The sequence below is a fragment of the Caballeronia sp. LZ033 genome (assembly GCF_031451265.1).
Lineage (GTDB): Bacteria > Pseudomonadota > Gammaproteobacteria > Burkholderiales > Burkholderiaceae > Caballeronia.
Genome location: NZ_JARUXQ010000002.1, coordinates 857,160 through 910,293, shown reverse-complemented (window position 1 = coordinate 910,293; position 53,134 = coordinate 857,160). Strand labels below are relative to the sequence as shown.

Annotated in this window: 68 protein-coding genes; 50 read left to right on the top strand and 18 right to left on the bottom strand. The window is 63.5% G+C overall.

The annotated features are described in order from the left end of the window. Positions 1-450: 450 nt before the first annotated feature. Positions 451-654, top strand: a complete 204-nt coding sequence (locus tag QCE62_RS19770) for a hypothetical protein (RefSeq protein ID WP_309922079.1) — start codon at positions 451-453, stop codon at positions 652-654. Positions 655-712: 58 nt separating this feature from the next. Here QCE62_RS19770 and QCE62_RS19765 read toward each other — a convergent pair whose 3' ends face one another. Beyond that, on the bottom strand, positions 713-1,183 hold the full coding sequence (locus tag QCE62_RS19765; protein ID WP_309922076.1) for a hypothetical protein: 471 nt from the start codon (positions 1,181-1,183) through the stop codon (positions 713-715). Between the two features lie 27 nt (positions 1,184-1,210). After that, entirely contained in the window at positions 1,211-2,110 is a 900-nt protein-coding gene (locus QCE62_RS19760) for a S24 family peptidase (protein WP_309922073.1), read from the bottom strand. A 50-nt stretch (positions 2,111-2,160) separates the two neighbouring features. Between QCE62_RS19760 and QCE62_RS19755 the strand changes: the two genes are divergently transcribed. Then, a complete protein-coding gene (locus QCE62_RS19755; protein ID WP_309922070.1) occupies positions 2,161-2,433 on the top strand; it encodes a Cro/CI family transcriptional regulator in 273 nt (90 codons plus the stop codon). A 35-nt stretch (positions 2,434-2,468) separates the two neighbouring features. Here the strand turns inward: QCE62_RS19755 and QCE62_RS19750 are convergent, their stop codons facing one another. Beyond that, the gene (locus tag QCE62_RS19750; RefSeq protein ID WP_309922068.1) at positions 2,469-2,801 is read right to left on the bottom strand and encodes a hypothetical protein; all 333 of its coding nucleotides are present in this window, start codon (positions 2,799-2,801) and stop codon (positions 2,469-2,471) included. Between the two features lie 86 nt (positions 2,802-2,887). Here QCE62_RS19750 and QCE62_RS19745 point away from each other — a divergent pair, with 86 nt between their 5' ends. The 15 genes from QCE62_RS19745 (at position 2,888) to QCE62_RS19675 (ending at position 9,771) form a co-directional block, all read left to right on the top strand. Then, on the top strand, positions 2,888-3,163 hold the full coding sequence (locus QCE62_RS19745) for a DNA-binding protein (protein WP_309922065.1): 276 nt from the start codon (positions 2,888-2,890) through the stop codon (positions 3,161-3,163). Between the two features lie 95 nt (positions 3,164-3,258). After that, complete coding sequence (locus tag QCE62_RS19740) at positions 3,259-3,474, top strand: hypothetical protein (protein ID WP_309922063.1); 216 nt, start codon at positions 3,259-3,261, stop codon at positions 3,472-3,474. Next, on the top strand, positions 3,471-3,668 hold the full coding sequence (locus QCE62_RS19735; RefSeq protein ID WP_309922060.1) for a hypothetical protein: 198 nt from the start codon (positions 3,471-3,473) through the stop codon (positions 3,666-3,668). Before QCE62_RS19740 ends, QCE62_RS19735 begins: the two co-directional genes overlap by 4 nt. An 8-nt stretch (positions 3,669-3,676) precedes the next feature. Further along, positions 3,677-3,979 (top strand): hypothetical protein, encoded by a 303-nt coding sequence (locus QCE62_RS19730; RefSeq protein ID WP_309922058.1) that lies wholly within the window; start codon positions 3,677-3,679, stop codon positions 3,977-3,979. Then, the gene (locus tag QCE62_RS19725) at positions 3,979-4,692 is read left to right on the top strand and encodes a KilA-N domain-containing protein (protein ID WP_309922056.1); all 714 of its coding nucleotides are present in this window, start codon (positions 3,979-3,981) and stop codon (positions 4,690-4,692) included. Before QCE62_RS19730 ends, QCE62_RS19725 begins: the two co-directional genes overlap by 1 nt. Before the next feature lie 2 nt (positions 4,693-4,694). Continuing rightward, the gene (locus QCE62_RS19720; RefSeq protein ID WP_309922053.1) at positions 4,695-5,795 is read left to right on the top strand and encodes a hypothetical protein; all 1,101 of its coding nucleotides are present in this window, start codon (positions 4,695-4,697) and stop codon (positions 5,793-5,795) included. Between the two features lie 47 nt (positions 5,796-5,842). Continuing rightward, complete coding sequence (locus QCE62_RS19715) at positions 5,843-6,298, top strand: DUF1064 domain-containing protein (protein ID WP_309922051.1); 456 nt, start codon at positions 5,843-5,845, stop codon at positions 6,296-6,298. Then, entirely contained in the window at positions 6,295-6,963 is a 669-nt protein-coding gene (locus QCE62_RS19710; RefSeq protein WP_309922049.1) for a hypothetical protein, read from the top strand. The genes QCE62_RS19715 and QCE62_RS19710 overlap by 4 nt, the downstream gene beginning before the upstream one ends. After that, positions 6,960-7,358, top strand: coding sequence for a DUF4406 domain-containing protein (locus QCE62_RS19705; protein WP_309922046.1), 399 nt, complete (start codon positions 6,960-6,962; stop codon positions 7,356-7,358). Before QCE62_RS19710 ends, QCE62_RS19705 begins: the two co-directional genes overlap by 4 nt. After that, positions 7,355-7,633 (top strand): hypothetical protein, encoded by a 279-nt coding sequence (locus tag QCE62_RS19700; protein ID WP_309922044.1) that lies wholly within the window; start codon positions 7,355-7,357, stop codon positions 7,631-7,633. The genes QCE62_RS19705 and QCE62_RS19700 overlap by 4 nt, the downstream gene beginning before the upstream one ends. Beyond that, entirely contained in the window at positions 7,630-8,058 is a 429-nt protein-coding gene (locus QCE62_RS19695) for a hypothetical protein (RefSeq protein WP_309922041.1), read from the top strand. Before QCE62_RS19700 ends, QCE62_RS19695 begins: the two co-directional genes overlap by 4 nt. Before the next feature lie 14 nt (positions 8,059-8,072). Further along, positions 8,073-8,432, top strand: coding sequence for a hypothetical protein (locus QCE62_RS19690; protein ID WP_309922039.1), 360 nt, complete (start codon positions 8,073-8,075; stop codon positions 8,430-8,432). A gap of 82 nt (positions 8,433-8,514) precedes the next feature. Continuing rightward, positions 8,515-8,748 carry a hypothetical protein gene (locus QCE62_RS19685; protein ID WP_309922037.1) on the top strand — a complete coding sequence of 78 codons (234 nt, stop codon included), beginning with the start codon at positions 8,515-8,517 and terminating at the stop codon, positions 8,746-8,748. A 145-nt stretch (positions 8,749-8,893) separates the two neighbouring features. Further along, positions 8,894-9,367: a hypothetical protein gene (locus tag QCE62_RS19680; RefSeq protein WP_309922035.1), complete on the top strand. Its 474-nt coding sequence runs from the start codon at positions 8,894-8,896 to the stop codon at positions 9,365-9,367. Between the two features lie 182 nt (positions 9,368-9,549). Continuing rightward, a complete protein-coding gene (locus QCE62_RS19675) occupies positions 9,550-9,771 on the top strand; it encodes a DUF2158 domain-containing protein (protein ID WP_309922032.1) in 222 nt (73 codons plus the stop codon). A 133-nt stretch (positions 9,772-9,904) separates the two neighbouring features. On the opposite strand, the gene QCE62_RS19670 is transcribed toward QCE62_RS19675, so the two are convergent. Then, positions 9,905-10,183 carry a hypothetical protein gene (locus tag QCE62_RS19670; protein WP_309922029.1) on the bottom strand — a complete coding sequence of 93 codons (279 nt, stop codon included), beginning with the start codon at positions 10,181-10,183 and terminating at the stop codon, positions 9,905-9,907. Positions 10,184-10,586: 403 nt separating this feature from the next. Here QCE62_RS19670 and QCE62_RS19665 point away from each other — a divergent pair, with 403 nt between their 5' ends. From QCE62_RS19665 to QCE62_RS19540, 26 genes are all read left to right on the top strand, one after another. Then, a complete protein-coding gene (locus QCE62_RS19665; RefSeq protein WP_309922028.1) occupies positions 10,587-11,378 on the top strand; it encodes a hypothetical protein in 792 nt (263 codons plus the stop codon). Beyond that, positions 11,378-12,067, top strand: coding sequence for a hypothetical protein (locus tag QCE62_RS19660; protein WP_309922025.1), 690 nt, complete (start codon positions 11,378-11,380; stop codon positions 12,065-12,067). The genes QCE62_RS19665 and QCE62_RS19660 overlap by 1 nt, the downstream gene beginning before the upstream one ends. Positions 12,068-12,269: 202 nt before the next feature. After that, positions 12,270-12,875, top strand: coding sequence for a hypothetical protein (locus tag QCE62_RS19655; RefSeq protein WP_309922023.1), 606 nt, complete (start codon positions 12,270-12,272; stop codon positions 12,873-12,875). After that, positions 12,817-14,997, top strand: a complete 2,181-nt coding sequence (locus QCE62_RS19650) for a terminase gpA endonuclease subunit (protein WP_309922021.1) — start codon at positions 12,817-12,819, stop codon at positions 14,995-14,997. Before QCE62_RS19655 ends, QCE62_RS19650 begins: the two co-directional genes overlap by 59 nt. A gap of 56 nt (positions 14,998-15,053) precedes the next feature. Beyond that, positions 15,054-15,290 (top strand): gpW family head-tail joining protein, encoded by a 237-nt coding sequence (gene gpW, locus QCE62_RS19645; RefSeq protein WP_309922018.1) that lies wholly within the window; start codon positions 15,054-15,056, stop codon positions 15,288-15,290. Between the two features lie 3 nt (positions 15,291-15,293). Further along, a complete protein-coding gene (locus QCE62_RS19640; RefSeq protein ID WP_309922015.1) occupies positions 15,294-16,958 on the top strand; it encodes a phage portal protein in 1,665 nt (554 codons plus the stop codon). After that, the gene (locus QCE62_RS19635; RefSeq protein WP_309922013.1) at positions 16,955-17,839 is read left to right on the top strand and encodes a S49 family peptidase; all 885 of its coding nucleotides are present in this window, start codon (positions 16,955-16,957) and stop codon (positions 17,837-17,839) included. Before QCE62_RS19640 ends, QCE62_RS19635 begins: the two co-directional genes overlap by 4 nt. Positions 17,840-17,864: 25 nt before the next feature. Next, entirely contained in the window at positions 17,865-18,488 is a 624-nt protein-coding gene (locus QCE62_RS19630; RefSeq protein ID WP_309922010.1) for a hypothetical protein, read from the top strand. Between the two features lie 27 nt (positions 18,489-18,515). Then, complete coding sequence (locus QCE62_RS19625; RefSeq protein ID WP_309922006.1) at positions 18,516-18,929, top strand: head decoration protein; 414 nt, start codon at positions 18,516-18,518, stop codon at positions 18,927-18,929. 78 nt (positions 18,930-19,007) lie between these two features. Then, positions 19,008-20,054 (top strand): major capsid protein, encoded by a 1,047-nt coding sequence (locus QCE62_RS19620; protein ID WP_309922003.1) that lies wholly within the window; start codon positions 19,008-19,010, stop codon positions 20,052-20,054. Positions 20,055-20,062: 8 nt separating this feature from the next. Next, positions 20,063-20,305 (top strand): hypothetical protein, encoded by a 243-nt coding sequence (locus tag QCE62_RS19615; protein WP_309922001.1) that lies wholly within the window; start codon positions 20,063-20,065, stop codon positions 20,303-20,305. A gap of 3 nt (positions 20,306-20,308) precedes the next feature. Beyond that, positions 20,309-20,656: a hypothetical protein gene (locus QCE62_RS19610; RefSeq protein ID WP_309921998.1), complete on the top strand. Its 348-nt coding sequence runs from the start codon at positions 20,309-20,311 to the stop codon at positions 20,654-20,656. Continuing rightward, positions 20,649-21,254 (top strand): hypothetical protein, encoded by a 606-nt coding sequence (locus QCE62_RS19605; protein ID WP_309921994.1) that lies wholly within the window; start codon positions 20,649-20,651, stop codon positions 21,252-21,254. The genes QCE62_RS19610 and QCE62_RS19605 overlap by 8 nt, the downstream gene beginning before the upstream one ends. A gap of 9 nt (positions 21,255-21,263) precedes the next feature. Next, positions 21,264-21,452 (top strand): DUF2635 domain-containing protein, encoded by a 189-nt coding sequence (locus tag QCE62_RS19600; RefSeq protein WP_309838727.1) that lies wholly within the window; start codon positions 21,264-21,266, stop codon positions 21,450-21,452. Then, positions 21,449-22,942 (top strand): phage tail sheath subtilisin-like domain-containing protein, encoded by a 1,494-nt coding sequence (locus QCE62_RS19595; RefSeq protein WP_309921991.1) that lies wholly within the window; start codon positions 21,449-21,451, stop codon positions 22,940-22,942. The genes QCE62_RS19600 and QCE62_RS19595 overlap by 4 nt, the downstream gene beginning before the upstream one ends. Before the next feature lie 59 nt (positions 22,943-23,001). Further along, on the top strand, positions 23,002-23,376 hold the full coding sequence (locus QCE62_RS19590) for a phage tail tube protein (protein WP_309921988.1): 375 nt from the start codon (positions 23,002-23,004) through the stop codon (positions 23,374-23,376). 3 nt (positions 23,377-23,379) lie between these two features. After that, entirely contained in the window at positions 23,380-23,940 is a 561-nt protein-coding gene (locus QCE62_RS19585) for a phage tail assembly protein (protein WP_309921986.1), read from the top strand. A 163-nt stretch (positions 23,941-24,103) separates the two neighbouring features. Then, positions 24,104-25,531, top strand: coding sequence for a DNA circularization N-terminal domain-containing protein (locus QCE62_RS19580; protein WP_309921983.1), 1,428 nt, complete (start codon positions 24,104-24,106; stop codon positions 25,529-25,531). Positions 25,532-25,534: 3 nt separating this feature from the next. Further along, positions 25,535-27,142: a phage tail tip lysozyme gene (locus tag QCE62_RS19575; RefSeq protein ID WP_309921982.1), complete on the top strand. Its 1,608-nt coding sequence runs from the start codon at positions 25,535-25,537 to the stop codon at positions 27,140-27,142. Beyond that, positions 27,142-28,221, top strand: a complete 1,080-nt coding sequence (locus QCE62_RS19570; RefSeq protein ID WP_309921980.1) for a phage baseplate assembly protein — start codon at positions 27,142-27,144, stop codon at positions 28,219-28,221. Before QCE62_RS19575 ends, QCE62_RS19570 begins: the two co-directional genes overlap by 1 nt. Positions 28,222-28,231: 10 nt before the next feature. Beyond that, on the top strand, positions 28,232-28,783 hold the full coding sequence (locus QCE62_RS19565; RefSeq protein WP_309921975.1) for a phage baseplate assembly protein V: 552 nt from the start codon (positions 28,232-28,234) through the stop codon (positions 28,781-28,783). A 3-nt stretch (positions 28,784-28,786) separates the two neighbouring features. Continuing rightward, positions 28,787-29,233: a phage GP46 family protein gene (locus QCE62_RS19560; RefSeq protein ID WP_309921972.1), complete on the top strand. Its 447-nt coding sequence runs from the start codon at positions 28,787-28,789 to the stop codon at positions 29,231-29,233. 43 nt (positions 29,234-29,276) lie between these two features. Beyond that, positions 29,277-30,398 (top strand): baseplate J/gp47 family protein, encoded by a 1,122-nt coding sequence (locus QCE62_RS19555; RefSeq protein ID WP_309921969.1) that lies wholly within the window; start codon positions 29,277-29,279, stop codon positions 30,396-30,398. A gap of 6 nt (positions 30,399-30,404) precedes the next feature. Beyond that, positions 30,405-31,001, top strand: a complete 597-nt coding sequence (locus QCE62_RS19550) for a putative phage tail protein (protein WP_309921966.1) — start codon at positions 30,405-30,407, stop codon at positions 30,999-31,001. Between the two features lie 8 nt (positions 31,002-31,009). Continuing rightward, positions 31,010-31,972 (top strand): hypothetical protein, encoded by a 963-nt coding sequence (locus tag QCE62_RS19545; protein WP_309921964.1) that lies wholly within the window; start codon positions 31,010-31,012, stop codon positions 31,970-31,972. 9 nt (positions 31,973-31,981) lie between these two features. Then, positions 31,982-32,167 (top strand): hypothetical protein, encoded by a 186-nt coding sequence (locus tag QCE62_RS19540; protein ID WP_309921961.1) that lies wholly within the window; start codon positions 31,982-31,984, stop codon positions 32,165-32,167. Between the two features lie 6 nt (positions 32,168-32,173). Here the strand turns inward: QCE62_RS19540 and QCE62_RS19535 are convergent, their stop codons facing one another. After that, the gene (locus QCE62_RS19535; protein WP_309921959.1) at positions 32,174-33,016 is read right to left on the bottom strand and encodes a methyltransferase domain-containing protein; all 843 of its coding nucleotides are present in this window, start codon (positions 33,014-33,016) and stop codon (positions 32,174-32,176) included. A 112-nt stretch (positions 33,017-33,128) separates the two neighbouring features. On the opposite strand from QCE62_RS19535, the gene QCE62_RS19530 reads away from it, so the two are divergent. Genes QCE62_RS19530 through QCE62_RS19505 form a run of 6 tightly spaced genes read left to right on the top strand, consistent with a single transcriptional unit; the run spans position 33,129 to position 35,646 of the window. Next, positions 33,129-33,527 carry a hypothetical protein gene (locus tag QCE62_RS19530; protein WP_309921955.1) on the top strand — a complete coding sequence of 133 codons (399 nt, stop codon included), beginning with the start codon at positions 33,129-33,131 and terminating at the stop codon, positions 33,525-33,527. 29 nt (positions 33,528-33,556) lie between these two features. After that, the gene (locus QCE62_RS19525) at positions 33,557-34,084 is read left to right on the top strand and encodes a hypothetical protein (protein ID WP_309921953.1); all 528 of its coding nucleotides are present in this window, start codon (positions 33,557-33,559) and stop codon (positions 34,082-34,084) included. 54 nt (positions 34,085-34,138) lie between these two features. After that, a complete protein-coding gene (locus QCE62_RS19520) occupies positions 34,139-34,297 on the top strand; it encodes a DUF3309 family protein (RefSeq protein WP_309921950.1) in 159 nt (52 codons plus the stop codon). Further along, positions 34,294-34,587: a hypothetical protein gene (locus QCE62_RS19515; RefSeq protein WP_309921947.1), complete on the top strand. Its 294-nt coding sequence runs from the start codon at positions 34,294-34,296 to the stop codon at positions 34,585-34,587. The genes QCE62_RS19520 and QCE62_RS19515 overlap by 4 nt, the downstream gene beginning before the upstream one ends. Continuing rightward, on the top strand, positions 34,559-35,080 hold the full coding sequence (locus tag QCE62_RS19510) for a glycoside hydrolase family protein (protein WP_309921944.1): 522 nt from the start codon (positions 34,559-34,561) through the stop codon (positions 35,078-35,080). The genes QCE62_RS19515 and QCE62_RS19510 overlap by 29 nt, the downstream gene beginning before the upstream one ends. A gap of 2 nt (positions 35,081-35,082) precedes the next feature. Further along, on the top strand, positions 35,083-35,646 hold the full coding sequence (locus QCE62_RS19505; RefSeq protein WP_309921941.1) for a lysis system i-spanin subunit Rz: 564 nt from the start codon (positions 35,083-35,085) through the stop codon (positions 35,644-35,646). 783 nt (positions 35,647-36,429) lie between these two features. On the opposite strand, the gene QCE62_RS19500 is transcribed toward QCE62_RS19505, so the two are convergent. Both QCE62_RS19500 and QCE62_RS19495 read right to left on the bottom strand, forming a co-directional pair. Further along, positions 36,430-36,762: a hypothetical protein gene (locus QCE62_RS19500; RefSeq protein ID WP_309921938.1), complete on the bottom strand. Its 333-nt coding sequence runs from the start codon at positions 36,760-36,762 to the stop codon at positions 36,430-36,432. Further along, a complete protein-coding gene (locus tag QCE62_RS19495) occupies positions 36,759-36,938 on the bottom strand; it encodes a hypothetical protein (RefSeq protein WP_309921935.1) in 180 nt (59 codons plus the stop codon). The genes QCE62_RS19500 and QCE62_RS19495 overlap by 4 nt, the downstream gene beginning before the upstream one ends. An 87-nt stretch (positions 36,939-37,025) precedes the next feature. Between QCE62_RS19495 and QCE62_RS19490 the strand changes: the two genes are divergently transcribed. Next, positions 37,026-37,649: a hypothetical protein gene (locus QCE62_RS19490; protein ID WP_309921932.1), complete on the top strand. Its 624-nt coding sequence runs from the start codon at positions 37,026-37,028 to the stop codon at positions 37,647-37,649. 11 nt (positions 37,650-37,660) lie between these two features. On the opposite strand, the gene QCE62_RS19485 is transcribed toward QCE62_RS19490, so the two are convergent. From QCE62_RS19485 to tssI, 11 genes are all read right to left on the bottom strand, one after another. Further along, positions 37,661-38,488, bottom strand: a complete 828-nt coding sequence (locus QCE62_RS19485) for a peptidase (protein WP_309921929.1) — start codon at positions 38,486-38,488, stop codon at positions 37,661-37,663. 19 nt (positions 38,489-38,507) lie between these two features. Beyond that, positions 38,508-39,404 (bottom strand): FHA domain-containing protein, encoded by an 897-nt coding sequence (locus QCE62_RS19480; RefSeq protein ID WP_309921927.1) that lies wholly within the window; start codon positions 39,402-39,404, stop codon positions 38,508-38,510. A gap of 38 nt (positions 39,405-39,442) precedes the next feature. Continuing rightward, a complete protein-coding gene (gene tssM / locus QCE62_RS19475; protein WP_309921923.1) occupies positions 39,443-42,991 on the bottom strand; it encodes a type VI secretion system membrane subunit TssM in 3,549 nt (1,182 codons plus the stop codon). Beyond that, positions 42,988-44,244 carry a type IVB secretion system protein IcmH/DotU gene (icmH, locus tag QCE62_RS19470; RefSeq protein WP_309921920.1) on the bottom strand — a complete coding sequence of 419 codons (1,257 nt, stop codon included), beginning with the start codon at positions 44,242-44,244 and terminating at the stop codon, positions 42,988-42,990. Before icmH ends, tssM begins: the two co-directional genes overlap by 4 nt. Before the next feature lie 57 nt (positions 44,245-44,301). Then, complete coding sequence (gene tssK / locus QCE62_RS19465; RefSeq protein WP_309921916.1) at positions 44,302-45,678, bottom strand: type VI secretion system baseplate subunit TssK; 1,377 nt, start codon at positions 45,676-45,678, stop codon at positions 44,302-44,304. Positions 45,679-45,685: 7 nt separating this feature from the next. After that, positions 45,686-46,198, bottom strand: coding sequence for a type VI secretion system lipoprotein TssJ (gene tssJ, locus QCE62_RS19460; RefSeq protein WP_309921914.1), 513 nt, complete (start codon positions 46,196-46,198; stop codon positions 45,686-45,688). Positions 46,199-46,211: 13 nt separating this feature from the next. Beyond that, positions 46,212-46,601 carry a PAAR-like domain-containing protein gene (locus QCE62_RS19455; RefSeq protein ID WP_309921911.1) on the bottom strand — a complete coding sequence of 130 codons (390 nt, stop codon included), beginning with the start codon at positions 46,599-46,601 and terminating at the stop codon, positions 46,212-46,214. Positions 46,602-46,617: 16 nt separating this feature from the next. Beyond that, positions 46,618-47,280 (bottom strand): DUF3540 domain-containing protein, encoded by a 663-nt coding sequence (locus QCE62_RS19450; protein WP_309921909.1) that lies wholly within the window; start codon positions 47,278-47,280, stop codon positions 46,618-46,620. An 18-nt stretch (positions 47,281-47,298) separates the two neighbouring features. Then, positions 47,299-48,372 (bottom strand): pentapeptide repeat-containing protein, encoded by a 1,074-nt coding sequence (locus tag QCE62_RS19445; RefSeq protein ID WP_309921906.1) that lies wholly within the window; start codon positions 48,370-48,372, stop codon positions 47,299-47,301. Continuing rightward, positions 48,369-50,837, bottom strand: coding sequence for a DUF2169 domain-containing protein (locus QCE62_RS19440; protein WP_309921903.1), 2,469 nt, complete (start codon positions 50,835-50,837; stop codon positions 48,369-48,371). Before QCE62_RS19440 ends, QCE62_RS19445 begins: the two co-directional genes overlap by 4 nt. 703 nt (positions 50,838-51,540) lie before the next feature. Then, a partial coding sequence (gene tssI / locus QCE62_RS19435; protein WP_309921900.1) for a type VI secretion system tip protein TssI/VgrG occupies positions 51,541-53,134 on the bottom strand: 1,594 nt, incomplete at its 5' end.

The following is a 53,134-nucleotide window of genomic DNA, read 5'->3' as shown; positions in this document are numbered from 1 at the left end:
GGTGCGTCACACGTGGCGCACTGATAAGACTGCTGTGTCGGTTACCACGCCACCGAGCACTGGGCGCCTTTCGGTAGCGGCTCATCTGGCCGCCATTTCCGGGACTTTTACGTTCTGCCGTCCGGGCCATGGGCAGGGCGATTACACGCCTGTTCATCAGGTATCAGTGGTAAAGAGCGATCGCTGGGCGCGAGCCGGATGCTTTCTCGAAACCCTGATGACAAGACACTGGTTCAGTGCATTGAGATCAGGGTTCCCGCTTCCGGCGCGCTGTTCGTCCAGCGCATGAGTTGAATTCTACTTAAAGTAGCTATCATGTCAACAACTAAAAGTAGAAACTTGCGGATCGATGCGACAGTCCGCCATACGGTGTTGTGAAGACGCGTCGACTTTTACTCGCGAGGCGGCACGAAGCGCTTAGAATCAGACGAAAACGAGGGGGAGAGGGGTATGTGGACTGCGATCTGGATCTGCGTCGGTTTCGCGCTCTGGTTCATCGGGTTTTTGGCCATGCGCGAGCTGGTGCTGTGGTACCTGCGTGTCCCCGAGCGGATCACACTGATGGAAGAAATACGGGACGAGCTACGTTCGCTGAACGCGAAGCAGACTGAAACCCCAGAGCCAGCTGTGTTCACCTGGCGGGGCGACCGATAGCCGACAAAAAACCCGCCGAAGCGGGTTCAATTAGAAATCACAGAAGTTACTTCTAAGGTCACATAGCATCCCGCGCCGCGCGGAGTTTGCCTCGGATGGCTGATGTATTCGTTCCGGGATAGTGTAGAGGGCGATTAAACCCTTCATCCAGCACAACAGGCTGGCCGGAAGCTACCGCGTCGTTGAGGAATTTTTTTCCCCGAGCCGAAGACGGTTGAAGGATTCGCGTTCCATTGATGCAACCGGATATGAATCGCACCAGCTGACCATTGATGCTGATTGGAGTAGCGGAGGAGACCGGCTCGTCTTGACCGTCGTGGCAAATCTTGCCGCCAAAATCGAACAGATTGATCGTCATGTCGTTGGTCCGACTGTCTACATTGGCGCCGAGAAGAAGATCAGCTTTTTCTTGAGATTGCAGGACAAACAAGGTTGTCGATACGGACCTCCACGGTTCCGTCGATTGAGCGCTTGCCGGGTTGCACATGCATAGCAAAGATGCCGCAGCGTACAGAATCGCAATCTTCATGGGTGTGGTATTTCCTTCGAGGGTCTTTCACATAGCACCGCTGACGGCGACCACGCGCGCGATAATCTCGACGTGCTCCATGTCCGATAGTGGAACGTCCATGTCGGGATAGCGGGCTTTGTCCGGGTTGTCGGAGCGAATGGTCAACCCACCGCCGGGCTTCTTGAAGAGCCGTTTCACGTACACCTCGTTCTGATACGCGAGCACATACACTTTGCCGTCGATGATCTGCTTCGCCTTGTAGTCGACCACTAGCGAATCGCCGTCAACGACGCGGGGTTCCATACTCGAGCCCTCTGCGACGACAGTCGCGGCTTGGCCAGCGCGCACACCTATACGGTCACACCATGACCGGCGGAAAGCCTGCTTTTGGCCTTTTTCGTCGACTTCCCACACGATCCGTCCGTTGCCGGCGGATACCTTTATATCAAGCCTCGGTATCAAAACGTATTCTTCGCCAAGTTCTGACTCGTCTTCCCACGCGAGGATCGGTCTGATATTCACTGTCACGCGGCCGTCCGACAGAGATCCCGGCTGCGCGTCTCTCTCGGAAAGACTAGCGGATTGATCAGCCTGCTTTCCCTCGAACAGAGCCGCTTGTTGGCCTCTTTTCGACGGTTCAATCGGACCAGTGGATGTCTCGGTTGTGGCGCCAAATACCAATGTTTGCGGCGTCAGTCCGACAGCATCTGCGAGCAGCGTGAGTTTCTCCGGGCGTGGCATCGCCTGTCCCAGCGTGTAACGGCGCACCATCTCATAGCTGATCCCGCTGCCCCGTTTTTTGAAGTACTCGACGATGTGACCTACCTTCAAGCCCTTTTCACGCAGAGCGGCAGTTAGCCGTTCGGCGAACTCTGGGTAAAGGATCGGTAATTGATGTTTTTCTACCATAGGTAGAAGTGTATCGGCGCGCGCGTTTGTCGTCATTTCTACTTTTTGTTGTTGTATAAAGCTACTTTAAGTAGTAGAGTGTGTTTATGAACAAGCACACTCCCCTCCAAGCCATTGATGCCGTTTCAGAAGCCATCGATTTGATCGGCGGGGACAGCGCAGTCGCGCGCCTCGTCGGAATTCGACCTTGGGCGGTGAGCAAGTGGCGCAAGGCGCTCCCGCCGAGCAGAGTCATCTGGCTCGCTGAAAAGACGGATTGGCGCAAGACACCGCACCAGCTTTGCCCGGCGCTCTACCCGAACCCAGACGACGGCGTTCCGCCTGGAGTCCGTTCCGGCTATGAGGTCGCGTCCGCATGAGCCCCTCCAACTACGCCTCATGGCTCGACTCGCGCTTAGCCGCCGAATCCAAGATGGATTCCGAGCTGATGGTTCTTGAGATTTCGTCCGAAGTCGGCGGCGACGGCAATTGCGAAGTGCGTGCGACCGCTGGCATCGACGTTCTTTCGATGGATGTGGCACCACTCGCTGAACCGGTCAGGATCGATGTACGCCTTCACGACGACGTCGCCCTTCGAAACACGAGCATTGCGGATCTTCTCGGCTTTCTTGAGCCACTCGACGTAGGTAGCGGGAAGGGCGTGACCGTCAGTGAAGACGGTTTTAAGTCGGTCGTAATCCGCCTCTCTGTACCAAGCTAGGCCGATCACAAGTTTCTTTTTTTTCATGGTTGGTCTCACTCGCGAAGAAGTGAACCAACTTTAACCACGCTGCGGTGCAACAGCACTCAGCACAGATTGTCGGGGAATGAACCATGTTGAAGCCGGACATAACCGAGTCGCTTGTGGCGTTGCTGCGCGGCCCGGAATCGAAGCGTGCAGCCGAGAAGCTTGGATGGGATTCGTCGCAGGTGTCGCGATTCCTGTCCGGCGAACTGGGCATCAAGAAGGAGCAGTTGAATACCGCAATCGAGCTCACGTCGCTCGCCGTCGTCACCCGCCAATACCTCGATGCGATGTGGGTCATCGGGAAGGTCGGCATGTCCTGCGAGTGCGCGAGAGCGGGCATGGGCGAGTGCGGCATGCGGTAGGGCAGCTGGGAAGAGTCGTAACACAAGGAGCTTGCGCGGCAGGCCTCTTATGTTTCGATTCAGTACTACTGACCGGTGCGCCGGCTGGAGATCCCATGCAAAACAACTCGAATTCGGTGCTCACACCGGGTGATCCGCCAGTCGCACTGACGCCGGCGGAGCAGAAGCAGATCCGCGACGCGATGTGTGGCGCGGCCGTGCGCGGGCTCACCTATCCCGGCGAGCTGGCTGACATCCGCTCCGGGCTGTCGCATCAGTTCTCGCTGCTGAAGGCGGACTCCTCGAAAGCGGCGAAGGGGAAAGCATCGTGAGCACGATTCTTCCCCAGATCGACGCGGGCGCCATGCTCGACATCCACGAAGCGATGCTCGACCGCGTTTCTGCCGCGTGTGGCCTCACGCCCGCCGAGCGCGCGCGTCTGATTGGCGCCAAGCAGTGCATCGCCTGCGGCGCCTATCAAGACATCCACGGCGTTCTGCCGTGCGGTCACGACCACGACCTGTGAGGTCATCCATGAACAACGTCATCAAGGTCAGCCCGGTCTGGACGAAGGACCTCGTCGCGCGCCGTGCGATCGAGTTCATGCAGTTCCGACATGAGGTGCGGCGCGCGCGCTGGAACTATCACGACGCCTGCAGCAGGTACCGCTCGAAGGAGAAGGTGAGCGGCTACATCGACAAGGAAGATCCGAAGTTCCGTCGCGCGACGCGCAAGCAATACCTCGCGCTCCACGAAGCGAAGGCAGCCCTGTACAACGCCCAGCGTCGCCTCGAGACGGCTGTGCGCAACTGCCGCGATTCCCGGGAGGCCATCTGATGAACTCGATGATCGAGATCGGTGGAGTTGCTATTCATGCGGACAAGCAGGGCCGCTATAGCCTGAACGATCTTCATCGTGCGGCGGGCGGAGAAGAGCGTCATCGTCCGTCACGCTTCGTGGAAAACCAGAGGACACGTGAACTTGCTCAAGAAATAGGCAAAGCCGGAATTCCGGCTTTGGTCTCGGTGAAGGGAGGACGCGCGCCGGGGACATACGCGTGCAAGGAAATGGTCTACGCGTATGCAATGTGGATCAGTGCTGCGTTTCACGTGCAGGTCATCCGAGCATATGACGCTCTTGCGACCGGTGCGCTCGAAGAGGCGATGCGGCTCGCGCAGCCGCGTTCAGATCGGCAGGCAGCACGCCTCGAAGCCCCAGCGCTCACTGACGCTGTGATTCATGCGCGCAAGGTCGTCGGAAAAGAGGTCGAGCACTACCACTTCGTCAACGAGTTCGACCTCATCAACCGCGTTGCGCTCGGCATGTCGGCGAAACAGTATCGCGCCGCGCATGGTCTGGGTCCTGACGATTCGATCCGTGACACCCTGACCGCCCTCGAAATCAAGTGCATCACCCATTTGCAGCGGTACAACGCCTCTCTCATCGACTTCGGCCTGCCCTACGAAAAGCGCAAAACCGAGTTGCACAAACTCTATTGCTTGCAGTACGCCGGCCCGCTGGCTTGCGAAGTGCAGCGCCTGGAGGCTTGAGCGTGAAGCTTTCAGATTTGCTCCGCGAGATCGGCCGCCCGATCGCCTATCACCCTGGCCTTGCGCCGAAGCTCGGCGGGGTGAACGCGGCCGTCCTGTTCGGTCAGCTTTTCTATTGGCAGGCACGCACGCAGAACCCGCTCGGCGTGTTCAAGACGGCTGATGAGCTGCAGGAAGAAACCGGTCTTTCGTACGAAGAGCAGCGCAACGCGCGCAAGGCGCTGCGCACGCGCGGCGTACTGGTGGAAACGAACAAGCGACTCGAGCACAAGCTGTATTTCCGCATCGATGAAGATGCCCTCGAAGCCCTGCTGTCGGGCGACGCGCCGAAACGGGAAAAGTCCATTTCCCGAAATGGGGAAAGTCCATTTCGGGAAACAGGGAAAGTCCAGCCCGCGGACGAGGCAATCACCACTCCGCCGACACGTGAAACCCTCGACCGCGGAGAGGGGAAAGACCATGTCGTTATTCAGACAAAGACTACTGCAGAGACTACTTCAAAGACTACAGCAGCAGCAGCGCCCGCGAAGCCGCCTGTGGATAACTTTGCCGCTGCTGCTGCCTGTGATTCGAAAAGCGAAAGCAACCCCGAGCGCGAGCTCACGGACCTGCTGATCGCGCTCGAAGCGGGACGCGGCAAAAACCTGACCATCGATCGAAGTAAGGATCGCACCCATGTGCTGACGTGGGTCGGGAAGGACGTCAGTGCCGAGCATCTCCGAGAAGCGCATCGCCGCGCCGCCGCGCGCCGCGATGAAGACGGCGACGAGCGTCCGACCTATCCCGCGTTCGTTTCCCCGTTCATCACCGAGGTTATGGCGCCTGCCGCCGTTCCTGCATCGACTGTTGCTGCGCCGGTTGGTGAGTGGTTCAAGTCGCCCGAGGGCGTGGACGCGAAGGGTAAGGAACTCGGTCAGCGTGAGCGCAAGCCCGACGAGGATTGGCGCTACTACCGGGTGCTCGTGGTCCGTGCCGCGAAGGATCGGAAGGCCGCTGAGCATGTGCTCAACGATGCACAGCGCTTCAACTCGGTCGACCTCTATCAATTCGCGCGCCGGATGTTCGGCGATGCGCTCATGCCTGTGGACGACTACGCGTCATGAGCAAGAACTCACTCCGTTTCCCTGAGAGCGCGATCGCGGATGGCCGAATGGGCACATCGACCGTATGCGAGCCGTGGCCAGCACGGCAATCGGCCGAGCATTCGTCAGCCGCGCCGGCAGTTCCTCAGCGCCAAGCCGTTGCACCCGCGAAGAGTGCGCTTCATGCGCTCGGCCGTCTGCGTGATGGCGAAGAGAACGCTACAGAAAAGCGGTATGCCGCGCACCTGGAGCAGCGCAAGAGCGCAGGCGAGATCCGGTGGTACCTGTTCGAGGGCATCAAGCTGAAGCTCGCGCCGAAGACGTTCTTGACCGTCGACTATGCGGTCATGGCGGCGGACGGACAGCTCGAAATGCATGACGTAAAGGGCGCGCGCGCGATCTTCAGCGATGACGCGAAAGTCAAGATGAAGGTCGCCGCGGACAAGTTTCCGTTCGTGTTCAAGGTCGCGTTTCCGGTGAAGCAGCGCGACGGCGGCGGTTGGGATGTGGAGGAAATTCGATGAGAAATAAGACCTGGACGACGGCGGAGGTCACCGCATTGACCGTCGCATGGCCGACGGACGCCACCATGGAGCAGCTGTCTAAAAAATTCGCGCGGTCGCCGGAAGCTGTGCGCAGTAAAGCGAAGGACCTGAAGCTCGGGCTACGTCCCGACGCGAACAGGCCCTGGACGGAATCCGAGGACGCAGAGTTGCGGCGGCTCTGGGCTGAGAAAGGCTCGCTGAAGAGCCATCTTCACCGCTTGCCTGGCCGTTCGTGGCGCGCAACGCTTGAGCACGCGAAGCGATTGGGCCTCACCGCGCGCGGCGGGAATTTGAAGAACGTCTCGTTCTCGTGGGTGGACGTGGAGGTTCGCAAGGCGCTGGCCGACGGCCGGCAGATGACCGTGACACAGATCTATCGCCGCGTTCGCGCTGGGCGCGGAACGGTTGCCGAGGTTCTCGCACGTGGTCACGGAACTGCGTACCGCATCGCTGGATGGGGCCGGACAGACCACGGCAGCGCGGGCGCGTTATGGCCGGTGTGGGCGCTCGGCAGCGAGCCGGACGTTCAACGACCGGTTGCTCGAAGCCGCAATCAGTACATGCGCGACTGGCGCGCGGCGCGGCGCATCAAGAGTGGCGCCATCAATCCTTTCTCAACACTCGCCCAGCAGGTGGCCACATGAAGATTTATATCGCTGGGCCGATGACCGGCTACGCCGAAATGAACTTCCCGGCCTTTCATGCCGAGGCGGCGCGGCTGCGCGCGTTGGGCTTCGAAGTCGTGAGCCCGGCTGAGGTGGACGTCGGCCCGAATCCGACCTGGCTCACGGCCATGCGCGCGGACATCAAAGTGCTTGTGGAGTGCGAAGCCATCTCACTGCTGCCCGGCTGGGACCGCTCGCCGGGCGCCACGTTGGAACATTCAATCGCGCGCGGGCTGGGTATGCGGGTGTTCCTGGCGCGCCACATCATCGGGCTCGCTGGCGGCGAAATCCCTGTGATCTCACAGGAAGCGGTCGTCGAGGTCATGGAAGAGATGGAAAGCCGTGCGAGCGCACAGATTGCGGAGGCCCAGTGAAATACGCGGAGAGCGACTACCTCGCGTATGACCCATTCGAGGGCGACGAGGCCGACATTAAATGCCGCACGGTGAAGTTGGTCAAGGTGCGGAAGGAGCACCAGTGCTTCATGGGTGCGGCTCCGTTTGGCGACAAACATACGATCGCACGCGGCGACACGGCTCGCTTCGAGAAAGCGCTCGTTGACGGCGATTTCTGGGGCAAGAGCTACGTGTGCATTCCGTGCATGGATAAGTGGCTAGACGACGTGATCGGCGAGGGCACCGAAGAATGAAACGCAACAAGCCGCTCGAGAGCAGGACGCCGCTGAAGCGGTCTGCGTGGCCCCTGGCGGACCGCGCGACGTCGCTTCGCCGATCGACGCTGAAAGCGCGCGTGAAGAAGCCGACCGTCGAGGAAGGCTCGAAGTATCTGGCGGCGTGCCGCGGCGAGCCGTGCTTCCTGAACGTGAAGTGCCCATGGACTGACTGGGCCGATCCGACGGTCGTCGACTGCCATTCGAACCAGTCGGCGCACGGCAAGGCTGGCGCGCTGAAGGCGAAACACTGGTTCACGGTGCCTGGCTGCGCGGCGTGCCACGAATGGCTCGACAGAGGCGGCGCGCCATGGGAAGCGAAGTGCGCGGCATTCGACGACGCGCTCGCGCGGTGGAAGCCGAAGAGGGCACGAAAGATGGGCTTGATGGAGGAAGCAGCGTGAGAACGATGGAACCAATGCAGGTGCAGGCGTATGTGTTGGCCCCGGTCGTGACCGTCTTTCGGCGCGGCCGTGCGAAAGGGCGGCAGGTCGTGACGAATGAGCCGAGCCCGGTACACACGACAGCGTATGGCGTGCGCCGCAAGTCGAATCTCCACGGAGCCGATGTTGGCGTCGAGGTGTTGGCGTTCATTCCGCCGAACGCGCGCAGTTGGGTCGGGAAGAGAAGCAAGGCGTGGGTCGACGAGGAGCATGCATGGATCGGCTGCCTGATCCGGGACAACAAAAAGACGCTCGCCGCGTTCCTCGAAAGCGGAGATCAGGAATGGCTCGCCGCCGTCGCGCCGACGCCAGCACAGCAAAAGGACATCTCATGACCCTTCCAGACAACTTTGATCCGCTGTGGGTGGCGCTGGGCATTCGGCGCCGTGACTGGACGCAACCGACACCTCAAAAGCAATGAGCGCATTCGCATACATCGAGGCATCCGACGTGCCGCGCCCGCTGATGGACAACGCGGCGCGGCGCACCGTCGACGGGGACAAGCTGATCGCCTTCATTGGTTGCCCGGTCACGGGCATCGAGCGAGACGACGGCGAGATCCAGTTCCCTTTCCCGCGCACGCCGGAGATCCACGACCCGCTCATCAGTTGGCTGTGCCACTGGGGCCTCTCGTTCCGGGTGGAAATGTGAGGAGCTTCGAGTTCATGGATCCGGCTGTCGTCCTGGAGCGGAAGCAGGACGGCACGTGCCTCGGATGCGCGGCTCTTGAACTCTCGCGCTGGGGCGGCACGCGCAAATACGTGTGCAGCCAAGGGAATCAGAAGGCGTCGACGGAATGGGCCGCGATGCGGCGATGCAGGAAATACGAATCGGAGGATCAGTGAAATTCGAAACGATCGAGCAGCGATTCGACAACTGGGGGCACACGGTGCGCATGCCGAAATTTCAATCTGGCGTTTGCGCGCAGTGGGCGCGGCTGTATGTGGCACTCCGCGATGCGTGCGAGGCGCCGGCGAACGTGACGCCTGTCGAGCGGGACGGATGGCTGGTCGAGCGCGCGTGGTCCGCTCTTCCAAACCACGCTCACAAATGGGTACTGAAGTACACATACGTGTGGCGCATGTCTCCTGATCAGGTGCAGGCTCGGATGCGGAGGGTGCATAAGATCGTGCTGCGCGGTCGGCCGTTCGATCTGATATTGGCTGAGTCGGAGCGGTCGCTGTCGCAAAGCATCTCGCGAGTGCGCATCGAAGATCATACGAAGAGTTCGCGCAAACAAGCTTGTAAACTGGAATTATTGGTCATATAATCGCGCGCAGATGACTGATTTCCGCCAAGTGCGTGAGTACCGCTTGCCGACTGGCAGGCGGAGTCGTCTCCACGATGAGCCCGCCGCTGAGCGGGCTTTTTTGCGTTTATCATCAGTTGTAAGCATTTGCCACGGCCCGTACTATTCCTGTTCCACCAGAAAGGTGGTCAAGGAGACTCGCTATGAGCGAAGTGAAGAAGGGCGACGTTGTAGAGTTGAAGAGCGGCGGCCCGCGCATGACGGTCGCGGAAGTTGACGATTATTCCCCGATGGGGCCGCTTCGTGGGGCTAAATGCGTATGGTTCGAAAAGAACGCGCAGAAAGAGCATGTGTTTGATGTCGATGTGCTGAAAGTCGTGAACGATACAGATCCCAGTTCACCGCTTGCGATGAGGCGCGGTTAGTTCCTCCCCGTCTAGCGGTCGATTCGAGGGCCCATGACTGTTTTCGCCCGCAACTCACGCGGGCGTCTTCACTGGTGCGCTATGACTAGCCAAGAATGCAGCGATGCGCCGACTGGCTCGGATTGGGAAGAGATCATTCGTCAACGGGCGGCAGAGATTCGCGCCATCGAGCGATTGTCTCGCCGGCAGCCCGATATGCCCCGAGATATGCATCCGATACGGCGTCCGAGAAAAGTCCTAACTGACTTGTTTCGTCGATTTTTTGCAGGATCAAACTGAGCAACGGTTCGGCGTTGTGCTCCGTGCGAATTTTGTATTTGAGCGCCAGCGAGAGGACATCACACCTCGCTCTCAGAAAGTCGAGCTCAGCGGTGATTGCCTCAAACTTCTTTTCGATTTGCTCATCGGTCATTGCGTGCCTCGGTAGTGGTATGAGGGGGTCAGAGTCCTCAATTCTGCCACCGACGGCGCGCATCCTTGCTTTCGCGAATGGCGGCTGCTAGTAGCTGCGAGCGTATAGCCTCGGTACGCAGGGGCGAGCGTAGCCGCCATCCGCGAGAGCGTGATGAAATGCCAGTTCGGCAAGAAGCTATGCCCATCCGGTGCCAAGTCGAGCGCGCGCGACGCTTGGCCGACTGCCTCACGAAACGAGGCATCTCACGCATGGCGGTTGTAGTGAATCGCGTACTGGGAGTACCGCCACGGACAGCCGCCAGTCGTGAGAGTGAATGCGCAGGCTGATGCGCGAGGGATCTGCCCTGACAGTCGGCAGGATGGTCTGAGGCAGTCACGTGCCCATTAACCGAAACGTGACGATGGTGGGTAGTAACCACCTTCTGTCTGAGCCGGAGATCAGCGCCGGCCACTCTCGCTACATATCGCCTCGGCATTCGCCGGGGCGTTTTCATTTGGAGCTCACGATGCTCAAGTTCAATCCCGATACGAAGATCATCTTCGACAATGAAGAAGCGGCCGTTGCACCGATCAGCGAGATCACGCGCGACGAGGTTCCCGACCTGATCGCCAACGGCGCGAGCGTGGATGCGAGCGCCAACGTGGGGGAGCAAACCTCGTCAGCCGCGCCGACGGCTGGCGATGCCCTGGCTGCTCAGGACCCGGCTGTGCCTGTGACCGGCTCGGATACGGGCGCTGACACGGGAAACGCGGATGCGGCTGTCACTGGCTCGCCGAGTGTGACCGCCGCGGCGGATGCGAGCTTCGCATCGAGCGTCGATACGCAACCGGCCGCCGCCGCGAGTTCTACCTCGGCGTCTACGGAATCGACTGCTGACGCGGCAGTCGACGCGCCCGAACCGGTCGTGACGGACGCTCAAGCAGATCCGGGCGGCGCTGGTTCGGCTGACCTCAATCCCACGCCCGCCGCGCCGAATCTGGACGCGCAAGCGCAATCGAGCGCTGTCCCTTTGGCCGCTGGTGGCGCCGCTGATCCGTCGGCTGCCGAAGTCGCCGAAGAGCATCCGCTGACGATCATCGGCGAGATCGAGGAACTGGTGCGCATGGTCGGCAACGCCGCCGTGCATGAGTACCAGCGCCTCATCCAGCGTCTGGCCGACCTGAAGAACCACCCGGCCATCAAGGACGAGTGATGCCGAGCCCCATCCGCATCAGCGTTCAGGCGGATCTCGCCGCGCTGACGCGGAGGCTCAACGATTTCGAACGCAAGCAACTGCCGTTCGCGTCTGCACAGGCGCTGACGGCAGTCGCAAAACGCGTTCAGGCCGCTGAGAAAGCGGCCCTCCCACAGGTGTTCGACCGCCCGACGCCGTTCACGGTCAACTCGATCGGCGTCAAGGCCGCGAAGAAGAACACTCAGGAAGCGCTGGTGTTCGTGAAGGACATCGCCGCCGCGTACCTCGCGCCCTACGAGTTCGGCGGCACGCACAAGCTGATCGGTTCGGGCAAGACCTGGCTGAACCCGAAGGACATGGCGCTTCTGAACCAGTACGGCAACTTCAGCCGCGCTGCGTTGAAGCGTCTGGAAGGGCGACCGGACATCTTCGTCGGCTCGATCAAGACGAAGAGCGGCGAGTCGATCGGCGGTGTCTGGCAGCGGCCGACAGAGGTCAAGGCGGTGAAGCGCAGTGGGAAGCGTGGCGTCGCGCTGCGCGGCGTCAATAAGACGGGTCACCTCAAGCTGCTCATCCGGTTCGGCGACGCGCAGCCGGTGCGCCAGCATCTCGACTTCGGCGCGCGCGCGCGTAACGTGGTCGCGGCGACCTATCGCGCTGAGTTTGCTATCGCCTTCGCGAAGGCATTGGCCACGGCGCGGCGATGAGCGGCACGATGCAATGGACTGGTGCGCAACGAACCCGGAGTTGCAAAATTTGCAAAACTCCATGGTTTTCGGCAAGAATGACTGATATATCAAGTAGAAATGACAATCGGGACGAAAGGAATGTAATGGGTCCCTCCAGCGCCCTTCTGCTTCGGGGGCACTGCGCGCGCCCGAGGTTTCCCCAGCGATGAGATTCTAAAAAGTGTCCGCACCCTTCGTCACGCAACGCGAGTTTGCCAAGCTGGCCGGCTGCGATGAGAAGCAGGTACGGCGCGCGGTCGCATCCGGCAAACTCAAGCCAGACGGGGACGGGCGGCTAGATCCCGCTCTTGTGAACGGCGGCTGGCGGCGGCCGATTCGCAGCAGCAAACCGAGTGCGGACACTGCGGACATTCCGAAAGTGTCCGCACCAAGTGTCCGCACCTCGAAGAATGTCCGCACTCTCGGAGAAGTCACCGACACGGACACTCCAGCGCAAGCGGCCGCAAAGGTCATTGCCGCGCTCGGCGCCGAGCATGACCTGGCAGAAGCCATCCGCATCAAGGAGAACTTCAACGCTCTGCTCAAGCAGCTCGAGTACGAAGAAAAGTCGAAGCTTCTCGTTGCCATAGACATCGCTCGCACCGTGTTGTTCGAAGAGGCGCGCGCGGCGCGCGATGCCTGGATGAACTGGCCCGCTCGTGTTGGGCCGAAGATTGCCGCGGATCTAGGGTTGGAGGCCGATCGCGTTACCGAGGTTTTGAATTCGCATGTCCACAAACAAATCTCATCCCTCGGTGAGCCAGAAGGAGTTTTCGAGCCTCGATAAAGCCGCGTTGCTGCGCCGCGACTTCCGCCGTGGCTGGACGCCGCCACCGCGCGTCAGCGTTCCCGACTGGGCGGACAAGTTCCGGAAGCTGGCCAAGGAAGCCGGCAGTACCTCCGGTGACTGGTCGACGTCGACCGTGGAGGTCGCGCGCGGGCCGATGCTGGCCGTCACTGAGCCGGGCATTCACATCATCACGGCGATGGTGAGCACGCAGATGCTCAAGACCGCCTTGCTGGAGAACATCTTCGGGTATTTCGCGCATCTCGATGCCTGCCCGATTCTGCTGATCCAGCCGAAAGACGAAGCTGCCGAGCAGTTCAGCAAAGAGCGCATTGCGCCGCTGATCCGCAGCACGCCGGTTCTGCGCGAGCTGATTGCGAGCGGAAAGACCCGTAGCAGCGAGGACACGCTCGGCTACAAGGCGTTCCCGGGTGGATTTCTCGCGCTGGTGAGCGCGGGTAGCCCTGACAACCTCGCGCGCCGGCCGATCCGCGTCATTCTTGCGGACGAGATCGACAAGTATCCGCCGCTGAAGGAAGGCGACTCGATCTTCATCGCCGAGGAACGGACCGCCTCGTTCGGTGTGAACTGGCTGTCGGTACGCGCATGCTCTCCGACGTACACCGACGAGAGCCGGATCGAGAAGTCATACAACGATTCGGACCAGCGCCGGGTATCGGTCGCTTGCCCGCATTGCGGTCACCGTCAGTTCCTGGATTTCTTCAAGCACGTCCAGTGGGATAAGGACAAAGACGGCCGTGGCGTCACGACGAACCATCGTACGAAGACCGCGCGCATCCATTGCGAGTGCTGCGGCGCTCAGTGGTCGGAAGGCGAACGCCTGCGCGCGCTTGAGACGTGCCGGTGGCATCAGACGAGACCATTTGAATGCTGCGGGCATCGACATGTGCCGCTGAAGAACTATGACATTGCGTGGCAGCAGAACGACGCCACGGCTGTGGATTCGGTATGGACGTGGTCGGAAAGTGACCGACACGCCGTCTACTACGCGCACTGCCCCGAGTGCGGCGAGCGTGGTATCGACAGCGAACACGCCGGCTTTCAAGCTTCGAAGCTGTACAGCCCGTGGAGCAAGGATAAGCCGTCGGACATTGCGGCGAAGTGGATTGCGGCGCAGGGCGACGAAGAGCAACTGCAGGCGTGGTGGAACACGCAGATGGGGATGCCGTATAAGCGGCATGTCGGCAAGGGCTTGAGCGCTGATGCGCTGGCGGCGCGCACCGAAGTCTGGGCGGCCGAGGTACCGGAAGGCGTCGGCATTCTCACGGCCGGCCTGGACACCCAGGACGATCGCATCGAAGTCGAGGTGATCGGCTGGGGACGCAATGAGGAAAGCTGGTCGATCGATCACAGTGTGTTCGAGGGGGATCCCGAGGGGCCCGAGATATGGCGGCGCGTGGACGCTTACCTGAAGCGCGTTTGGACTCGCTCTGATGGTCGCGGCTTCGTCGTTTCAGCGGCGTGCATCGACTCCGGTGGTCACCACACCCAGAAGGTGTACGAGTTCGCGAAGGCGCGTCTCGGCCGGAAAATCTGGGCAATTCGCGGCGAGCCGGCGCGAAACGGCAAACGCTCGCCTATATGGCCGACGAAGCGCCCGTCCGCGCGAAACAGGTCGGCATTCACCCCGATCACCATCGGTGTGAACGCGGCGAAGGATGTGATCAGAGACCGGCTGCGCGGCGAGCCGGAGGAGTCGTTCGGAACGTACACGTATCCCCCGGGCTACATGCACTTCCCGAGTGATCGCGACATCAACTACTTCGGGCAGTTGATTGCCGAGCGCCTGATCACGAAGACGTCCGGTGGACAGACGTATCGAGTTTGGGAATTGCCGCGCGGCAAGGCCAATGAAGCGCTCGACTGCCGAGTCTACGGCTACGCGGCATTGTGCGGGCTGCTTCATATGGGCCTGAAGCTGAATCGGCGCGTCGAATCCGTGCAGGCCGATCTGAGCGATCTAGAGCCAGCGACGCCGGCGGCGCGCGAGGAAGTAGAGCTCGACGTCGTAACCGCGACGCGGCCCGCACGGCCAGACGGACCGGTCATCAAGCAGGCACAACCTGAGAAACGCTCTCGGATTCGGCGGCTCGCCGGCTGAAGCATAGGAGAGACATTTTGCGACGCTTTGACCCAAGCCGCAGTTTGCTGGCCGGCATGGATCAGACCGCCTTGCGCCAGTCGCTCGAGCAGGCTCAGCAGATCTACATCCAGCTGATGAGCGGCGCGCAGGGCGAGTCTTATTCGTACACGCAGGGCGACGGCACGCGGTCGGTGACGTACACGCGGGCGAACCTCGCGGATCTGTCGGCGGCGATCCAACTCATGCAGGCGCAGCTCGGCGTTGTCGACTCGCCCCGCAGGGCAAACCGAATCACTTTCACCAGGCGATGACGCATGGAATCGAACGTACAGCTTCTCGGTCCGGACGGGAAACCGCTGCCGGAACGCAAGAGCCGTGCGCTCGCGCTTAACGGCAGCTATAACAGCTACGGCGGGCACAGCGCCTACGATGCGGCCGACATGTACGGCCAGCACATGCGCGAGTGGAATCCAGTGCTGTGGTCGCCTGACGGCGAGCTCAATCCGTACCGGGACCGCATTGTCTCGCGCGTGCGCGACTTGGTGCGGAACGACGGCTGGGCGTCGGCGGCGGTCACGCGCACGCTCGACAACGTCATCGGCGCGGACTTCCGCCCGATCTCGAAGGTCGATCATCGTGCCCTCGCTGCGATGACCGGCAACAAGAAGTTCGACCATATGTGGGCGGACGAATTCGGGCGCGCACTCGAGGCGGGGTGGCGCAACTGGTCAGAAGACCCGGCGCACTTCTGCGACGCACAGCGCAAGCTGACGATCCCGCAGATGATGCGGCTGGCGTTCCGCCACAAGATCGTCGACGGCGACGCGCTTGCGATCCTGCAATGGATGCCTGAGCGTCTGCCACGCGGCGCGCGTTACGCGACCGTCTTGCAGCTGATCGATCCGGACCGCCTGTCGAACCCGCAGCAGAACTTCGACAATCAGACGATGCGTGGTGGCGTCGAGGTGGACGAATACGGTGCGCCCGTCGCGTACCACATCCGAAAGGCGCATCAGGGCGACTGGTTCAGCGGAAACAAACAGGTCAGTTGGGAGCGCATTGCCGCCGAGACGGATTGGGGTCGCCCGGTCGTCGTCCACGATTACGACTTCGACCGCGCGAGCCAGCACCGCGGCGGCGCGGGCATCCTCACGCCGGTGCTGCAGCGGCTGAAAATGCTGATCAAATACGACGGCACGGAGCTCGACGCGGCGATCATCAACGCGATTTTCGGCGCGTACGTCACCAGCCCGTTTGACAAGCAACTTGTCACGGAAGCGCTTGGCGACGGAGAAGAAGACGCGGCCGACGTCTATAACGGCTATCAGGACGCGCGGGTCGATTTTCACGACAAGACCGACCTGCGCCTCGGCGGCGCGCGGCTGCCGATACTGTTCCCCGGGGAGCAGATCAACACCGTTTCGGCGACGCGCCCGGCAGGCAACTTCGCCGAGTTCGAAAACGCCATGCTGCGCAATGTCGCTGCGGGCACAGGCATGTCGGCGCAGCAAATCACGCAGAACTGGGCGGACGTCAATTACAGCTCGTATCGGGCGGCAGCGCTCGAAGCATGGAAGACGTTCGATCGGCGCCGCAGCGACTTCGGTCGCGGATTCGGGCAGCCCATTCTGTGTGCCATGGTCGAAGAAATGATGGACCTCGGTGAGCTTCCGCTGCCAGCGGGCGCTCCCGAGTTCGCCATGGCGCGCGCGGCGTACACGAGGGCATGGTGGATCGGTCCGGGCCGCGGATATGTCGATCCGATGAAGGAACGCCAAGGCGCGGCGCTCGGTATTGAGTCCGGCCTTTCGACGCTGGAAGACGAGTCGGCGCAATTGTCGGGCAACGACTGGCGCGACAACATCGACCAGCGTGCGGTCGAGATCCAGTACATCAGGGATCGCGGCATTCCTCTTCCGTCGACGCTCAGGGATGACGCGACGGCGGACGAGGTCACACAGGAACCCAAGGCGCAATGAACAACCTTCTCCCACGGCTGGCGACGCGCATGTTCAACACGCCCGTCGCCATCCATCCTCGTAAGGCGGAGATCGTCGTCGCGGCGCTGGCGGACCGGCTTGGCATCGGCGGCATGGTGCGGCTGGATGGCGCCGGGCTTGTTCCGGTGGCGATGGACGACGACGAATACGGCTTCGCTGAGCCGGGTCGCACGCCGCGCGCGGGGTACGACAACGTCGGCGGCGTCGCCCTCATCGAAGTGCAGGGCACGCTGGTGCAGAAACTCGGATCGCTGCGCCCGTACAGCGGCATGACGGGTTACGACGGCATCCGCCAGAACCTGCTGATGGCGCTCGACGATCCCGATGTGCGCGCCGTGGCATTCGACATCGACTCCCCCGGAGGCGAGGTGGCTGGCTGCTTCGACCTGGTGGACATGATCCACAGTGCGCGCGGCGTGAAGCCGATGTGGTCGATTCTCAATGAGTCGGCTTACAGCGCGGCGTACGCGCTCGCGAGCGCCGCGGACCGAATCATCGTGCCGCGCACCGGTGGCGTCGGGAGCATCGGCGTCATCTGCGCTCACGTCGACCTGTCCGAGGCGCTGTCGAAAGCCGGCATGAAGGTGACCTTCATCACCTACGGCGATTTCAAGGCCGATGGTCATTCCGAAGTCCCGCTGGCGCCGGACGCTCTGGCGCGATTCCAGGCTGACATCAACACGATGGGCGAGCTGTTCGTCGAAACAGTCGCTCGCAACCGGAATATCGCGGCCGCCACGGTGCGCGATACGCAAGCCGCCACGTTCATGGGTGACAAGGGTGTCGCTCTCGGACTGGCGGATGAAGTGGCGGCGCCCGATGCCGCGTTTCGAGCCCTGATCCAGACGATCCGGTCTTAAATTTCTACTCAAGGGAAGCTATCAAATGAAGCTCTCGAAGATCGCGAGCGCGATGCCGTTCGCCCATTACCTCGGGCTGCAGAGCGCGTCCGCATCGTCGCCGAGCGCGGCGGCCCGCGCGGAAGAAGACGAGGATCGCAAGCAGCGCGAAGGCGAGTCCGATGACGACTATGCCAAGCGCATGGAAGATCAGGACGAGAAAGACAAGGCCAAGAAGGCCGAGCAGGAAGAGAAGGACAAGGAGGCGCGGCGCGCCGAGCAGGACGATGATGACGCCGACGCTGAAGCCGACGACAAGGACGACAAGGAAGATGGCAAGCGCGCCGGCCGTGCGCAGGGCGCGCGCCAGCGCGAGCGCGTGCGCTGTGCCGCCATCGTCGCAGAAGGCATGAAGCGCGGCATGGTGAAGCAAGCCTGCGCGTTCGCGTTCGACACGAGCATGAGCGCGCGCGAAGCGATCAATGCACTGTCGTACGGTCAGCCGGAGCAGGCAGCCGCGGCCGCCCCCGCTGCGCGCACGCCGTCGCTCGACGAGCGCATGGCACGCTCCCGTCCCGCAAACTCTGGCAATTCCGCGCCGGCAGCCGCCGAGCCGGACGCCGCCGATCGAATCCTCGCGGCGAGCAAGCGGCGCCACGGCGTTCAGTAACCCCTCCCCACACCCGGAGAAATTCAGATGGCATTGATTCCTACCACTGTCGGGGAGAACCCGCAGGTTCCGTCGGCATCCGCCCAGACCTTCGTACCCGATCAACTGATCGCAGGCCCGAAGCAGCTTGTCACTCGCAATGTGACGATCACCGGCGGCCCGTTCGTGCGCGGCACGGTGCTCGGCAAGATCACGGCCAGCGGCAAGTACACGGCCGCGCTCTCGGCCTCGTCCGATGGCAGCCAGACGCCGACCGCGATCCTCGCCGACAACGCTGACGGCAGCGCAGGCGACGTGATCGCGGGCGTGTATCTCGAAGGCGAATTCAACGTCAACGCGGTCACCCTCGGTACCGGCATCACGGCAACCGCCGCCCGGGACGCGCTGCGCCCGCTCGGCGTCCACCTCAAGTCCTCGGTCACGGCTGCTGACCCGAGCTGAAACCCTCAACTGAACTGATGCGAAGGCCCCGCCAATGAGCGGGGCTTTTTCATTTGGGCCACACACTCGGAGAGAGCAATGCCCGGAAACCTGAATTACGACACGATCGCCCTGATCAAAGTCGTTCGAAACCTCAAAACGGCGCAGAGCTGGATGCTGGATCGGTTCTTCCCGAACATGATCATGTCGGACACGGAATTCGTGGCAATCGACGTGGACGTCGGCAAGCGCCGGATGTCGCCGTTCTGCTCGCCGCTGGTGGAAGGCAAGCTCGTCGAGAGCCGCCGCTACCAGACGAACACGTTCAAGCCGCCGTACATCAAGGACAAGCGCGCGCCGGATCTGCGCAAGCCGGTCCGCCGCATGATCGGCGAGCGCATCGGCGGTGACATGGAGCCGGAAGAGCGCGAAGCCCAGAACATCGCGTTCGAGATCGAAGACCAGATCGACATGCTCACGCGACGTCTGGAATGGATGGCCGCGCAAGTGCTCGTCACCGGTACGCTCACCGTCTCGGGCGAAGGTTTCCCGACCACCGTGATCGATTTCGGCCGAGACGGCTCGCTGACAATCGCTCTGACGGGCGGCGCGCAGTGGACGGCGGCGAACATCACGGCCGGCACGGCCAATCCGACGGCCAACATCGAGGCGTGGCAAACCCAGGTCTTGAAGTCGTCGGGCGCTGGCGTCACGGACATCATCTTCACGCCGAAGGCATGGAACGGCTTCAAACTCGATCCGCTTCTCAAGGGCGCGATCTACTACCCGACGCTCGGCGAAAACGGCAACGTCGTGAACGTCGGCCCGCAGATCCAGAAGGGCGCCGTGTCGAAGGGCATCTGGGGGCAGTACAAGCTCTGGCTCTACAACGACTGGTTCGTCGACGACAACAACGTCGAGCAGCCGATGATCCCGGACGGCACGCTGATCATGACGGGCCCGGACCTCGACGGCACGCGCGCTTTCGGCATGATCATCGACCCGCAGTTCAACTACGCGTCGCTGCCGTTCGCGCCGAAGACCTGGGTGAAGGAAGACCCGGCGCAGCGCTTCCTGATGATGCAATCGGCTCCGATCATCATCCCGAGCCGCGTGAATGCCGCGCTCGCGGCAACCGTGGCGTGAGGTGACTGATGGCTACCGAAAAAATCATCGAAGCCGTCGTTGCCCGCAACCGCTCGATCCATGACCGGGTGAAGTCCGGTGACGAGGTTGTCGACGTCGTCCGCACCGCCGGTCAGAAGGTGAAGCTGCCGGAGTCCGAGGTGAAGCGCTTGCGCGAGCTCGGCTATCTCGTGCCCGAAAAGGTCGAGGAAGTGCAGTTGGAGGGTGCGCAGATCACCGGCGGCCAGGTGTCGATCAACCATACGGAGTGACCGATGGACTGGGACGACATCGTCGACGGCAAGATTCTCGGCCCGCTGACCAAGCAATTCGGCACGGCCATCACGTACATGCCAGCCGTCGGCGGTTCGTTCCAGATCGTCGGGATTTACGACAAGGCGTTCTTCGGCGTCGACGTGACGACGGGCGAAACAGTCGTCACGCAGCAGCCGACTGTCGGAATCCAGGTATCCCAGTTCCAGCTGGTTGGCATTGAGCCGCAGCAGTACGACACGCTGATGATCAACAAGACGGGCGAGCAGTGGCAGGTGCGCGAGGTCCATCTCGATGGCCACGGCGGCGGCCGGCTGATGCTCAACGTTCCAGGACAAACCGATGCCTGACCCGACTGGCCGCGCGGAACTTCGCGCCGTGCTTCTCTCGATCTTGCAGACGATCCCAAGCGTCACGGTGTATTCGCCGGGCGACTGGAACGTGCCGGCGCAGAAGCTGCCAGCGATCAAGATGCGGCAGGCGAAGGAGCGCAAGGAATCGAACGGGAGAAACGGGCAGACGTCGTTCACGACGATCGCTGCGTTCGAAATCAAGGCGGAGCTGCAGGCGAACTCCGGCCCCGCTGCGATGTTGGCGATCGAGACGCTCGGCGCCGAGATCGAGGCGGCGATATTCAAGAGCATCCCGCTGAGGAGCCGTGCGCAGAACTTTCCGTTCTGTGACACAGAAACCGAAGTGAGTGCCGACGGAGCGTCGCACATCGCCGGGCTCTCCATCCTTCTCGGAATCGAGATGATGGAAACGTTCGTGCCCGACATCAACACGCAGTTGCTTGAGATGGACCTGACGGCGGACCTCGTGAACGTCGCCGATCCGAACGGCACCTATTCAAACCCGCCATTCCCAGATGCCGTCACGCCGGCCCCGCGCACGCAGGGCCCCGACGGCCGCGCTGAAGGCGCGGTGACAGTTCAATATCCTCAATAGGAGCGACGAATGATCGTCAAACCTGCACCGGGCCTCAGTGTGCGGCATCCGGTCACGAAGCAATTGCTGCCGTCCGAAGGCATCGAAGTGCCCGACGGCGACATCTTCTGGACCCGCGTGCTCAATGACGGCGACGTCGTTCTCGCGGACAACGCGGCTCTGCCCGCACCGAAGCAGTCGGGGAGTGACGCAGAATGACCATCCCGTTCAAGCAGATCCCGCAGAACATCCGCACGCCGCTGTTCTACGCCGAGATCGACAATTCGCATGCGAATTCGGCGGTGGCGAATCAGCGCGCGCTGATCATCGGGCCGATGACGTCGGCGGGCGCGGCGACGCCGAACGTGCCGCTCATCTCGTCGGGCACCGGTGACGCCAACGTGCAGGCGGGCGCGAACTCGGTGCTGGCTCTCATGACCGCGGCGTATCGCCAGAACGACCAGTTCGGCGAGGTCTGGTATCTGCCGGTTCAGGATGCAGCCGGCGCCACGGCGGCGACCGGGACGATCGCCTTCACGGCAGCGCCGACGGCGAACGGAACCATCTCGCTGTACATCGCGGGCCAACTGGTCACGGTGTTGGTGACTGCTGGCCAGACGACGGCGCAGATCGCGACCGCAGTCGCGGCGGCCATCAACCTGATTCCCGCCATGCCGGTTACCGCGAGCGCAGCGACGAGCACCGTCACGCTGACCGCGGACAACAAGGGCCTCGTCGGCAACGACATCGACATCCGCTTCAACTATCAGGGCACGCCGGCTGGCGAAGCGCTGCCGACGGGCCTCGCCGCGACGATCACCGCGATGGCTGGCGGCGCGACGAATCCGATGTTGACGACGGCGCTGGGCAATCTGCAGGACATGCCCTTCGACTTCATCGCGTGCGCGTTCACGGATGCGACGTCGCTCGATGCGCTGAAGGCGTTCCTGAACGACTCGACCGGGCGCTGGAGCTGGCAGCAGCAGGTGTACGGACACGTGTTCGTCGCATATCGCGGCACGTGGGCGAGCCTGACGACCTTCGGCACGGCTCGCAACAACCAACACGAGTCGGTCATGGGTTTCAATGACTCGCCGACGCCGGCCTGGCAATGGGCGGCCGCACTCGCCGCCGTGACCGCAGTCAGCGTGCGCGCCGATCCGGGCGTTCCCATGCAGACGGTCGCGCTGACCGGCGTACTCGCGCCCCCGCTGCAGTCCCGGTTCAACCTGAGCCAGCGCAACACGCTGCTGTACGACGGAGTCTCGACGTTCACGGTTGCCCAAGACGGCACGGTCGCAATCGAGAACCTGATCACGACCTATCAGCTCAACGCCTTCGGCCAGCCGGACAACAGCTATCTCGAGATCGAGACGATGTTCCTGCTGGCGTATGTGCTGCGCCGCCTGCGCACGCTGGTGACGTCGAAGTACGCGCGCGTGAAGCTCGCCGCGAACGGGACCCGCTTCGGTCCGGGCGCCGGCATCGTGACGCCGAACATCATCAAGGCGGACCAGATCGCCGAGTATCAGGCGATGGAGTACGAGGGGTACGTCCAGGGCAGCGACGCCTTCGCGCAGGCGATCATCGTCGAGCAAAATGCCCAGAACCCGAACCGGGTGGACGTGTTGTGGCCCGGCACTCTGATCAATCAGCTGCGGATCTTCGCTTTGCTTGCGCAGTTCCGCCTGTCGACCAGCCAGACGTAATTTGCCAACGCTGTGCGCCGCCCTGACCGGGCGGCTTTTTCATTTGTGGAGAGCCAACGATGGCGAACAACACGAATTTCATCGCCGGCACCGCGTACATCACGATCGACGGCGTGAACTATCAGCTCGAGGGTGAGCTGAAGTACGACGTCGGGACCGTGACGCGCGAGTCGCTCGCGGGCCAAGACACCGTGCACGGCTTCAGCGAGAAGCCGAAGGCGCCGTCGATCTCGGCGTCGATTCGCGACTCGGGCGGCATCAGCCTCGCGGCGCTCAATGCGATGCGCAGCAACACGGTGGTGCTCGAACTGGCGAACGGCAAGACGATCATCGGCCGCAACATGTGGACGGTGGAGACGCAAGAAGTCGACACGACGGAGGCGAAGTTCACCGTCAAATGGGAAGGACTGCAAGGCGCGGTCACGGAGAATTGATCGATGTCGGACACGAAGACCATCCAACTGCGAAAGCCGCTCACATACGGAAAGGGCGACGCGGCTACCACTGTCGACTCGATCACGCTTCGTGAGCCGACCGCCGGGGAGTACGAGACGGCGGAGCGTGCGGCGGGCGTGTACGGGCTGCAGGTTGCGCTGATTGCCCTCCTGAGCTGCGTCCCTGTCGATGTCATCGACCAGATGTACACGAGCCAGATCGACGAAGCGGCAGATTTCATCGGCTCCTTCGGCAAAGACGCGATCAGCAGCCTTAAGCCGAGCGACGACGAGTATTTGCTCGCCCTGCAGTCGCCGGTGAAGCTGACGACCGAGGACAGCCCGCTCAACGTGTCGGCCCTCGATCTGAGCGAGCCGACGAACCAGCAGAAGCGCAAGGCATCGGCGGCGGGCGGCACGTTCGCTTCGAGCATCGCGCTGATCAGCATCGTGTCGAAGGCACCGAAGAACGCGGTGCGCGCGCTCAAGGCGCGTGATTTCATGGCCGCGTGCGCCTACTTCAACGGTTTTCAGCTTCGGCGGACAGCGGACTCGGACGACTGATAGCCGCCGTCACGGCCATGCCTGACGGATGGGACGACGTTCTCGCTGACCTGACGCATTTCATGCGCTGGGGGCCGAATGACGTCGACGGCATGACGGTTTCCGAGACATTGCGCTGGCTTGACCAGGCCAAACGCATGAAACAACAGATTGGAGCGAAGGCATGAACATTGGAGGCGGCGCAGGCGCAGTGCTCGGCACGACCTCGGGCATCTCCAATCTGGCAAGCTCGCTCGCCGCGCGACTCGGCGGCTCCGCGGGATCGTATTTCGATCAGCTGCGGCCCGCGTCATTTCGCGGCGTGCCATTCGTCTCGCTCGGTGGTGAGGGGGCATTCGGGCGGCGGAACGAGACGCACGAATATCCGCTTCGCGACACGCCGTGGGTCGAAGATCTCGGCCGCGGCACGCGCCGGTTCCGGGTTTTCGGGTTCCTCGTCGGCGACGATGTGATCGCCCAACGCGATCTTATGATCGCGGCATGCGAGAAGGAAGGAGCCGGCGCGCTCGTCCATCCAACCTATGGTCGTCGAGATGTGAGTCTGATGGACAGCCGCTGGATCGAGCGGTGGGAGAAGGGGCGCTACTTCGAAGTCGAGTTCGACTTCATTGAGGGCGGCCCGCGCGTCTTCCCCGCATCATCGGTCGCAAGCGGTAGCCTGGTGGAGAGTGCCGCGAGCGGCCTGAACGTCGCTGCCGCGCTGAACTTCGCCAGCACGGCGCTCACCGCGCTATCGTACGGAGCCGCGGTGCTCGGCGAGGCAGTGAACACGGCTGTCGGCTGGTACACGTCGGCCAAGAATCTGGTCGGCGACGCCCGCAACCTGTTTCGGCTGCTCACGAACCTGCCGGGGGATTTCGGCCGGTTTGCTGGCAGCGCGACAGTGCCGACGTTCAGCAAGTATCCGAGCTCGTCAGTCGACACGAGCGGCGCAACCGTGGCCAGTCTCACGCTAGCCGCGGCCGCGGCGCGCGCGAATCTGGACACGGCGTCCGCAAACCTCGATGTGGCGGCTCGAAGCCTCGATGCATCGTCGATCGATGACTTCACGACTGCTGTTCAGGGCGTCACGAGCGCGATGCTCGCGGCAACTCCTGACCCCGCTGATTCGATGCGGCTGCTGACATCCTTGGCGAGCTACGCCCCGAGCGGCGTCACGACGTCATCGACGATCGGGACGGCCATGGCAACGATGCAGTCCGCCTCGGCGGATCTGTTCCGCCGCAGCACAATCGCGACCGTTGCAGTGGCGGCCTCGAGCTACGAACCGACGTCGAGCGACGACGCTGCGCGGGTTCGCGGTCAAGTGCTGGGCCTGATCGACGCAGAGATGTCGATTGCTGGCGATCAGAACGACGACGAGACCTATGAGGCGCTCTGCTCGCTTCGAAGGGCTGTCGTTTCGGATCTGAATCAGCGCGGAGCCGGACTGCCAGCGATTCGCAGTTTCCTGTTCCAAGCATCGCTGCCGTCGCTCGTGCTCGCGAACCGAATCTATCGTGACGCGTCGCGAGCAGACGAATTGACGGCGCAGGCCGATCCGATACACCCGGCTTTCTTTCCGACAAGCTTTAAAGCACTCGCGACCTGATCCATGGCAAATAACCTGACGATCGTCATCTCTGCGCTCGACAGGACCGGCGCCGGCTTCGCATCGGCGAACCGGAACCTGCGCGCTATCGATCAGGCGATGATGCGTACGTCGCGCTCGTCGCAGCGCATGTCCGCCGTGCAAAGCTTTGTCACAGGCGCGACTCGCGCAAGCGCGCTCAGCACCGCGCTGTTTGCCGGTGTATTGGGCGCTGCCGCGCTCGTCACGTCGAAGATCCTGTCGATTGAATCAGCATGGGCGAACACCGTCCGTGGTGTCAGCAACAAGTCGCTGTCCCTCGGCATCGACGCGCGCCAACTCTTCGGCATTCAGAACGCCGCGAAGTCGGTGGGACTCAGCGCCGACCAGGCGACATCGTCTGTCGAAGGTGTGACGCGAGGCTATTACGAGTCGACGCAGGGTCGTGATCCGCAGAAGCGGATGATCTACCAGGCGTATGGGATCAACGGTCGGGACGAGCGCGGGCAGTTCAGCTCTGAGCGTCTGCTCGAACAGATTGCTGCCGCCGGCGAGAGCGTCAACAACCGAAACGGCCCTCTTGCGCGGCATCGGCTGTTTGAGGCCCTCGACGCTGGTGGCCTCGAAGATCTGCTGAACAAGGGCGCGGGCGGCGTTCGGGATCGGTACTCGCGCGGCTTGGCCCTAGCGCCGAGGGAAGACGACATCCGCCACGCGAATGACTATGCGGAAGCGATGTCGCGGCTCGACGCTCAGTTCGACAAGACGAAGCAGGCCATTCTCGGGGGCCTTGCGCCTGCCTTGACGACATTCCTTGAAGGCGTGGAGCGCGTCGTGGCGCGGCTGAATGGGAAGGAATACGTGCCGACGCGCTGGAACGGCCAAGGCTACGTGCCTGCGTCCTCACCGGATGCGCCGCCGGCAGCGAATGTCGGCGACCGTGCTGTCGACAGGCTGGAGATGTTCGGCAATTTCCTGCGTGGCAACGGTGCGCGCACGAATGCTCAGGTGGGAGCCGAACCGAACGCAAACGTCCCGGCCGCCGTGCGCTTTTTTGAATCGCGCGGTTGGACGCATGCTCAAGCCATCGGCATCGCATCGAATCTTCAGCATGAGAGCGGCATTGATCCAGCGGCAAGCGGCGACAACGGGAAGGCATACGGGGTTGCGCAGTGGCATCAGGATCGACAAGAAGCATTCCAGAAGTGGGCAGGAAACTGGATTGGAAATTCCACCCTTGAGCAGCAACTCGGGTTCGTTGACTACGAGCTTCGTCAAGGTGGAGAGCAACGCGCCGGCGCTGAGTTGGATATGGCGCGAACGCCGCGTGAAGCGGCCAATGTTGTCTCGCGGCTTTATGAGCGTCCGGCTGCGGCCGACGCGGAAGCAGCGGCGCGCGCGGCGACGGCTGACCGTATTGCTGGGTTGTATGCGAACGCACCTGGTCAGACGGCGCCCTCGCAAGACGTAGCGCCGGCCCGCGCGGACGGCGAGCTTCGCGTGAAGGTGGAGCTCGGAAACCTTCCGAAGGGATCGCGCGCCGAGGTGTCCGGCACGCCAAACGTGAAATCGACTGTGGAGCGCGGCTCGACAGGATCAACCAGCCAATTCGCACTCGGGGCGACGTACTGATGAACTCGCTTGTCGTGACACTTCCGGATGCGGGCTTGTCGATCAGCGGGTGGAAGGCCGCACGAGTGACGCGGTCGATCGAGAGCTGCACTGGCGCCTTCGTGCTGGAAATGACCGAGCGCTTCCCCGATGAGGTCGACGAGACGTCGCTGATCGGCGGGGTGCCGATCCAGATTGCGATCGATCAGGACAACCTGCTGTTGACCGGGTACGTCGACACCGTCGAATACATCATCACCCCGCATGAGCACCTGATCCGTGCGACCGGGCGCGGGCGGTGTGAGGATCTGATCGACTGCAGCGCGCCGGTCGATCGCATTCTCGCGAACAGTCGGATCGACGCGGTCTGTAGATCGCTGGTGGATAAATTCGACATCGACGTGGTGCTTTCTTCCAGCCTGCAGGCGACCATCGACGATCTGCCTACGATTCCGTTTCAACTGATCTCGATCAGCGAGACGCCGTGGGAGGTCATCGAGCGATGCTGCCGGTATAGCGGCGTGCTCGCGTTCGAGCTCGAGGACGGTTCGCTCTGCCTCGCGCTCGCTGGCGACGAACTCGGTTCGACCGGTCTCGAACTGGGTGCCAATGTCGAATCAGCGGTATCGGTGAAAAGTTCGTTGGGGCGATTCTCGAGCGTATCCGGCGTGCTGACCAACTACAACAACGCGACGGACATCGGTGTCAACCTGCTTCCGGAATACACCGCGAGCGATCCGGGTGTGAAGCGGTGGCGCCCGAAATACATCGTGTCGGAGCAGCCCGCGTCTGACCGAACGTACCTACAGCGCCGCGTCGACTGGCAAGTCGCCCGGGCCTACGGCATGTCGCGTCAGGTCCGCGTGCTCGTCGACAGCTGGACCGACGCAGAAGGGTCGCCCTGGTATCTGAACTATCAGGTGCCGGTGACGATGCCGCTGCTGAAGATTCCTGCGAAGACGCTTCTCCTGATCACCGAGATCAGCTTCATCCTCGATGAGAACGGCACGCACACCGAGCTGCTGCTCGCGCCGCGGCAGGCGTATTTGCCAGAACCACTCGTTCTACAACGCATCGATCCGGACATCGCGCCGGCCTAAAGGACTCTGCATGCTCGACGCACTGAACGCGCTCTCACGGCGGATTCGTCTGTTCGTGAGCCGCGCGGTGATTTCGTTCGTCGATGACACGCGGACCGTGCAGTACCTGCAGGCGAAGATCAACGCACTGGAGACGGTCGGCGACATTCCGCGCTACGTCGAATATGGGCTGTCGTCGAATCCGCCGCTTGGCTCTGAAGCGCTCATTGTTTTTGGCAATGGCGAGCGAACGAACGGCATCGTCATCGCTACATCGAACGCAAAGTTTCGCGTCACGGCACTGAAAAGCGGTGAAGTGGTGGTGCACGACAACACCGGCCAGAAGGTCTATTTGTCGCAGGACGGCATGGTGCTGGATGGCGGCGGCAAGCAGGTGACGATCAGAAATACGCCCGTCGTCCTGGCGGACACGCCGATCCTACGCTGCACGGGCGACATCATCGACAACTACGGCACGAACACGCGCACGGTCGCGGGCATGCGAGCGGTAGCGAATGCCCACGTTCACGGCGGCGTTCAGTCCGGATCGAGCAACACAGGCATCCCGACGACTCTGGAGTAACGCATGTCAGACATCACCATAGTCTGGGACGTGGCGAATAGCCGGGGCGATTGGCAGCAGCTCGGCCCTGACCTGCTAACCGGCAACGATCTGCAGACGGCTGTGCTGCTGAGCCTCTTCACTGACCGTGTCGCGAATAGTGACGACGTCATCCCAGACGGAACCGGCGACCCGCGCGGATGGTGGGGCGACGCCGGCGAAGACGCGCCGATCGGCTCACGGCTCTGGTTGCTAGATCGCTCGAAGCAGACGCAGGAGGTGCTCAACAATGCGCGCGACTACATCACTGAGGCACTTCAGTGGCTCGTTGATGACGGCGTAGTGGCCAGCATTGACGTTCAGACGGAATGGACGCGCGACACGTTCCTCGGCGCGCAGATCACGCTCTATCAACCCGCCGGGCCCAGCGTATCGCTTCAGTACGCGTGGGCGTGGCAACAGCTCTCCTGACATGCCATTCCAACGAAAGACGCTCTCCACTCTGATCGCAGAGGTGGCGGCCGACATCAACTCGTCGTTGCAAGGTGCAGACGCGTTGCTGCGCTTCACCGTCCTGAAGGTGATCGGCAAGATTCAGGCAGGGATGTCGAACCTGCAGATGGGCTACCTGGACTGGATCGCGAAGCAGTCAGTCCCGTTCACGGCAGAAGACGAATATCTTCAGGGATGGGCGGCACTGAAGAAGGTGTATCTGAAGCAGGCCACGGCGGCCCAGTTGACTGCCACATTCCCGGGCGTGACAGGGAAACCGCTCAGCGCCGGCACGCAGGTAGTGCGCAGCGACGGCGCGACCTACACGACCGCCGCGACGGCGACCGTTGACGGCACCGGATTTGTTTCCGTCACGATCGTTGCGACCACCAAGGGGGCAGCTGGAAATGCTGACCCGGGCACGACGGTCTCGCTCGGCACGGCTGTGGATGGGCTGCAATCGACGGGAACCATCACGGCTACCGTCGCTTCTGGCTCGGACGTCGAAGATAACGACGATCTGCGAACGCGCATGCTGGCGGCCTATCAGAACACGCCGCAGGGCGGCGACGTCAACGACTACATCGGCTGGGCTCTCGCGGTGCCTGGCGTCACGCGCGCATGGGTCGCGCCGAACGGCTTCGGCGGCGGCACTGTCGTCATCTACACGATGTGGGATGTCGCGGAAGCGTCGCATGGCGGCTTCCCGCAAGGCACCAATGGTTGTTCCCAATATGACAAGGGGCCCGGCGGCACGCCGCGCGGCACGGTCGCGATCGGTGATCAGTTGGTAGTCGCAGACAGCATCATCAACGAGCAGCCGGTGACAGCCCTCGTGTACTCGTGCAGTCCGGTCCCGAACAGCCTCACCTTCACGCTTTCGGGACTGCTGGGGGCGTCGGCGGCCACGCGCGCGGCGATCTCATCGGCTATTTCCGATGTTCTGTTCCGGAACGGAAGCCCGCTCGCGGGAACGATCAACAGGTCGGACATCGAATCTGCGATCGCGTCGGTGTCGGGCACAAGCGGCTTCGTCATCACGCTTGTTCAGGGTGTTGTCGGCGCGACCACCACGACCTATCCCGGCAACATCACGAGCGGTACCGGCCAGTTGCCGGTTCTCGCCGGCGTGAATTACGTGTGAGGCGACATGCTTGCACCGAACTTCAATGCAGCGGATTTTCTGGCAGCAATGCAGGCGCTTTTGCCGCGCGGGCGCGTATGGCCTCGCGACCCTGACACGATCCAGGCGAAGGTGATCGCCGGGCTCGCACCGAGCTACGAGCGACAGACGGCGCGCGCGAACTATCTGCTGGTCGACGCATTCCCAGCGACGACCTACGAGCTGTTGCCCGAATGGGAGGCGACGCTCGGCCTGCCGGACGCGTGCGCAGGCGCTGCGCCGACGATACAGCAGCGGCGCGCGCAGGTCGTGGCGCGACTTACGAACCTCGGCGGGGCGTCGATTCCATACCTGGTCGGATTCGCTGCCAGCCTCGGCTACACGGTCACGATCACGCAGTACACGCAGGCCCGGGCCGGCATGCTCAAAGCCGGGCAGCCCTGCTGCGGCTACGACTGGAACTTCGCCTGGAAGATCACGGCGCCGCTGAATACCGTGGTGCGCGCGGTCGCGGGCGCAATGGCTGCCGGTGATCCGCTAGCTGCATGGGGCAACAACGTACTTGAGTGCGAATTCCGAGCAATCATGCCGGCGCACACGATTCCAATCTTCGCTTACGCATAAGAGGCAACATGTTTCGAATCGACGATGCAACAGCGGCGCCTACGCTGCCGACGCCCGAAGCGTCCGGCTCGGAAGGGTACTTCACCGAAGGCAATCCGACCGCAGGAACGCCTGCGACGAACGTCCGTGGATCGTGGCTGAACATGATTCAGGAAGAGTTGTGCGCGATCCTTGCCGCAGCTGGCATTGCGCGCAGCAAGACGAGCTATAACCAGGTCAACACCGCGTTGCAGAAGATGTATGCGCCCGTGATCGGCTCGGCGCGCAACGCTTCGATGCTCGTCTCCGCGGCATCGGCGACAGCGACTTTCACCGCTGACCAGATCGTCGTCGGAACGGCGCTCAACGGTCAAACGTACGTCCTGCCCAGCTTCAACAAGACCGTCAATCTGGCCGCGAACGGCGCGGGCGGCATGGACACCGGATCAGCGCCGACGTCGGGATATGTTGCGCTCTATGCGATCTTCAACCCGGTGACGGGTGCGAGCGCGCTGCTTGGGACCGACGCGACATCGAGCGTTGCGCCGAGCGTGTACGGCGGTGCCAACATGCCGGCCGGATACACGGCCAGCGCGCTGGTGAGTGTGTGGCCGACAACCAGCAGCAAGCTGCTCGGAATCGCGCTTCAACGTGATCGGAGCATTGCAACTACCCCGTCACTGATCCTCAACACGACGACACAGGCGGCCTCACCTACGGCGCTGTCGATTGCCGGCGCCGTGCCGCCGAACGCGACGTCTGTGACGGGCAACATGCTCGTTCAGTCGTCCGTGTCTACCGCCATCAACGGCACGATCGCAGCAAGCGTCTCGGGGATCGGCGGAAATTCCTTCAGTAACGCGGCGTCGAGTGTCTACATCTACAATCCGTTCACTGTGCCGATCAACGCTTCACAGACCATCTTCCGGACTGCGACCATCGGAAGCGGAACGCTTACCAACCAAGCGACGGCTGTCGGCTATACCTTCTGAGGCACTTGAATGACGACAATCTACGTGCAGTTCTCCGACGACACTGACACCACGATCATCTCCTATTTCAGCTGTCCGCAGGACCCGGATGTCTGGGCAAATCAAGGAACGATCGATTCCAGTGATCCGCGTTGGAAGGTGTATTTCGATGCGCAGTCGCCTTTCATCCAAGGGCTGATCCCGAATCCTGATTGACGCCGATCAGGCTTCTCGAACAATCGGCTTAGCGGCGCGCCATGGGAGGAGTGGCTTTGGATGCTTCTTCACGCGCGCCGCAAGCGGCATAGACCAGCCCTCTGGCCAATGAATTCCATGCGCGTAATCCGGCTTGCTGTAGAAGGTGATGTCGTTGAACCCAGCTACAGTCAGTTGCCTGATGAGATCGTGTTTCACGAACCGACGCATCTCAAGAGTGGTGCCCGGCCCACCGTGAAAGCATAGGTCTTCGAAAACCTCATGCTTTCCATCGATGGTGGTGTTGTGCAGTATCCACTTATCTGCTTCTGGATTCTCCAGATGCCAGTCATTCAAGTTCGGAAACCATTCGATCGTTTCAGGTTGCGTCGCGTCGGCATCGCCAAACGGCACCGACAAGATGAACACGCCATCTTCCTTCAGCAGGCGGCGGGCATTCTCGAAGGCCTTAGAGACGGGCGGTGCGACGTGTTCGAAGACGTCTGTCGACACGATGAAGTCGAGCGTTCCCTCCATGGCAGGATCGATATTTGTGATGTCGAGAAACGGCTCCTGATGGTAGTAGGTGTTCGTATAGTGGATCTTGTGCATCAGCCGATAAACGTACACCTCCCAGCAACTCATTCCGATGCCGACGATGTCGGGCCGCGGTGGCCAAATCTCGTCGATCGTCATGCTCTTGCCGAAGAGTTCAGTGGTGAGCACCTGAACTATTGAGCGCATCCGGACAGTCGAACCGCATGAAGAGCAAGTCGCTTCCTCGCGCGTGAGGCGAGACTTTTCGACCTCGTTGACATTCCCGCAAATGTTGCAGGTGAACTGCAGAAGCTGTTTATTCGGGTCTCTCATAGATTTTATTGATCAGGCACGGGTTATATCAGCGCGAAATAGTAGCGCATCAGCCGCCGTCGGGCGGTTTTTTCATGCCCGGAAGACCGGCGAGATTACGAGGGCAGCACTGATGTCGGAATTCTGGACTGAAGGCGTTAAGGCGGTTGCCGCCGCGCTGACGGGAGCGGGCTCGTTCTGGGTCGGCGGCCGCGCGTGGCGCCAGATCGACCGTAAGCGGCAAGCCGAGAGTGAGGGCGACGCCCGCATTGTCAGGGCGGAGTCAGACGGCCAGGTTGAGGCCATTTCTCGATTCGAGAAGCTCGCGACATTGGCAGAGGAGCGCGCGGCGCGCGCCGAGACGCGTGAACTGGCTGCTATCGAACGTGCCGACCGCTATGAAGAGCTAATGCGGGCAGCAGTGAAGCAAGCAGACGAGGCCGAGAGGCGTGCGGCGCGCGCCGAGGCGGAAGTCAAGGAACTCAAGGATCGAGTCGCGCGGCTCGAAAACAACAGGTCGGAGGAACGCTGATGTCAAGGCTTCGAGATTGGCGGTGGTGGGTGCTGGGGCTCGGCGTGATAGGCGGCTTGTTGGGCGTCGCGGCAGGCGGTTTTTTCATCGGCCAGTGGGGTATTTCGGCTGATCGAGCGGAATGGGCGAAGGAGCGCGCAGCGTACATCAAGCGCTTCCCTGAAGTACGTACCGAGACGCGCAATGCCTGCGTGGCCGAATACGAAGGCAAGGTTCAGCAGTTGCAGCAACAGAATCAGCAGAACGTCCAGGCGCTGTCTGACCTGCGATCGCTGATCACCGACACGCACGACGTCGCGCAATACACGCTGCGGTTCCTCGGCGACCGCGCGAAGCTGACCGACGCGCGGCAGGCGGCGCTTATCAAGCAGACGCGCGCTGCGGCGGCCGCCGCGACCGTAGCAGCCGCGAAGACCGAAGTCGTGGAGCAGAAGGTGAACGTCGCCGCATCAAAAGCGGACGAAGCGGCGAGCACGGCGAAGGCCGTCGACAAGAAGCTTGAAACCGCCGTCCATCCCGCTCTTCCTGCCCAGCCTTGGATCGGCAACCGCCGATAGTCCATTCCGAATTACGCAACATCATTTAGCGCCTCTCGGCGCGAAGGAGAAGTCATGCCTCTCGGAACCATCCTCCTCATCGTCCTCATCATCGCGCTGATCGGCGCTTTTCCCGGCTGGGGTTGGTCGTCCGGCTGGGGCTATTACCCCTTCGGCGGCGTCGGTTTCGTGCTGCTCATCGTGATCATCCTCGTCGTGCTGGGGCGCATATGAGCATTCTGAATCTGCGCCTGGTCGATGACGCATCGAAGGTCCACACCTACTCGTCGACGCAACTGGCCGCCGCTCTCGGCGCGATCTCGCTTGCCTCGCCGTTCGTGACTGCGTTCTGGGCGGGCATTCCTGAAGAGGTGAAGTCGCTGCTGCCGAACAGCTGGCGGCTCGCGATCGCGATCGCAATCGGCTGCATGGCGATCATCGCGGCGCGCTACACGACCACCACGCCGAAGGCGGACACGACCACCGGAGAAGCAGATGGCGACGCAAGCGCAGCAGCCAAGTAGGCGCCCGGGCAAAAAGACCCTCGCGGCGACGGTCGGCGCAGCGGCCGCCGCCGCGCTCGTTGCGCTTACCGCCTCGCAGGAAGGCGTGTCTCTCAAGCCGTACAACGACCGGCTGGCGAACAACATCCAGACGGTCTGTTTCGGCGAGACGAATGTCGCCATGCGCGCGTACTCGCTGCCTGAGTGCAAATCGATGCTCAGCGACAGCCTCGCAGGCTATGCCGACGAGGTGAAGGCGATCACGCCGGGCTTCGACACGCTGACGGACGGCCAGAAGGTCGCGGTCGTGGATCTCGCCTACAACATCGGCGTGCCGAACTACAAGGGCTCGACGCTGCGCCGGCGCTACATCGCGCGCGACTTCCCGGGCGCATGCACCGAGTTCATCAAATGGCGCTTCGTGGCCGGCAAGGACTGCGCGGTCACGGCGAATCGGTGCGGCGGCATCGTGACGCGCCGCCAGCTCGAGGCGCAAGCCTGCCGAGGGAACTGACCATGTCTCCATACCTCATCACGGGAATCATCGCGGGCGCGCTCGGCATCGCCATCGGCGGCGCGGCGCTGCACACCGTCGACTCGACAAAGCTGTCCGCCGAGCAGGCGGCGCACGCGCGCGACAACGCGGCCAACGCCCAAAAGCTCCTGGCCGTGTCGGACGCGGCCGCGAGCGCGGCGCGCGCGGCGATCGCGAAACAGAACGAGGCGGGCGAGCAGCTCGCGCAGCTGGACTCTCAACTCAGCCAGGAGAAGGCATCCCATGAAGCCGACAACGCGAAGAACCGCGCTGCTATTGCTGACGGCGCTCGCCGGCTGCGCGTCGCAGTCACCGCTTACACCCCCGCAGGCGGTGGCAACGCCGCAGATTCAGGCGCAGGCGCCAGCGGCGTGGGCGATGGCGCCGGTGGCACAGCCGAGCTATCACCAGCGTTTGGATCAGCTCTTTTCGGCATCGTCGACGACGCCGACAGCGACGCCCGGGCCAAAGCCGACTACCTCCAGCGCTACGTCTGCATCCTCCAGCGGCAGGGAGTGATTGCGGGATCCTGCGACGCTTCCTGAGGCATCCAAGAAACAGCTTGGCGCGCGTCTGTACAAAAGACCTGTCCTCGATCGCGTTCCGACCGCGCGAGACAAATTACCAGCAAAAAAAAGCCGGCGGGTCCGCCGGCTTAAATGTCTGGCTCCGAGGAAGCGACCAGACACCTGAGAACGTTAAAGCTGGCGAATAGTATAGACAAAAATTAGACGAATGTCGGATAGAGACGTGCATTCCTCGCTTGTCGGTCAGGTACAAGGGTAAGCCGCCGTCTCTGCGCCAGGGTCGATCATGGAGAAGTCGCAGCGGTCCTTCGACCGAGTGACCGCGATCTGAAGACGGGCGTCGAGCATTGCGGATGGAGGATGGGCCGGATGGGTCAGGACAAGTAAGAGGGGACGGCAAGTTCAGATAGATATAATCTGCCGAACCACAGAAGAAGGGACCGTCCATGCCATTGCAAACTTTCATCCTCAGGCTAAAAAGCCTTGTCCCGCGTAGGCCGAAATCGTCGGCTTACGCGCGTGGCCTTGCCTCAGACGAGTATGCGAAAAACCCATACCTTCAAGGGACGAAGGAGCATGCCGACTGGGAGGCTGGGCACGCAGACTCATACATGCGCACGCAGGCGCAGATGTGGTGACAGGGCTTCATCTTGAAGACGAAAAAGCCCGGCACGGGGCCGGGCAAGCAGTGAAGCAACCAGACGCCATGCAAGCGTCTGTTGCAATTATGGACACTGGAGTCGCCGGTTCAATCACGATGATGAAATTCTGCGTTTCGATTCTGTGAACGTTGTTGCAGCATCAGAACGTGCTGGAATGCCGCTCCATGACTGCGTGCGAGCCGGGTTCAGGAAGCTTCGGCGCGTCATCGATCGTGCCGATGCGCTCGATCTCCTGCAGCACCAGTCGCTCCGCTCTCCGGAAAGGCGAGTGCTTCTCGCGCAGATCGTTTAGGCCGAGGTGACGCAGCTTCTTATCGTGCTCAGCCAACAAAGCCCGCACCTCGTCGAGGCGAATGCGCGCGTGCTGCACTTCCCGGATCAGACGGCGTAAATCTTCGATCTCGGGCGGCCGCTTCAGCCACAGCTGCCGGAGCTCGTCGAGGGTGGGCGGGTTCGGCGCCAGCGGCTTCACGACACTTCGGCGCGCTCGATCCAGTCGGGCTGCTCGTACTCGTCGTCGTGCTCGTTGACCACGCAGTCGCAGTCGCCGCACATCCACCGGTTCGGCGCGTCGCCGACCGCCGGCTGGAACTCGCTGCGCCCGAGCCGCCTTGCGCAGAGCGGGCACCACATCGACGTCGCTGCCATTTTTGCCACCTTCCGAAATACTGTATGGATGCACAGTATATCCGGTAACCGAAGGCTACTTGGTTGAGGCTCCAAGCATTAAAAACGGTGCAGCAAGTTGTTGATTATTCGAGCGGAAATACGCTGCTTTGCGTGCTTTTACGACACCTCAAAATCGGGCTACATCCCTTACCCAGCAAGGATTTGAGCCGTTTTCAGCAATCTATGGTGCTGGAATATGCGAGGAACGAGCATTTTCCGGTGCGCGGCCTCGGCACGTTCGCCGGGTCGGGCGGTTCCTGGCTGGGCGCCGAGGCCCATCAGCACGGACTGCTCAACCACGTCTTCTTTCCCGCCAATCGCGGCGGCGGCAACGGCCGCGTGTTCGGCCTTCTGCACGTCGGATCCGATGCGCCCGCGCCGCAAGGCGAGGAGCGGATCTGGCAGGGTCAACGCGAACTGCGCGGCCTGGCTGAGGAACTGCTCGACTGGCCGTCGATCCGTTTCAGCCGCACGGCGACCTTGCAGTACGGGCTCAGCGACTCCGAGCGCATCATCCTCGAGTGGATCCGGCGCGGCGGCGACGCGCGCCATGCCGCCGCCGATCTTTCCGTGACGCAGCGGCAGGTCTATCGGCTGTACAAATCGATCAAGAAGAAGCTTGGACTCGACGACATCCGCGCCTGCGCCCGCATGGCCGCCGACGTGGGCCTGCTCGGACGGTTCCGCTGAGCGGGCATGCTTCAGCCTGTGCGTCTTCCCTTGCGCGCGCGCGGTACGCCTTCGGGCTCGCCCCAGATGAGCGAGGGCATGCCCTTGAGCGCCGCATCGACGCGCTCGCACCACGCGCGCCGCAAGTTGCGCGGATAGTCGTGATGCTGGTCCAGCGAGGTGAACCGGTCCACGCGATAGGTGTCGCGCTCGTAAGCCAGCAGATCGAGCGGATAGGCCACCGAGAGATTCGCGCGCAGGGTTGCATCCATCGAGAGCAACGCGCACTTGGCGGCTTCGTCGAGGGACAGCGCGCGCCGCGTGAACGCCCAGTCGAGCAGCGGACGGCCATGGCGCGACTCGCCGATCTGCAGATACGGCATCGCGGCCGACGCGCACACCGTGTTGCCGCTCGGATAGATCATGAAGAGCTGCGGGTCGGGTGGTGCGGCGGGCTCGCCGGCGGCGCGTGAACGGGCGGGCGGCGTCGCGGCATGCGTGCGGATCTGGCCGCCGAGAATGAAGCTGCAGTTGAAGTCGAGCTCGAACGCCTCCAGTGCCGACGTCTCGCGCCGATGCACGGCGCGCACGGCATCGGCGACCATGCCGGCAGCCGCGCGCAGCGTCGGCGCCGTCAACAGGGACGTGCTGCCGTTGTCGCAGGCGTCCTTCAGCAGGTCGACGACCGCCTGGGTCTGCGCCAGACTGCCCGCGCCGAGCAGCACCAGCACGCGCTCGCCGGGCGTTTCGAACACGGTCATCTTGCGCGCCTCGGCGACCTCCTCGACGCCCGCGCTGACGCGCGTGTCCGAGAGAAACACGAGGCCGTCGTCCACGCTGATCGCCACACAGTAGGTCATGAAATCTCCTTGAGGACGTTCACTGGAGATCGCCGCGCGTGCGGAACTCGAGGTAACGCAGCAGCGAGCCCACGGTGTGCATCAGTTCCGGCGTGAGCCGCGCGGGCGGCAACGCCTGCTCGGCCTGCCAGCCGCCGCCGGCGGCCAGGGCGCGGGCGAGTTCGATCCAGCGCGACAGTTCTGCCGGGACACCACGTACGTCCGCCGTCGCCTCGATGTTCCGCGAGGACGGCGAAGGCGAAGGCGACGCGGGCGCCTCGCCCTCATACGGATGCAGTGCGCCGAAGTGGCTGTCGTAGTGCATCGCGCCGTCGTCCAGGCTGGCTGTGCGCGAGTACTCGGACTTGCGCCCGCCCGAGCGCTCGGCGAACAGCGGCGCGCCGAACTCCGACAGACCGGGCATACCCATCGGATCGTCCGGGCCGCTGAGCAGCGTGCGGTTCACGCCGTCCTGCTGCGCGAACAGCAGCAGCGGGTCGGAAGGCAGATCCAGCAGGTCCGGCAGGGCCGTGCCGGTCAGGCTGGTCAGCGTGCTGTCCTTGGCCGTGGCATCGGTTTCCGCGGCGGGCGCAGCCGGCGCGAGATTCCAGTTGGCCGGGGCGGCGTCGCTGGCGAGCAGCGTGTACGGGCCCACGGCGATGCGATCGCCCGGCGCGATGCCCGCCCGTTCGCCCGCCGCGAGCGGCCGGTCGTTCAGCGCCACGCTCGCAGCGGGCCCCAGGTTCTCGATATGCCAGCCGTCGTCGTGATGCAGCACCGCGTGCCGCTCGATGACCCGCGAGGCTTCGTCGGGCAGGATCAGCAGGTTGCCGTCCGCCCGGCCGATGCCCGCGCCATCGGCGTCGCAGGTCGCGCTCAGGCGGGACGTCAGGATCTTGTTGTCGTACGCAATGGCGGTCAGTCTGAGAGGTCGCATGAGGGACTCGCTATCAGTGGTGCTGTGGTGCAAGGCGTTCACGACGGACATGCGAAGGCCTTCATCTGCGGCAGGAAGAACGGGTCGTATGCGCTGTTGCTGCGAATCGTCATCGACAGCTTGTGACCGTCCACCGTGAAGGTGGCGACAAAGCCGTCCGCGTTGCCGTTGGTCACGATGCTCGCCTGATCGAACAGGTGTTGCAGCGCCCACGGACCCTGCGCGCGGATGCCCGACGCGCCCGACGGCGTCACCACCTGCAGGCTGACCACTTCGCTGCGCGATCCGGGCCACTGCATGTTGACGGGGATCTGAGGGCCATGCGCGTAACGCATGCTCTGCCCGCCGACGTCGAGCACGAACTCCGTGATCGCGGGATCGAGGTCGAGCGGCGTGATCGAAAAGCCATACGACATCGAAGCCGCGTTGCCCGCGAAGAACACGTTGCGGATGATCGACGCATTGCGGAACGACGCCGCGAAGCCGCCGCCCGGATCGGAGTTGAACGACGCCGTGTCCGCGCTCGTCGTCATGCCGTGCGTCAGGTTCTTCTGATAGAAGTCGTCCATCAGTCCGCCTGGCGAGAACATCCGCGAAAAGTCGCTGCTCGCCACGTCATGGTTCGAATTGCGCGCGAACGGATAGCGTCCCGCGATGGTCTGCGCGCACACCGCGCCCACGCTGGAGTAGGCGCTCTTGCGCAGGTCGCGCTTCATCATGCCGTTGACCTGCGCCTCGCCGGTCTTTGAGACGTCGTTGACGATCCCCTGCATCTGCGACGGCATGCGTCCCGCCTCGGCCTTCAGCCGGTTGAACACATCGGTCTGGGGCGGCGGGTTGTTGCTGTCCACCGCGCCGTTCACCGACACCAGATACTGATACAGCCCGTCGATGGTCTTCAGCACGTCGTCGATCGGCGCCGGGCCCTTGTCGTTCACGTCGCCGGTGAGCACCAGATGCCTGAGCGACGCGAAATGATCGTCGACGATGCTCTCGGGCCGCTCGCCGGAACTCCTGCTCGTGGGCGACGATTCGTCGCCGAACATCTGCGCCAGCGACCTGCGCGCCTCGCCGATGCGCTCGGCAATGCGTCCGGTATCGCGCCGGACCTGCGCGCCGTGGCCGTCCAGCAGATCGGTCTGGCGGGCCACTGCCGTGAAGAACAGCTTGAGCGGCGAGTCGCGCGAGGACAGCGTGCGGGCAATCTGCATGCTCTGCACCAGCGACTGGCTCGGCACGACCTTGATGTCGCCGAGATAGTCGTCCCAGGTCTGGATGAAGTCGCCGAAGTACTGGCGCTTGACCGCGTCGATCAACTGGCGGCGCGAATCGCCGCTCTCCTGGCCGGCGGCGTCGGCGGGCACGCCGAGCACCCAGTGATCCTCGCGGCGCATCTGCTCGACCGCATCGTCGATGTCCTTGTTGATGTGCTCCCAGTAGCCGCTCGCGGTGAACAGCGCGGGCACGCCTTCGGTGATGGGCCGGCCGCTCTTGCGGGTCAGCACGAGGCTCGCTTCCGGACCGCCGGCGGAGGCGATCGAAATGGCCGGCGCCTTGATGGCGTCCATCTCCTTGCGGCGCAGGTAGTGGTAGGTGCGCTGCGCGAACGGCATTTGCAGCAGGCGGCTGCGCACGGTGCTCACGAGCGTGTTGTCGACCGGGAACGGCGAGGCGAGCGGTCCAAGTGCGACGAGATCCGCGAGCTGGCCGTCGATCAGCGAACGCGCCTCCTTCGTCGTGTTGCCCGGCAGCGCGCGGTTGACGTTCAGCTGCAGCCAGGCGGCGAGGAATTCGGGATCCCAGGTCTTCTGGTCGTAGAGCATCAGATAGGCCTTCAGCGCGTCATAGGTGAATTCCAGGTCGGCGGGCGGCGCGCCCGCGAGGATGTCGTGGATGCGCACCGAGACCACCGGCAGCAGCTTCTCCCGCAAGGTCTTCCGATAGAGATCGCCGGTTGCATCGACGATCTTGTCGCCCTGGTACAGCCCCATGCGGTGACTCAGCGTCGAAGGATTCTCGACGTCGATGGCCGGACTCTCCGGCAACGCGCGTTCCATTTCGAGCAGCGGCGCGAGCGCGGTGACATCGCCGGGGGGCACTTCCAGCGGCGCGCCGCTGTAGTGATCGAGATCGGCCGTGTGCCCGGCGACATCGCGCAGGAAGGTCCGGTTGGACAGATAACTGTTGGTCCAGAGCGCGGCCAGCACGGTCAGCGCCAGGCCGGTGGCGAGCAGCGCCCCGCCGTGCATCAGCATGCGCCTGACGGTCTGCGCGCGGTTCCGGCCGGCCCACGCGCTTTCCTCCAGCAACACGTCCGGCAGCAGCCGCGCGAGGAACGTGCTGCCGTGGCGCGGCGCCAGCGCCGGCATGGCCTGATCCGCCACCAGCCCCAGCCGTTCGCGCCGTTCGCCGAGCACCAGGTCGAGCGGCTTGCCGCCTTGCTGCGCGCTGGTGAAGTAGACGCCGCGTACCGCGAGATTCGTTTCGTATTTCGAGTGACGCGACAATTCCCCATACCACAACGCAAGCCGTGGCCTGAGCGCGGCGAACTGCTGCGGAAACAGATAGATGTCCTGGCGCCTGCGCACGTCGGGTTCGCGGGCGAGGGTATCGGCGAGGCCATCGTTCAGGCGGTCGACCAGCGCCGCGAGTCCGCTTTCGAAGGCGACGTCCGGCGCCGCGCCCGTATCGGCGGGACGCGTCCAGCCCCACACCTGCGCGCGCGCTTCGTTCGTCAAGGCGCCGAAGGTTTCGGCGAAGCCCGCGAGACGGTCCATCTTGGTCACGACCAGATACACCGGCAACACGATCCCGGCTTCTTCCTGCATGCGCTGGAGACGCGCGCGATGCCGGGCGATCAGCTCCAGACAGTGACGTTCGTCCGCGTGCATCAGGTCGTCCACGGGCAGCGCGAGGATCACACCATTGACCGGCTGATCCGCGCGATGCCGCCGCAGCAGACGCATCAGCGGGAAACGCTCGGCGGCGCCGTCGGCGGGCGCGAGGAAGCTGCCCGGCACGTCCACCAGCACGCAGCGGTTGCCGAACCACCACGAGCAGTCTTCGAGCGGCGAAGCCGGCCCGGACGACTTCGGCTGCGCCAGCCCGGCCTCACGGATGAACGAGGTCTTGCCCGCGCCGTCCGCACCGAGCAGCGCGTACCAGGGCAGCGCGTAGACGTAATGGCCGGTGAGCCGGTCGAGCCAGCCGCGCCACGGCTTGCCGCGCTCGTGCGTGCCGCGCCTGAGCACGGTGAGGGCGTCGCGCAGCCGCTTTTCGGTCTCGCCGAGCGGCACGCGCCGTTGCCGCACCACTTCGGCGCGTTCGACCCAGCGCGTGCGCGTGCGTCCGCAGGCCCGCGCGAGGGCGACGATCCAGCCGAGCCGCCAGCACAGCCAGATGGCCCAGATCAGCAGCACGGCGGCGATCAGCCACTCGCGGGCCTCGGGCGTCTCGAACGGATGCGCATTGCCGATGGCGATGAGCGAGAAGTCGTTCCAGATGAGCCAGACGACGATCAACACCAGAATCGTCACCGCCATTTCGCGGCTGAACAGCGCGTTCCTGATTCGTTGGAAAAAGCTCATTGCGCGGCTCCCTGGGGTGTGCTGTCCTGCGTGTTTCGCGGATCGCCGCCCGGTGTGTCGCCGACCTGTGAGGATGCTGCACGCATCAGCACGATCTCCACGCGGCGGTTACGCGACCGGCCGCTTGCCGTGTCGTTCGACGCGATCGGATTCGCGTCGCCGAGCCCCGCCGCCGTGATATGCCGGGTCGCCGACAAACCGTTCACCAGCAGCATCTGTTCGACGCGCCGGGCGCGCGCCAGCGAGAGCGCGTCGTTCGACGGAAATTCCTGCGTGTGCATGGGCTGGTCGTCGGTGAAGCCGTTGACGACGATGTCGCCGGGCAACTGGTTCAGCGCCCCTGCGATGCTCGCCAGCACCGGCCGGTACGCGTCCTTCTCGTTGGCCGAACCCGACGCGAACAGGCCGTCGCCGTGAATCGTCACGATGCTGCGGTCGGGCAGATCCTTGACCTCGATCAGCCCGAGGCGGCACAGGCCCTGCAGCAGGCTCGCCGCCGTCGGCGCCTTGGCGCTCGGCGCGGCGATGTCCGGCAGCCGCGCATGGCGGATCGCGGCCGCGACGACGTCGCCGCGACGATCGGCGGAACTCTTGAACGCCGTGTACATGCCGCCCGTCGCCAGCATCGCGCCGATCAGCCAGACCCACACCGGCACGCGGCCGTGCCGTCCGGTCGCGATGCGCTTGTCCGGCAGCGCATGCTGCGACAGCAGCGCGCCGTACTCGCCGCGTTGCGTGCGCAGGATCCGCAACAGCCGCTGACGGATGCCGTCGAGCTGGCTTTCTCCCTGGTCGAGCACGCGGTAACGGCCTTCGAAGCCCAGTTGCAGGCAGTAATACTGCAACTCGATCAGGTCGAGATGCGCGCCCGGGTTCTGGCACAGCCGCGCCAGCAACTGGAAGAACTTCTCGCCGCCCCAGGTTTCGCTGTGGAAGGTGACGAGCAGGCTGTGCGTGGACCAGCGCCCTTCGCCGCCCCACCGGGTCAGCGCGATCGCCTCGTCGAGCACGGTGCAGAGGCAATAGCGCGCGCCGATGATCGTCTCGACGGGAATGCCCAGCAGCGTCGCGCGTTCCTGGAACGCATGCATCTCGCTGACGAGATAGGTGCGCAAGGCCTCGAGCTCGACAGGCCCGCCGATGCGGATCTGGATAGCCGTATCGAGCAGGCTGTTTGCGGTTGCGAGCAGCGGGGTGCCGCCGCGTGCCGGGGCTTCCGGCGACGCAACCGTATCCGGAGGCGTCAGTGCCATTGCTTCTGCCATAGCGTCTTGAAGTCGGTGAAGAGTGGATCGGGGCGGCGCGCCGGGCTAGCGGTCCTGACTGCGGATCGCCCAGCATTCCATCGAGAGTCCGGGCAGGTCGCCCGCGACATGCAGCGCGAGCCCGCCTGACTTTTCGAGCTGGCCCCACAGTTCCGAGCTGGAGTCCAGTTCGAAGTAGTGGTGATCGACGTGATAGGGAATCTGGCGCGGCGCGACCGGCAGCGCGCGCAGTCCGATACCAGGCAGTTGCAGATGCACGAGATTGTGCAGATGCTCGACCGGCCCGATCTTCACCTGCGCCGGATAGCGCGTCTGCACCGCTTCGGCGGGCAGGTCCGCGCGCACTGCGAGCACGAAGGCGGCGCGGCGCAGCAGCTCGGGCGTCGGGATGCGGGCCACCCAGACGCGTTGCGCGCGCTCCTGCAACTCGATGGCCACCGCGCTCTGTTCCATCACGCTCGACAGCGAACGCCGCAGTTCGAGCATCAGCGGGCCGAACGAGCTTTGCAGGTCGTCGTGGCGATACACCGGCCACACCACCGGGCGCCGCGTCGGGCTGGTAAAGGTGCTGAGATCGCAGGCGAGCCTGAGCCAGTCGCGAAACAGGATTTCCGGATGCTGCATGCCGGCCTGCTGCACGTGCCAGGTTTCGGATTGCGCGCGGTTCACGAGGCCGAGCAGCAGGAAGTCCGCCACTTCGCCGACGCTGCCGCGCCCGGAACGCTTGAGGCGCTGTTCGAGCAGCGCGCCGCGCTGTTCGAGCAGGCCATGCAGTTCGCGCACGAGGCCGGTCAGGACCGGATGGCGGATCGCGGACAGCATCGGCGCGATGTAGTCCGGGTCGAGCGAAACGTGGTTGTCCGGGTGGCGCTCGCGCACCCGCACCACGCCGATGCCCTGCCAGTCCGCGCCGAGTTCCGACTCGGGCATCAGGCGCAGGCGCATCTTGCCGAGCTGCACGGCCGCCGGTCCGAGCGAGACCGCGACGTTGTCCGCCAGCTCGGTGTTCTGCGCGACATAGCGTGCGAGCGAGCCCTGGCTGTCCTCGTAGATCACGTCCACGGCGCCATGCTGGCGCAGCGGCGCGGCAAGCACGATGCGCTGGTCGCGCAGCGTGGCGGGAATGTCGAGCGGCGCGGGCGCGTCCTCGCCGCTGTGGAACGAGAACGGCGTGCCGTCAGGCAACACGCCGCGCGCCGACAACAACGCGATCTTGCCGATCTTGAGCGCGCCGTGATCGAGTTCGAGATCGGCGAGACCCCAGAAGAAGGGCGACGCGCCGGCCGCGCTGCGGTGCTGCACGTAGTGCTCGACGTAGCGTTCGAGTTGCTGGAAGTGCTGGGGCCGCAGATACATGCCTTCGGACCACACGACCTTGCTGTGATCGATCCATGATTCGCGCGCCCGGATAGTGTTGTTCATAATGTCTTCAACGTTTGTCGAGCGTGACCGTCACGCTCTGACGGGTGATTTCCACGGCGATCTTTTCGGTGCGGGGCGAGAACTGCCACACCTTGTAGAGGTTGGTGCTCTTCGGCGGCGCGAGCGCCACGGTCTGTTTCCACAGACGCTTGTCGATCAGCCGATACCCCGCGACAATGCCCAGTTGCGTGGCGAGCGCGCCGCCCGGGCGGCGGAGCGTCCTGGTTTCGCCCGGCTGCATGATGAGTTGCTGCGTGAAGACGAGGTCCTCGCCGAGCGCGTCCTTGGCGCGGTCCTGAAGCGTCGGGAAGCTGGCCGCTTCGAAGGCCCCGGTCGACTTGAGTTCGTAGAGGCCGACGAGAATCGGCGACGGCTTGCCGGTCACGCCGAGATTGGCGTCGTCGGCGACGTGCAGCGTGATCTCGTACGGCACGTCCATGTCGCGCTGGGTGGACGCGCATCCGCACATCGCGATGGCCGCGACGACGCAGACCGCACGGTGTGCGAATCGGTTCTTCATGGATGCTCCCGGGTCACGACGCCATGTTCAGCACTTTGGTCTGGCTGGGCGAACTGCCGGTGCCCGTGGTGTTGGCGTTGTTCTGCAAGGTGGGATCGGTCATGCGCGTGGTCGGCATGCCTTGCAGCAAGACCGTGTTCGCGCCGCGCGAATTGCGCGATGAAGCGGAGACCGAGCCCGACGCCACACCGCCCTGCGCGCCGCCCTGATCGCCGTTGGACGCCGGAATCGTGGTGCCCATGTTGTGCGCGAAGCCGCCGCCGACCATCACGTTCGTCACGTTGGGCTGTGCGGACGCGCGCTGCGAGTTGTTGTCGTAGCCCGCCGGCGTGCCGACCGGCGGCGTCTTGTTGACCGACACCGAGTCGTTGCCGCCGCCCGCGCTTGAATTCACCATCACCATGTGGGTTCTCCTGGGTTCAACCGAGATGGATCTGTTCGCCGTCGATCTTCGACAGATGTTCGGCGCTCAGCAGCACGTTGCGGCTGTGCAGCCGCATGAGCTCCGTGCTTTCGTGATCGATCTGCGCGGCGCGCACGTGATCCACTGTTTCGCAGGTGCGAAAGCTCTGCTTGCAGACCTGCACGATGTGATCGGCCAGCGTTTCCAGCGAGCGCGTCACGCTGCGCCACGTCTGCGCGCTCGCCTGCGCCACCGTCGCGCGCAGCGACAGCGTCTGCGTATGCAGCTCGGCGCGCGCGCTATCGAGCGTCATGTGGTCGGCGTGAATGGCGCAGCGCTGTGCCGCGTCGAGTTCGATATCGCGCGCGCTCGACAGCCGCAGGCCGCCCTCGGCCTCGACGATCATCGGGCGGGCCATGCGCAGCGTTGCGGGCGCGTCGCCGGGCCGCTCGATGATGGCGATCACGAAATGCCCGTGCGTGCGTTCGCGCGTGACCAGCACGGTGTCGCCGCAAGCCGGCGCGAGCAGGCAGCTGAACGCGGGCTGGCAGGCGATCACTTCGCCGTCGAGCGCGACGCCTACGGTCGCCCCGTCGTCGTCGAGCTGCTGGACACGGCCGATGCGCGGCCACTGGGCTTCGATGTGCTGCTGGGTCAACAGGTTGGCAGGATTGCTCATTGAGTGGTTCTCCGGTTATCAGGCGGCGGGCGTCCGGCTGGCGCGCCGGGACGACCATTGTTCGGCTGCGTACAGCTCTTCGTCGGCGTCGCGGGCGCCTTCCTTGTCCGACCAGGGCCGTTCTTCCGACTCCGCGCGATGGAACAGCGTGCGCTCGAAGCTGGCGTCGTCGAAGCGGGCGTCGTGCAGCGTCGCGCCCGTGAAATCCACGGCTTCGAGACGGGCTGCGTCGAAGCGGGCCGCGCGCCCTTGCGCCTTGTGAAACTGGCTGCCGCGCAGCTGCGCGCGCGAGAAGTCGGCGTGATCGATGCGCGCCTCGCTCCAGATCGTGCCGGGCATGTCGGCGTCGCGGCACTGGATGCGCTCGGCCCGGGCGCGATAGAAGCAGGCCGAGGCTGCGCGCGCGCCGTCGAAGCGCGCGCCTGCCAGCAGCGAGCCGGGGAAACCGGTGTGCGGCAGATGCGCGTTCTCGAAGCAGACCTCGCTCATGTCGCATTCGATGAACTGGCAACGCAGCAGCGTCTGGCCGCTCAAGGCCTGGCCGCTCAGGTTGCATTCCGCGAAGATGGCGTTGTCGAACGACGCTTCGCGGAACGGCGTCTGGCGCAGGTCGACGCGATGAAAGAACACCTTGTGCAACGTGCAGGCGTTGAAACTCGCGCCCGCCACGTTGGTTTCGTCGAAGAAACTGAGCGCGAGGCGCGCATGATCGAAGACGCTGCCCGCGAGATCGCCCTTCAGGACATTCAGGCTGTCGAGTGCGGCCCGTGTGAAGCGCGCGTGCGGCGCGCGGCAATCGACAAAGCTGACGCTCTGCAGGGTCGAGGCGGACCAGTCGGCCTGCTCCATGTCGCAATTCAGGAACTGACTGCCCGTCACGCGCGCATCGGCCAGCACCGCGTGTCCGAAGCGGCAGTGATCGAACACGCAATCGGCGAACCGTGCGCCCGTCAGGTTCGCGGCGCGAAAATCCACCCGCTCGAAGACGCCGCCCGCGCAATCCATGCCTTGCAACGCAGCGCCTTCGAGCGACAACGCCCTCACCGGCATGCCGTCGCGCACCTGCTGTTCAAGGCCGAGCCGATCCATCATGCAGCCTCCGGACGCGCGCGCGGACACCAGATGACCCGCTCCTGATAGGCGTCGTCGAGACGCGTGGTGTCGTCGATCAACACGTCGCCCAGATTGGCGCGGAACAGATTGGCTTCGCGCAGATCCGCGCCGCGCAGATCGGCGGCGCGCAGCAGGGCCTCGATCAGATCGGCGCCTTGCAGGCTCGCCAGACGCAGGTCGGCACGGACCAGATAGCCGCGCTCGAAGCGGGCGTCGAGGAACGTGCAGGCTTGCAGGTCGGCGCTCGAGAAATCGCTGTTGGCAATGCGGGCGCGCGTGAAGTCGCTGCGGGCGAGATCGGCCGCGTGCAGGTTCACTTCGACCAGTTCTGCATCGGCGAAGGTGCTCGCGTGCAGCGCGCCGCACTGGAGGAAGCACGCCTTGTGCAGGCGCGCGCCGTTGAAGCACAGGCGCTGTTCGACCGGAGATTCCGTCAGGCCGAGACCGATGATGTCCGCCCCGCTGAAGTCGAGCGTCTGCGACGGACAGCGGAACAACACGAACTTGCGGATGACCGCGCGGCTGAAATTGGCCTGGCCGATCTCCTGATCCATCATGACGACGTCGCTGATGCGCGCGTCACAAAAGACGCTCGTGCCGAACCGTCCCTTGCTGAACTGCGTGCGGTCGAGCGTCGCGCCCGAGAAATCGCATTGTTCGAGATTGCCTTGTTCGATCACGCTTCGCCGCAGGCAGGCCTCGCGGAAATCGGCGGACTCGGCTTCGACGAGCGAGAGATTGGCTTCGCTCAGGTCGGCGTTGGAGAGGCGCGTGCCGCGCAACGTTGCGCGCACCAGATTGGCCTCCTTCAGACAGGCGCCGATGAAGATCGCGCCGCTCAGGTCAGCGCCTTCGAGGCTGGAGCGCGAGAGATCGACACCGGAGAGATCGAGGTCCGACAGGTCCGCTCCGGCGAGATCGGCTTCGATCAGGGATCTGCCTTGCGCAAGCGCCTGCGTCACCCAGGCGCGCCTGCTGGCCGCGTGGGCCGTCTGACCCGCGTCGGGCTGCGACGGCGCGGGCCGGAAGTGCGCGGACTTCAGTTGCGTCGTGCGGCGCATGGCGAGCAGCGACGGATCGATGACCGCTCCCGGCAACTCCGGCAGCGCCGGAGGCGACGCGGGCTCGGCGGCAGCGGGCGGACGCAGGTCCGCGAGGATCTGATCGGCGCGCTTGCGCAGGTCGGCGGTTCTGCGTTCCGCGTCTTTCTCGGTCTGCTCGACGTATTCGACCAGCTGCTCGGGACGCGAGGGCATGGGCGTCGCGGGCGGAGCCGCCGGCGCGCCGAGCGCCTGCGATTCGCGCTCGAGACGGTTGAGGAACTGGCGGGCCATCGCGTTCGGTTCGCCCGGCGTCCAGGCCGAGTCGCCGCTCGCGGCAAGGTCTTCCGGGAACAGATCGCCGTCGCGCATCGCGTACAGCACGCCGCGCCGCGGATCGAGCCGGCGCGCGTGGATGTCTTCATAGTGCGCGACGGGACGCGGCTGGCCGGCGGTCTCCGCGGCCAGCATCAGGCAGGCGATATCGCTGGCATCGAAGGTGCGGATGGCCATCACGCCGTGATAGATCATCACGACCTTCTCAATGTGCGGCAGGAACCAGAGCGTCGTGAGCCGCAGCGGAATCTCGCGGCCCGGAGCGGTGTTCGTGTGCCAGGCGAAGGCGCGCATGTGCAGCGCCGGCAGCCGGCCCGCGATGCGCGCGCGCTCGGGATGCAGGTTGACGAGTTCATAGTCGCACCCGGCGGGCAGCGCGCTCAGGTCGGGGAACTGCTGGTCGGCGGGCGCGATGTTGAAGTACGCGGCATCCATGGTGCGCGGATAGCCCGGAAAATCTTCTTCGATGTAGGTATCGTCGACTTCGCCGTACAGCGCGCGACGCTGCGGCCAGGAAGAGGGCACCGGTGCGAAGCTGGCGCTGCGCACCGGTGCGTCCGATGACGTCATGAGGTCATCGATGTATTCGAGGTTCGGCAGCTTGCGTGACGAAGCTTGTGCCTGGGTCTCGGTCTCATGGCCGAGGCCGAGTGGATTCTGCGGATAGGCCGGGCCGCCATACGCCATCGTCCAGTCGAGCGGCATGCGCTCGAACGGGGCAGCCGGCCGGGGCCGGCCGTCCTGCCAGACGCGGTCGCCGGTGACACGTACCCGCTTGTTGCTCTGCGCGACCCGCAGAGCCACCTCACAGGCGTGCTGCTTGTCGCAATGCGTGCCGTAGGCCCAGGCGGTCGCCAGATACTCGGGATGCCGTTTGGGCAAGCCGAGATCCAGCGTCTGGCCGGCCAGTTCAGCACCGACCGTATTCCACAGCGTCTGCTCTCCGAGGACGCGCGGGGCGTCGCCCAGCGTTGCCATGCAGGCCACCGCAACGCCCAGCAGTTCATTGCCCTGATGACGGTAAGGGCGCGTAAGCACCGTCAGCCGGGTTGGTTTCATGATCTTCATTGCGCGTCTTCTTTCAAGGTAATGCCAGTGTCGGAACTTCATGTCGTAACCGGCGGTACGCATCGACGACCCAGTGCTCGATATCGATGAGCCAAGGGTCGAGATGGACGAGCCGGTCGCCTTGAATTCGGCCCCCTTGGTCTCGAAGGAGGAGGCCCGGGCCGCGACTTCGACGCCCCGGATGCTGACGTTGACAGCGTGAAACTGTTCACGCGTCCCGGCGATGATGTCGAGCTTGTTCCCGATGCTGAGGCGGTTCTCGACGCCAGTGATGACGTTGTTGGCGACCCCGAAGGTCAGGGAGGTCGAGTGCTTCGTTTCCTGTCATGGAACGGAAACTGAGTGTGCCGGGCTCAAATGCTTGGCTGCAGGCCATCACAATCTGGGTCATGTCGCTCTTTGATAATCGGATAGTTAGTCAAACAAACGTGTTGCGAAACTTTGTCATCCTGACGGGATTACGCACACTGCATTGTGTTATTCCCGAACGCTGTCGGCCGACTGCCTGGGTCGAGCTCTGGTGACGGAACTTTCAAAACGGTTCGCATGGTTGCTGCGATCTTCACGCCCGGCATGCGCGTATGCCCGGGATGCCGGGGGACGAACTTCTGGTCGCATCGACGCGACAAGGGTGCATCCGCAGCATCATCCAGGTGAGTTTCATGACCTTCATTGCGCGTCTTCTTTCCTGGTCGGACCGGCTTCAAAACTTGACCTCGTAACCGACGGTCTGAACCGACGATCCCGTAGTCGACACCTCTGATCCGACGGTCGAGATGGACGAGCCGGTCGACGTGACCTCGCTTCCCGTGTTTTCGACGACGGAGCCGGTATTCGACACCTCGGCTCCCTTTGCACTGACGTCGAGCGTGTGGAGTTCTTCGAGCGTCCCGCCGATGACATCGAGCTTGTTTCCGATGTTGAGGCGGTTCTCAGCGCCACCGATGACGTCGTTGACGATGCCGAGCACGAGGGACGACGACTCGCCCGCGATGAGCGTGTTTTCATTTCCGTTCACCGTCAGGTTGAATGCGTGGCCATCGAGCTGCGGGGTGAAAAAGTCCTGCAGGACGGCCGGGACCTGTTGCAGCAGTTGTCCGACCGGACCCGAAGGTGCGGTCGATTGCTGCATCTCGCTGCGGGCATGGGCTTTCTTGCCGCGCTTGCCTCGTCGTGCGGCCATCGCCTGCTGCAATTGACCGGCTGAGCCTGCGCCGGCTTGCTGCTGTAACAGACGTTGCGCGCCCGAGGGCGGCGGCGAAGTCGAACTGTCGCCCGAAGCGAGCGGCAAGCCCACTTCGATCGTGTGCGAACCCGCCGTGGCGTGCGTGGTGTTCGCTTCCACCGACGTGTCGTAATTGCGCTCGGCGTGCAGCTTGATCTGCTCCGAACCCTGCTTGTCCTCGAAGCGGAACATGTTGGCGTTGCTGCTGTTGCCGTTGGGCGTGCGCGTGAGAAAGCCGCTTTGCGTGGCCGAGTCGGGCAGGTTGAACGGCGGCATCTGCGAGGCGTTGTAGACGCGCCCGGTGATGAGCGGCCGATCGATGTTGCCGTTCATGAAATCCACCACCACTTCCTGACCGATACGCGGGATGTAGATGCCGCCATAATTCGAACCGGCCCAGGCATCGGAGACGCGTACCCAGCACGAACTGTTCTCGTCGCTCTTGCCGTAGCGGTCCCAGCGGAATTGCAGCTTCACGCGGCCGTGCTGGTCGGTCCAGATGGTCTCGCCTGCCGGGCCAACGACCACCGCTGTCTGCGGTCCTGTCGCTTTCGGCAGCGGCGTGATGGAAGGCGCGCGCCAGGGCAGTGAAGTCGGCTGCGCGAGAAACTCCGTGTCGTAACGCGCCGTGCTGCTGCCGCTGGCATCGCCGCCGCTTTGAAACTGATAACTTGCGCCGACGATCAGGTACTCGCGGTTGTCAGCCGTTCGGGGACATCCTGTGAGCGTGAACAGATAACCGGGCGCGAAAGCGCGAATGGTGGTGTGACCATGAGCGCTTTCACTCCCAGTCTGTTCCTCTTCGAGACGTACGCGCGAATAGTGATTGCCCTCGTCGCCATTGACATAGCCGAGCTGCCAGTTGTACTTCTCATAAGAGCCGTGTTCATCGCTGAGCGGATTGGCCTGCTGGCTTTGCAGGTCCGCCTTGGGCTTGCGGAAATCATAGTCATCGACGACGTAGCGGCCCGTAGTGACATTGTCCTCGGTGTGCCAGCGATCGACGCCTTCGGTCTCGGGCAGCGCAATCTGATCGGGCGCGAGATAAGGGAGCGAGGCGTAATCGGGCAGG

Bases quoted from the DNA above. Each gene is read 5' to 3' on its own strand.
- QCE62_RS19705 (WP_309922046.1), top strand. From the start codon at position 6,960: ATGAAGATTTATATCGCTGGGCCGATGACCGGCTACGCCGAAATGAAC.
- QCE62_RS19450 (WP_309921909.1), bottom strand. From the start codon at position 47,280: ATGAGCAATCCTGCCAACCTGTTGACCCAGCAGCACATCGAAGCCCAG.
- QCE62_RS19670 (WP_309922029.1), bottom strand. From the start codon at position 10,183: ATGACCGATGAGCAAATCGAAAAGAAGTTTGAGGCAATCACCGCTGAG.
- QCE62_RS19755 (WP_309922070.1), top strand. From the start codon at position 2,161: ATGAACAAGCACACTCCCCTCCAAGCCATTGATGCCGTTTCAGAAGCC.
- QCE62_RS19575 (WP_309921982.1), top strand. From the start codon at position 25,535: ATGGCAAATAACCTGACGATCGTCATCTCTGCGCTCGACAGGACCGGC.
- QCE62_RS19580 (WP_309921983.1), top strand. From the start codon at position 24,104: ATGAACATTGGAGGCGGCGCAGGCGCAGTGCTCGGCACGACCTCGGGC.
- QCE62_RS19740 (WP_309922063.1), top strand. From the start codon at position 3,259: ATGCAAAACAACTCGAATTCGGTGCTCACACCGGGTGATCCGCCAGTC.
- QCE62_RS19515 (WP_309921947.1), top strand. From the start codon at position 34,294: ATGAGCATTCTGAATCTGCGCCTGGTCGATGACGCATCGAAGGTCCAC.
- QCE62_RS19455 (WP_309921911.1), bottom strand. From the start codon at position 46,601: ATGGTGATGGTGAATTCAAGCGCGGGCGGCGGCAACGACTCGGTGTCG.
- QCE62_RS19600 (WP_309838727.1), top strand. From the start codon at position 21,264: ATGATCGTCAAACCTGCACCGGGCCTCAGTGTGCGGCATCCGGTCACG.
- QCE62_RS19650 (WP_309922021.1), top strand. From the start codon at position 12,817: ATGTCCACAAACAAATCTCATCCCTCGGTGAGCCAGAAGGAGTTTTCG.
- QCE62_RS19620 (WP_309922003.1), top strand. From the start codon at position 19,008: ATGCCCGGAAACCTGAATTACGACACGATCGCCCTGATCAAAGTCGTT.
- QCE62_RS19730 (WP_309922058.1), top strand. From the start codon at position 3,677: ATGAACAACGTCATCAAGGTCAGCCCGGTCTGGACGAAGGACCTCGTC.
- QCE62_RS19510 (WP_309921944.1), top strand. From the start codon at position 34,559: ATGGCGACGCAAGCGCAGCAGCCAAGTAGGCGCCCGGGCAAAAAGACC.
- QCE62_RS19690 (WP_309922039.1), top strand. From the start codon at position 8,073: ATGCAGGTGCAGGCGTATGTGTTGGCCCCGGTCGTGACCGTCTTTCGG.
- QCE62_RS19765 (WP_309922076.1), bottom strand. From the start codon at position 1,183: ATGAAGATTGCGATTCTGTACGCTGCGGCATCTTTGCTATGCATGTGC.
- QCE62_RS19715 (WP_309922051.1), top strand. From the start codon at position 5,843: ATGGGCACATCGACCGTATGCGAGCCGTGGCCAGCACGGCAATCGGCC.
- QCE62_RS19615 (WP_309922001.1), top strand. From the start codon at position 20,063: ATGGCTACCGAAAAAATCATCGAAGCCGTCGTTGCCCGCAACCGCTCG.
- QCE62_RS19685 (WP_309922037.1), top strand. From the start codon at position 8,515: ATGAGCGCATTCGCATACATCGAGGCATCCGACGTGCCGCGCCCGCTG.
- QCE62_RS19495 (WP_309921935.1), bottom strand. From the start codon at position 36,938: ATGGCAGCGACGTCGATGTGGTGCCCGCTCTGCGCAAGGCGGCTCGGG.
- tssM (WP_309921923.1), bottom strand. From the start codon at position 42,991: ATGAGCTTTTTCCAACGAATCAGGAACGCGCTGTTCAGCCGCGAAATG.
- QCE62_RS19610 (WP_309921998.1), top strand. From the start codon at position 20,309: ATGGACTGGGACGACATCGTCGACGGCAAGATTCTCGGCCCGCTGACC.
- QCE62_RS19595 (WP_309921991.1), top strand. From the start codon at position 21,449: ATGACCATCCCGTTCAAGCAGATCCCGCAGAACATCCGCACGCCGCTG.
- QCE62_RS19640 (WP_309922015.1), top strand. From the start codon at position 15,294: ATGGAATCGAACGTACAGCTTCTCGGTCCGGACGGGAAACCGCTGCCG.
- QCE62_RS19550 (WP_309921966.1), top strand. From the start codon at position 30,405: ATGCTTGCACCGAACTTCAATGCAGCGGATTTTCTGGCAGCAATGCAG.
- QCE62_RS19605 (WP_309921994.1), top strand. From the start codon at position 20,649: ATGCCTGACCCGACTGGCCGCGCGGAACTTCGCGCCGTGCTTCTCTCG.
- QCE62_RS19565 (WP_309921975.1), top strand. From the start codon at position 28,232: ATGCTCGACGCACTGAACGCGCTCTCACGGCGGATTCGTCTGTTCGTG.
- QCE62_RS19665 (WP_309922028.1), top strand. From the start codon at position 10,587: ATGGTGGGTAGTAACCACCTTCTGTCTGAGCCGGAGATCAGCGCCGGC.
- gpW (WP_309922018.1), top strand. From the start codon at position 15,054: ATGGATCAGACCGCCTTGCGCCAGTCGCTCGAGCAGGCTCAGCAGATC.
- QCE62_RS19480 (WP_309921927.1), bottom strand. From the start codon at position 39,404: ATGCGACCTCTCAGACTGACCGCCATTGCGTACGACAACAAGATCCTG.
- QCE62_RS19750 (WP_309922068.1), bottom strand. From the start codon at position 2,801: ATGAAAAAAAAGAAACTTGTGATCGGCCTAGCTTGGTACAGAGAGGCG.
- QCE62_RS19630 (WP_309922010.1), top strand. From the start codon at position 17,865: ATGAAGCTCTCGAAGATCGCGAGCGCGATGCCGTTCGCCCATTACCTC.
- QCE62_RS19695 (WP_309922041.1), top strand. From the start codon at position 7,630: ATGAAACGCAACAAGCCGCTCGAGAGCAGGACGCCGCTGAAGCGGTCT.
- QCE62_RS19520 (WP_309921950.1), top strand. From the start codon at position 34,139: ATGCCTCTCGGAACCATCCTCCTCATCGTCCTCATCATCGCGCTGATC.
- QCE62_RS19710 (WP_309922049.1), top strand. From the start codon at position 6,295: ATGAGAAATAAGACCTGGACGACGGCGGAGGTCACCGCATTGACCGTC.
- icmH (WP_309921920.1), bottom strand. From the start codon at position 44,244: ATGGCACTGACGCCTCCGGATACGGTTGCGTCGCCGGAAGCCCCGGCA.
- QCE62_RS19760 (WP_309922073.1), bottom strand. From the start codon at position 2,110: ATGACGACAAACGCGCGCGCCGATACACTTCTACCTATGGTAGAAAAA.
- QCE62_RS19725 (WP_309922056.1), top strand. From the start codon at position 3,979: ATGAACTCGATGATCGAGATCGGTGGAGTTGCTATTCATGCGGACAAG.
- QCE62_RS19540 (WP_309921961.1), top strand. From the start codon at position 31,982: ATGACGACAATCTACGTGCAGTTCTCCGACGACACTGACACCACGATC.
- QCE62_RS19680 (WP_309922035.1), top strand. From the start codon at position 8,894: ATGGGCCGCGATGCGGCGATGCAGGAAATACGAATCGGAGGATCAGTG.
- tssK (WP_309921916.1), bottom strand. From the start codon at position 45,678: ATGAACAACACTATCCGGGCGCGCGAATCATGGATCGATCACAGCAAG.
- QCE62_RS19660 (WP_309922025.1), top strand. From the start codon at position 11,378: ATGCCGAGCCCCATCCGCATCAGCGTTCAGGCGGATCTCGCCGCGCTG.
- tssJ (WP_309921914.1), bottom strand. From the start codon at position 46,198: ATGAAGAACCGATTCGCACACCGTGCGGTCTGCGTCGTCGCGGCCATC.
- QCE62_RS19535 (WP_309921959.1), bottom strand. From the start codon at position 33,016: ATGAGAGACCCGAATAAACAGCTTCTGCAGTTCACCTGCAACATTTGC.
- QCE62_RS19485 (WP_309921929.1), bottom strand. From the start codon at position 38,488: ATGACCTACTGTGTGGCGATCAGCGTGGACGACGGCCTCGTGTTTCTC.
- QCE62_RS19440 (WP_309921903.1), bottom strand. From the start codon at position 50,837: ATGAAGATCATGAAACCAACCCGGCTGACGGTGCTTACGCGCCCTTAC.
- QCE62_RS19625 (WP_309922006.1), top strand. From the start codon at position 18,516: ATGGCATTGATTCCTACCACTGTCGGGGAGAACCCGCAGGTTCCGTCG.
- QCE62_RS19570 (WP_309921980.1), top strand. From the start codon at position 27,142: ATGAACTCGCTTGTCGTGACACTTCCGGATGCGGGCTTGTCGATCAGC.
- QCE62_RS19530 (WP_309921955.1), top strand. From the start codon at position 33,129: ATGTCGGAATTCTGGACTGAAGGCGTTAAGGCGGTTGCCGCCGCGCTG.
- QCE62_RS19505 (WP_309921941.1), top strand. From the start codon at position 35,083: ATGTCTCCATACCTCATCACGGGAATCATCGCGGGCGCGCTCGGCATC.
- QCE62_RS19635 (WP_309922013.1), top strand. From the start codon at position 16,955: ATGAACAACCTTCTCCCACGGCTGGCGACGCGCATGTTCAACACGCCC.
- QCE62_RS19745 (WP_309922065.1), top strand. From the start codon at position 2,888: ATGTTGAAGCCGGACATAACCGAGTCGCTTGTGGCGTTGCTGCGCGGC.
- QCE62_RS19590 (WP_309921988.1), top strand. From the start codon at position 23,002: ATGGCGAACAACACGAATTTCATCGCCGGCACCGCGTACATCACGATC.
- QCE62_RS19675 (WP_309922032.1), top strand. From the start codon at position 9,550: ATGAGCGAAGTGAAGAAGGGCGACGTTGTAGAGTTGAAGAGCGGCGGC.
- QCE62_RS19770 (WP_309922079.1), top strand. From the start codon at position 451: ATGTGGACTGCGATCTGGATCTGCGTCGGTTTCGCGCTCTGGTTCATC.
- QCE62_RS19545 (WP_309921964.1), top strand. From the start codon at position 31,010: ATGTTTCGAATCGACGATGCAACAGCGGCGCCTACGCTGCCGACGCCC.
- QCE62_RS19445 (WP_309921906.1), bottom strand. From the start codon at position 48,372: ATGATGGATCGGCTCGGCCTTGAACAGCAGGTGCGCGACGGCATGCCG.
- QCE62_RS19560 (WP_309921972.1), top strand. From the start codon at position 28,787: ATGTCAGACATCACCATAGTCTGGGACGTGGCGAATAGCCGGGGCGAT.
- QCE62_RS19585 (WP_309921986.1), top strand. From the start codon at position 23,380: ATGTCGGACACGAAGACCATCCAACTGCGAAAGCCGCTCACATACGGA.